Annotated in this window: 50 protein-coding genes, 7 pseudogenes and 2 other annotated features (2 of these 59 only partly in view); of the genes and pseudogenes, 42 read left to right on the top strand and 15 right to left on the bottom strand. The window is 40.0% G+C overall.

Going from position 1 to position 57,671, the window contains the following annotated elements; translation table 11 throughout:
* The 3 genes and pseudogenes from AC6HZ4_RS19900 to AC6HZ4_RS19890 form a co-directional block, all read left to right on the top strand.
* On the top strand, positions 1 to 666 hold the 3' portion of the coding sequence (locus AC6HZ4_RS19900) for a diguanylate cyclase (protein ID WP_497495785.1). Its footprint begins 633 nt before the window's first position; the window shows 666 of its 1,299 coding nt (coding positions 634-1,299); the start codon falls outside the window, past its left edge; it ends in the stop codon at positions 664 to 666.
* A gap of 160 nt (positions 667 to 826) precedes the next feature.
* Positions 827 to 1,735, top strand: coding sequence for an NAD(P)-dependent oxidoreductase (locus tag AC6HZ4_RS19895; RefSeq protein ID WP_497491433.1), 909 nt, complete (start codon positions 827 to 829; stop codon positions 1,733 to 1,735).
* Positions 1,716 to 2,044, top strand: a pseudogene (locus tag AC6HZ4_RS19890) (DUF3909 family protein). Before AC6HZ4_RS19895 ends, AC6HZ4_RS19890 begins: the two are co-directional and overlap by 20 nt.
* A 32-nt stretch (positions 2,045 to 2,076) precedes the next feature.
* Here the strand turns inward: AC6HZ4_RS19890 and AC6HZ4_RS19885 are convergent.
* Positions 2,077 to 2,328, bottom strand: coding sequence for a hypothetical protein (locus tag AC6HZ4_RS19885; protein WP_497491432.1), 252 nt, complete (start codon positions 2,326 to 2,328; stop codon positions 2,077 to 2,079).
* Positions 2,329 to 3,073: 745 nt separating this feature from the next.
* Complete coding sequence (locus tag AC6HZ4_RS19880; protein ID WP_497491431.1) at positions 3,074 to 4,228, bottom strand: hypothetical protein; 1,155 nt, start codon at positions 4,226 to 4,228, stop codon at positions 3,074 to 3,076.
* A gap of 806 nt (positions 4,229 to 5,034) precedes the next feature.
* Here AC6HZ4_RS19880 and AC6HZ4_RS19875 point away from each other — a divergent pair.
* The 12 genes and pseudogenes from AC6HZ4_RS19875 (at position 5,035) to pgoN (ending at position 15,450) form a co-directional block, all read left to right on the top strand.
* Positions 5,035 to 6,861, top strand: coding sequence for a hypothetical protein (locus AC6HZ4_RS19875; protein WP_497491430.1), 1,827 nt, complete (start codon positions 5,035 to 5,037; stop codon positions 6,859 to 6,861).
* Positions 6,862 to 7,085: 224 nt separating this feature from the next.
* Positions 7,086 to 8,072 (top strand): LacI family DNA-binding transcriptional regulator, encoded by a 987-nt coding sequence (locus AC6HZ4_RS19870; RefSeq protein ID WP_497491429.1) that lies wholly within the window; start codon positions 7,086 to 7,088, stop codon positions 8,070 to 8,072.
* 122 nt (positions 8,073 to 8,194) lie between these two features.
* A pseudogene (locus tag AC6HZ4_RS19865) lies at positions 8,195 to 8,331 on the top strand (SDR family NAD(P)-dependent oxidoreductase); the annotation flags it as partial.
* Positions 8,332 to 8,460: 129 nt separating this feature from the next.
* A complete protein-coding gene (locus AC6HZ4_RS19860; RefSeq protein ID WP_497491427.1) occupies positions 8,461 to 9,378 on the top strand; it encodes an aldo/keto reductase in 918 nt (305 codons plus the stop codon).
* Positions 9,379 to 9,401: 23 nt separating this feature from the next.
* The gene (locus AC6HZ4_RS19855) at positions 9,402 to 9,908 is read left to right on the top strand and encodes a DMT family transporter (RefSeq protein ID WP_497491426.1); all 507 of its coding nucleotides are present in this window, start codon (positions 9,402 to 9,404) and stop codon (positions 9,906 to 9,908) included.
* Between the two features lie 57 nt (positions 9,909 to 9,965).
* Positions 9,966 to 10,226 (top strand): hypothetical protein, encoded by a 261-nt coding sequence (locus AC6HZ4_RS19850; RefSeq protein WP_497491425.1) that lies wholly within the window; start codon positions 9,966 to 9,968, stop codon positions 10,224 to 10,226.
* 252 nt (positions 10,227 to 10,478) lie between these two features.
* Positions 10,479 to 11,378, top strand: coding sequence for an ABC transporter ATP-binding protein (locus AC6HZ4_RS19845; RefSeq protein ID WP_497491424.1), 900 nt, complete (start codon positions 10,479 to 10,481; stop codon positions 11,376 to 11,378).
* The gene (locus AC6HZ4_RS19840; RefSeq protein WP_497491423.1) at positions 11,371 to 12,624 is read left to right on the top strand and encodes an ABC transporter permease; all 1,254 of its coding nucleotides are present in this window, start codon (positions 11,371 to 11,373) and stop codon (positions 12,622 to 12,624) included. Before AC6HZ4_RS19845 ends, AC6HZ4_RS19840 begins: the two co-directional genes overlap by 8 nt.
* Before the next feature lie 154 nt (positions 12,625 to 12,778).
* The gene (locus tag AC6HZ4_RS19835) at positions 12,779 to 12,976 is read left to right on the top strand and encodes a hypothetical protein (protein ID WP_497491422.1); all 198 of its coding nucleotides are present in this window, start codon (positions 12,779 to 12,781) and stop codon (positions 12,974 to 12,976) included.
* A gap of 51 nt (positions 12,977 to 13,027) precedes the next feature.
* The gene (locus AC6HZ4_RS19830) at positions 13,028 to 13,420 is read left to right on the top strand and encodes a thiol-disulfide oxidoreductase DCC family protein (RefSeq protein ID WP_497491421.1); all 393 of its coding nucleotides are present in this window, start codon (positions 13,028 to 13,030) and stop codon (positions 13,418 to 13,420) included.
* A 15-nt stretch (positions 13,421 to 13,435) separates the two neighbouring features.
* Positions 13,436 to 14,323, top strand: a complete 888-nt coding sequence (locus AC6HZ4_RS19825; protein ID WP_497491420.1) for a TIGR01777 family oxidoreductase — start codon at positions 13,436 to 13,438, stop codon at positions 14,321 to 14,323.
* Positions 14,324 to 14,607: 284 nt separating this feature from the next.
* The gene (gene pgoN / locus AC6HZ4_RS19820) at positions 14,608 to 15,450 is read left to right on the top strand and encodes a glyoxal/methylglyoxal reductase (RefSeq protein WP_497491419.1); all 843 of its coding nucleotides are present in this window, start codon (positions 14,608 to 14,610) and stop codon (positions 15,448 to 15,450) included.
* Positions 15,451 to 15,589: 139 nt separating this feature from the next.
* On the opposite strand, the gene fabZ is transcribed toward pgoN, so the two are convergent.
* Positions 15,590 to 16,027 carry a 3-hydroxyacyl-ACP dehydratase FabZ gene (fabZ, locus tag AC6HZ4_RS19815; RefSeq protein WP_497491418.1) on the bottom strand — a complete coding sequence of 146 codons (438 nt, stop codon included), beginning with the start codon at positions 16,025 to 16,027 and terminating at the stop codon, positions 15,590 to 15,592.
* A gap of 138 nt (positions 16,028 to 16,165) precedes the next feature.
* Here fabZ and AC6HZ4_RS19810 point away from each other — a divergent pair, with 138 nt between their 5' ends.
* Positions 16,166 to 17,155: a ketoacyl-ACP synthase III gene (locus AC6HZ4_RS19810; RefSeq protein WP_497491417.1), complete on the top strand. Its 990-nt coding sequence runs from the start codon at positions 16,166 to 16,168 to the stop codon at positions 17,153 to 17,155.
* A gap of 376 nt (positions 17,156 to 17,531) precedes the next feature.
* Positions 17,532 to 17,823: pseudogene (locus AC6HZ4_RS19805) on the top strand (IS4 family transposase); the annotation flags it as partial.
* Positions 17,824 to 18,104: 281 nt separating this feature from the next.
* Here AC6HZ4_RS19805 and AC6HZ4_RS19800 read toward each other — a convergent pair.
* Together AC6HZ4_RS19800 and AC6HZ4_RS19795 are read right to left on the bottom strand one after the other, a co-directional pair.
* Positions 18,105 to 19,757, bottom strand: coding sequence for a 2-hydroxyglutaryl-CoA dehydratase (locus AC6HZ4_RS19800; protein WP_497491416.1), 1,653 nt, complete (start codon positions 19,755 to 19,757; stop codon positions 18,105 to 18,107).
* A gap of 23 nt (positions 19,758 to 19,780) precedes the next feature.
* Positions 19,781 to 23,272 (bottom strand): BadF/BadG/BcrA/BcrD ATPase family protein, encoded by a 3,492-nt coding sequence (locus AC6HZ4_RS19795; protein WP_497491415.1) that lies wholly within the window; start codon positions 23,270 to 23,272, stop codon positions 19,781 to 19,783.
* A 503-nt stretch (positions 23,273 to 23,775) separates the two neighbouring features.
* Here AC6HZ4_RS19795 and cls point away from each other — a divergent pair.
* The gene (gene cls, locus AC6HZ4_RS19790) at positions 23,776 to 25,224 is read left to right on the top strand and encodes a cardiolipin synthase (RefSeq protein WP_497491414.1); all 1,449 of its coding nucleotides are present in this window, start codon (positions 23,776 to 23,778) and stop codon (positions 25,222 to 25,224) included.
* A 53-nt stretch (positions 25,225 to 25,277) separates the two neighbouring features.
* A pseudogene (locus tag AC6HZ4_RS19785) lies at positions 25,278 to 25,556 on the top strand (IS4 family transposase); the annotation flags it as partial.
* 279 nt (positions 25,557 to 25,835) lie between these two features.
* On the opposite strand, the gene AC6HZ4_RS19780 reads toward AC6HZ4_RS19785, so the two are convergent.
* Genes AC6HZ4_RS19780 through AC6HZ4_RS19770 form a run of 3 tightly spaced genes read right to left on the bottom strand, consistent with a single transcriptional unit; the run spans position 25,836 to position 27,306 of the window.
* The gene (locus AC6HZ4_RS19780; protein WP_497491413.1) at positions 25,836 to 26,327 is read right to left on the bottom strand and encodes a hypothetical protein; all 492 of its coding nucleotides are present in this window, start codon (positions 26,325 to 26,327) and stop codon (positions 25,836 to 25,838) included.
* Positions 26,324 to 26,764: an anti-sigma factor family protein gene (locus tag AC6HZ4_RS19775; RefSeq protein WP_497491412.1), complete on the bottom strand. Its 441-nt coding sequence runs from the start codon at positions 26,762 to 26,764 to the stop codon at positions 26,324 to 26,326. The genes AC6HZ4_RS19780 and AC6HZ4_RS19775 overlap by 4 nt, the downstream gene beginning before the upstream one ends.
* Positions 26,761 to 27,306 carry an RNA polymerase sigma factor gene (locus tag AC6HZ4_RS19770; protein ID WP_497491411.1) on the bottom strand — a complete coding sequence of 182 codons (546 nt, stop codon included), beginning with the start codon at positions 27,304 to 27,306 and terminating at the stop codon, positions 26,761 to 26,763. The genes AC6HZ4_RS19775 and AC6HZ4_RS19770 overlap by 4 nt, the downstream gene beginning before the upstream one ends.
* Positions 27,307 to 27,693: 387 nt before the next feature.
* Between AC6HZ4_RS19770 and AC6HZ4_RS19765 the strand changes: the two are divergent.
* Positions 27,694 to 28,632 (top strand): annotated as a pseudogene (locus tag AC6HZ4_RS19765) (ABC transporter ATP-binding protein); the annotation flags it as partial.
* Between the two features lie 168 nt (positions 28,633 to 28,800).
* Positions 28,801 to 29,775 carry a zinc-dependent alcohol dehydrogenase family protein gene (locus AC6HZ4_RS19760; RefSeq protein WP_497491410.1) on the top strand — a complete coding sequence of 325 codons (975 nt, stop codon included), beginning with the start codon at positions 28,801 to 28,803 and terminating at the stop codon, positions 29,773 to 29,775.
* A 256-nt stretch (positions 29,776 to 30,031) separates the two neighbouring features.
* Here AC6HZ4_RS19760 and AC6HZ4_RS19755 read toward each other — a convergent pair whose 3' ends face one another.
* Entirely contained in the window at positions 30,032 to 30,589 is a 558-nt protein-coding gene (locus AC6HZ4_RS19755; RefSeq protein WP_497491409.1) for a hypothetical protein, read from the bottom strand.
* Positions 30,590 to 30,858: 269 nt separating this feature from the next.
* A complete protein-coding gene (bcaP, locus tag AC6HZ4_RS19750) occupies positions 30,859 to 32,277 on the bottom strand; it encodes a branched-chain amino acid transporter BcaP (RefSeq protein ID WP_497491408.1) in 1,419 nt (472 codons plus the stop codon).
* Between the two features lie 1,129 nt (positions 32,278 to 33,406).
* Positions 33,407 to 33,680: a binding site (T-box leader), on the top strand.
* A gap of 81 nt (positions 33,681 to 33,761) precedes the next feature.
* Positions 33,762 to 34,035 (top strand) — a binding site (T-box leader).
* Positions 34,036 to 34,244: 209 nt separating this feature from the next.
* On the opposite strand from bcaP, the gene ilvB reads away from it, so the two are divergent.
* From ilvB to AC6HZ4_RS19715, 7 genes are all read left to right on the top strand, one after another.
* On the top strand, positions 34,245 to 35,987 hold the full coding sequence (gene ilvB, locus AC6HZ4_RS19745) for a biosynthetic-type acetolactate synthase large subunit (RefSeq protein WP_497491407.1): 1,743 nt from the start codon (positions 34,245 to 34,247) through the stop codon (positions 35,985 to 35,987).
* Positions 35,988 to 35,993: 6 nt separating this feature from the next.
* On the top strand, positions 35,994 to 36,476 hold the full coding sequence (gene ilvN, locus AC6HZ4_RS19740; protein ID WP_497491406.1) for an acetolactate synthase small subunit: 483 nt from the start codon (positions 35,994 to 35,996) through the stop codon (positions 36,474 to 36,476).
* Positions 36,477 to 37,120: 644 nt separating this feature from the next.
* Positions 37,121 to 38,719, top strand: a complete 1,599-nt coding sequence (nikA, locus tag AC6HZ4_RS19735) for a nickel ABC transporter substrate-binding protein (RefSeq protein WP_497491405.1) — start codon at positions 37,121 to 37,123, stop codon at positions 38,717 to 38,719.
* Positions 38,720 to 39,664: a nickel ABC transporter permease gene (nikB, locus tag AC6HZ4_RS19730; RefSeq protein WP_497491404.1), complete on the top strand. Its 945-nt coding sequence runs from the start codon at positions 38,720 to 38,722 to the stop codon at positions 39,662 to 39,664.
* Positions 39,664 to 40,509 (top strand): nickel transporter permease, encoded by an 846-nt coding sequence (nikC, locus tag AC6HZ4_RS19725; RefSeq protein ID WP_497491403.1) that lies wholly within the window; start codon positions 39,664 to 39,666, stop codon positions 40,507 to 40,509. Before nikB (AC6HZ4_RS19730) ends, nikC (AC6HZ4_RS19725) begins: the two co-directional genes overlap by 1 nt.
* Complete coding sequence (locus AC6HZ4_RS19720; RefSeq protein WP_497491402.1) at positions 40,509 to 41,309, top strand: ABC transporter ATP-binding protein; 801 nt, start codon at positions 40,509 to 40,511, stop codon at positions 41,307 to 41,309. The genes nikC (AC6HZ4_RS19725) and AC6HZ4_RS19720 overlap by 1 nt, the downstream gene beginning before the upstream one ends.
* Complete coding sequence (locus AC6HZ4_RS19715; protein ID WP_497491401.1) at positions 41,306 to 42,067, top strand: ABC transporter ATP-binding protein; 762 nt, start codon at positions 41,306 to 41,308, stop codon at positions 42,065 to 42,067. Before AC6HZ4_RS19720 ends, AC6HZ4_RS19715 begins: the two co-directional genes overlap by 4 nt.
* 325 nt (positions 42,068 to 42,392) lie before the next feature.
* Here AC6HZ4_RS19715 and AC6HZ4_RS19710 read toward each other — a convergent pair whose 3' ends face one another.
* Positions 42,393 to 42,890 (bottom strand): YhcN/YlaJ family sporulation lipoprotein, encoded by a 498-nt coding sequence (locus AC6HZ4_RS19710; RefSeq protein ID WP_497495784.1) that lies wholly within the window; start codon positions 42,888 to 42,890, stop codon positions 42,393 to 42,395.
* A 312-nt stretch (positions 42,891 to 43,202) separates the two neighbouring features.
* Here AC6HZ4_RS19710 and AC6HZ4_RS19705 point away from each other — a divergent pair, with 312 nt between their 5' ends.
* Entirely contained in the window at positions 43,203 to 43,340 is a 138-nt protein-coding gene (locus AC6HZ4_RS19705; RefSeq protein ID WP_497491400.1) for a DUF3967 domain-containing protein, read from the top strand.
* 442 nt (positions 43,341 to 43,782) lie between these two features.
* Positions 43,783 to 44,421 carry a complement C1q domain-containing protein gene (locus AC6HZ4_RS19700; protein ID WP_497491399.1) on the top strand — a complete coding sequence of 213 codons (639 nt, stop codon included), beginning with the start codon at positions 43,783 to 43,785 and terminating at the stop codon, positions 44,419 to 44,421.
* Positions 44,422 to 44,894: 473 nt separating this feature from the next.
* Here the strand turns inward: AC6HZ4_RS19700 and AC6HZ4_RS19695 are convergent, their stop codons facing one another.
* Positions 44,895 to 45,887: a serine hydrolase gene (locus tag AC6HZ4_RS19695; RefSeq protein ID WP_497491398.1), complete on the bottom strand. Its 993-nt coding sequence runs from the start codon at positions 45,885 to 45,887 to the stop codon at positions 44,895 to 44,897.
* Between the two features lie 590 nt (positions 45,888 to 46,477).
* Between AC6HZ4_RS19695 and AC6HZ4_RS19690 the strand changes: the two genes are divergently transcribed.
* The 5 genes and pseudogenes from AC6HZ4_RS19690 (at position 46,478) to AC6HZ4_RS19670 (ending at position 49,789) form a co-directional block, all read left to right on the top strand.
* Positions 46,478 to 46,888, top strand: coding sequence for a DUF4183 domain-containing protein (locus AC6HZ4_RS19690; RefSeq protein WP_497491397.1), 411 nt, complete (start codon positions 46,478 to 46,480; stop codon positions 46,886 to 46,888).
* Positions 46,889 to 46,992: 104 nt separating this feature from the next.
* Positions 46,993 to 48,162, top strand: coding sequence for a hypothetical protein (locus AC6HZ4_RS19685; RefSeq protein WP_497491396.1), 1,170 nt, complete (start codon positions 46,993 to 46,995; stop codon positions 48,160 to 48,162).
* Positions 48,163 to 48,358: 196 nt separating this feature from the next.
* On the top strand, positions 48,359 to 48,643 hold the full coding sequence (locus AC6HZ4_RS19680) for a DUF4183 domain-containing protein (RefSeq protein WP_497491395.1): 285 nt from the start codon (positions 48,359 to 48,361) through the stop codon (positions 48,641 to 48,643).
* A gap of 133 nt (positions 48,644 to 48,776) precedes the next feature.
* Positions 48,777 to 49,388 (top strand): annotated as a pseudogene (locus AC6HZ4_RS19675) (transporter associated domain-containing protein); the annotation flags it as partial.
* A gap of 203 nt (positions 49,389 to 49,591) precedes the next feature.
* Positions 49,592 to 49,789 carry a sporulation protein gene (locus tag AC6HZ4_RS19670; protein WP_497491394.1) on the top strand — a complete coding sequence of 66 codons (198 nt, stop codon included), beginning with the start codon at positions 49,592 to 49,594 and terminating at the stop codon, positions 49,787 to 49,789.
* On the opposite strand, the pseudogene AC6HZ4_RS19665 reads toward AC6HZ4_RS19670, so the two are convergent.
* Positions 49,768 to 49,872 (bottom strand): annotated as a pseudogene (locus tag AC6HZ4_RS19665) (adhesin); the annotation flags it as partial. The gene AC6HZ4_RS19670 and the pseudogene AC6HZ4_RS19665 overlap by 22 nt on opposite strands.
* Between AC6HZ4_RS19665 and AC6HZ4_RS19660 the strand changes: the two are divergent.
* The 7 genes from AC6HZ4_RS19660 (at position 49,870) to AC6HZ4_RS19630 (ending at position 56,898) form a co-directional block, all read left to right on the top strand.
* On the top strand, positions 49,870 to 50,241 hold the full coding sequence (locus AC6HZ4_RS19660; RefSeq protein ID WP_497491392.1) for an MATE family efflux transporter: 372 nt from the start codon (positions 49,870 to 49,872) through the stop codon (positions 50,239 to 50,241). The pseudogene AC6HZ4_RS19665 and the gene AC6HZ4_RS19660 sit on opposite strands and share 3 nt — an antisense overlap.
* A gap of 64 nt (positions 50,242 to 50,305) precedes the next feature.
* Positions 50,306 to 51,931 carry a nickel ABC transporter substrate-binding protein gene (nikA, locus tag AC6HZ4_RS19655; protein WP_497491391.1) on the top strand — a complete coding sequence of 542 codons (1,626 nt, stop codon included), beginning with the start codon at positions 50,306 to 50,308 and terminating at the stop codon, positions 51,929 to 51,931.
* Between the two features lie 21 nt (positions 51,932 to 51,952).
* Positions 51,953 to 52,897, top strand: a complete 945-nt coding sequence (nikB, locus tag AC6HZ4_RS19650) for a nickel ABC transporter permease subunit NikB (RefSeq protein ID WP_497491390.1) — start codon at positions 51,953 to 51,955, stop codon at positions 52,895 to 52,897.
* On the top strand, positions 52,894 to 53,727 hold the full coding sequence (nikC, locus tag AC6HZ4_RS19645) for a nickel ABC transporter permease subunit NikC (RefSeq protein WP_497491389.1): 834 nt from the start codon (positions 52,894 to 52,896) through the stop codon (positions 53,725 to 53,727). Before nikB (AC6HZ4_RS19650) ends, nikC (AC6HZ4_RS19645) begins: the two co-directional genes overlap by 4 nt.
* 15 nt (positions 53,728 to 53,742) lie before the next feature.
* The gene (nikD, locus tag AC6HZ4_RS19640; RefSeq protein ID WP_497491388.1) at positions 53,743 to 54,582 is read left to right on the top strand and encodes a nickel import ATP-binding protein NikD; all 840 of its coding nucleotides are present in this window, start codon (positions 53,743 to 53,745) and stop codon (positions 54,580 to 54,582) included.
* A 119-nt stretch (positions 54,583 to 54,701) separates the two neighbouring features.
* Positions 54,702 to 55,535, top strand: a complete 834-nt coding sequence (gene nikE / locus AC6HZ4_RS19635; RefSeq protein ID WP_497491387.1) for a nickel import ATP-binding protein NikE — start codon at positions 54,702 to 54,704, stop codon at positions 55,533 to 55,535.
* 22 nt (positions 55,536 to 55,557) lie between these two features.
* Positions 55,558 to 56,898, top strand: coding sequence for an MATE family efflux transporter (locus AC6HZ4_RS19630; protein WP_497491386.1), 1,341 nt, complete (start codon positions 55,558 to 55,560; stop codon positions 56,896 to 56,898).
* A 56-nt stretch (positions 56,899 to 56,954) separates the two neighbouring features.
* Here AC6HZ4_RS19630 and AC6HZ4_RS19625 read toward each other — a convergent pair whose 3' ends face one another.
* Both AC6HZ4_RS19625 and AC6HZ4_RS19620 read right to left on the bottom strand, forming a co-directional pair.
* Entirely contained in the window at positions 56,955 to 57,467 is a 513-nt protein-coding gene (locus tag AC6HZ4_RS19625) for a 1,2-dihydroxy-3-keto-5-methylthiopentene dioxygenase (RefSeq protein WP_497491385.1), read from the bottom strand.
* Between the two features lie 20 nt (positions 57,468 to 57,487).
* On the bottom strand, positions 57,488 to 57,671 hold the 3' portion of the coding sequence (locus AC6HZ4_RS19620) for a methylthioribulose 1-phosphate dehydratase (RefSeq protein WP_497491384.1). It continues 428 nt past the right edge of the window; only the last 184 of its 612 coding nucleotides appear in the window; its start codon lies off the right edge, out of view; the stop codon is at positions 57,488 to 57,490.

The raw sequence follows: 57,671 nt of genomic DNA, 5'->3' as shown, positions 1-57,671 counted from the left end.
GATGATTGCCTCGCGGGAAGCAAGAAGGTCAAAATGATGAGCAGTACGGGAGAAGAGTCTGTGTTTCTTGTACGGTCTATCGCTATCCCTGATGATATGTCACGATTTCTTGTAATTGGAACAGATATTACAGATATTGAGAAGGAGTATAAGGAGAACGAGCGTCTAGCGACGATTGATTCTTTGACGAATATTTATAATCGCTTCAAATTTCAAGCCCTTTTGCAGGAGCAATGGGACCTGGCAAAAAGACGTAGAAGGCCCATTTCTATTATTTTATTTGACTTGGATGATTTTAAAAAGGTGAACGACACATATGGACACGACCATGGAGACTTAGTGCTGGCACAAATAGCAGATCTCGTTTCTAAACATATGAGGACGAATGATGTGTTTGCACGCTGGGGAGAAGAGGAGTTTATTATTCTCCTGCCAAATACAACAGGCAAGCAGGCGTTTGTCATTGCCGAGTCTATCCGATTTTTCATTGAAACCAAAAAATTTACGGGCATTTCGAAGCTAACGGCAAGCTTTGGAGTGGCGGAATTTTCAGCCGGCCTGAGCCGCGAGGAGTTCGTTCAGCGTGCTAATGAAGCGATGTCTGAAGCGAAGCGAAAGGGAAAAAATCAGGTATGTTTATACAGAGAGGGAAAAGACAAGGTGTAAGAGGAAAATCGCAGCTTATGAGTTGCGATTTTCCCAATTTGTGTAATGAGAATAACGGAAAAAAATGGTATACTTGTAAATGCGTATACATAAGAAAAGCGGATATAATGGCTTAATGCCTTCTAATAGAATAGGCCGCTTGTAAGAGGGGATGAATGGGATGAAGCAAATTACATCAGAAACAGTGATTGGATTTATCGGTACGGGTGTGATGGGAAAAAGCATGGTGCGTCATTTGCTAAAGGCTGGTTACCCTGTATCTATCTATAATCGAACAAAGGCGAAGACAGATGAGCTTGTGCAAGAGGGGGCAGTGTGGGAGGAATCTCCAGCTGCTGTTGCAAGGAAAGCAGATATTGTCATGACGATGGTCGGGTATCCGCATGACGTGGAAAGTACATACTTTGGGGAAGAAGGAATGCTCCAGAGTGCAAAACCAGGGACCATTTTTATTGACTTTACAACCTCTACGCCGACTCTTGCAGGGCGAATCTATCATGAAGCGAAAGCGCGCGGTATGTATGCGCTTGATGCGCCTGTTTCCGGCGGAGATGTCGGTGCAAGGGAAGCGCGTCTTGCCATTATGGTGGGCGGTGAACAGGATGTGTATGAAGCTTGCTTGCCAGTGCTGAAGCTATTAGGGACAAATATTATTTTGCAGGGCGGAGCCGGCAGCGGACAGCATACGAAAATGTGCAATCAAATCGCCATTGCGTCTAATATGATTGGCGTGTGCGAAGCAATTGCTTATGCAAAGCAAGCCGGCCTTGATCCAGAGCGAGTGCTTGAGAGTATTTCAACGGGGGCAGCTGGCAGCTGGTCATTAAGCAATCTAGCGCCGCGTATGATACAAGGCAATTTTGAACCGGGCTTTTATATTAAGCATTTTATTAAGGATATGGGCATTGCGCTAGCTGAGGCTGAAGCGATGAATATGGAGATGCCGGGTCTGGATCTTGCGAAGCGGATGTACGAGGAGCTTGCGGAGCATGGAGAAGAGAACAGCGGCACGCAGGCACTGTATAAACGATATATAAAGGGGAAAGCGTATGGGCTTAGAACGGTTTGATGAAATCATTGATGCAGTGCAAAGCGCAAATACAAAGGAATTGAATCCAAAACAGCAGGAAGCGTTTTGGCACTCATATAAATTTCGTCCAGAGTTCGAATACGGGCATGGCAGGGCGTTATATTATTCGGGCAACCCAAGATATGCTGAAGCAGCTGGAATATTATGCGGCACTGAAATTTGATCGGAATGATATTGAGTTATATATAGGGACATGTGAATGGGCAGGTATGCGTGTCTGTTAGTTATCGAAAGCAATCTCTCCATTTGCAGGAGCTATTTCAATTTTTGGAAAAGTACGAGTCATGAAAATAAGCAAGCGTCATAGCGACGCTTGCTTACTATGCTTTAGAGCCTTGCTCCCGTATAGGAAATGGAATGATTTCTGCTGGAACACCGCGTTTTGGCTTGACGAGTAAGAAGGTGAAGATGGCAGCAACAGGAATGGCTAAGTACCACCCATATATGACAGCGCTTACAATAGAAAAGAAAAGTCCAAGCATACCTGTTTCTAGCTTTTCCTGTAAAACTCCCGCAATCATTGGAATGATACCACAGGCCATACCGATTACAACTAAGCTAATCATTATCATGTTCTCATCCCCTTTTTCAGCTTCATATAAATCTTTGAACAAAGTAACACTCATTTTTCAAGTATTATAGCCCATTATAAAGAAAGCTTGTTGATTGGCAAGCCGTTAGGCGAAGACAAAGGTATAGTTACTCTTATACTTTATTCCTAAAATTCCTTGCTTCGTCAAATGAGCTTCTAGCTGGAAATTTATACTTTCTTAAATTATAAACGAAATTTTCAGATTTTATTCAAATAATTTTCTATTTTTTGTAACAATATGTTCAAAAATGGAAATAAGAATCTGGATTTCCTTAGATTCATTTGTTAGTAAAGAAAACAATATTAGTATTTCTTCAAATACATAAGATATAAAATCAAAATAAAAGAATCAAATATATAAGCACATTTTAGGAATGGAGGACAAAGCCTTATGCTTTGCGGGGTTTTATAGTATTATAAGAGGCTTTCTATTCAATAACTCACATATTCACATGCAAATAAATCAAATATCCACAGCATAGAAGCAATGATATGATGAAATCATAGGAATAGAGGCAATGATTTGATAGATGATGAAAATAGAAGCAGCTATTTGATACCATACTGTAAAAAAAAAGAGGTTCCCCCGTGTTAGATTGGAGGAACCTCTTCGATTTATAGGTTATATATACTGACTGGGATCGTGCTTTGCACAGATTGCTTTGCTGTATATAAATCTTATGTACGACAAATAGCCCTCGTCGCAGTCATTTTTTCGACAGGGCTTACATTGTAAGAAGATGAAGCTTTGGGATATGTTTTTTAGATGTATACTCCCTCATCTTGGCATTATGCACCAATGGATAAGGAATCTGCTGAACGGCATGCGGCAGCTCCCGGCGGAAAATCGTACGGAAATAGGCGCCAATGGAGGTTCGGAACGTAAATGTACCCTTTTGCTCCTTGATATGCTGTTCAAACCTGGATAGGCAGGAGTAGAAGAACGTCTCTAACCAGCTATCTCGATATGAATACGCCTGATTCTCTTCTTCATTTATTATGTATTTCACCACATTCACGACCTCTTGTTTAAACGAAATCATCACATCAAATAGGTCGCGTGCTTTGTAACGGAGCTTTAGGCCATCTAATATATATAATAAATTTTCCTGAAAAGCAGCTAAAAGAGGCTGTACTTCAAATTCGTCTGTATTTTCCTTCACGCATTCAGCCTTTAGGCGGAACTTTACTTGACGTACCCATAGCTGCTTGCCGCGCACTTGCACTCCGACAAGCTCGATTTCAAAAATTGCTTCAAGCAGCGTGAGCATTTCTCGAACAGCCTTTGCCCGTTTGCCAAGCTTCTCCTTCAATGTGCTCATATTACGAGTTTGCTCAACAAACGATAGCTCTCCTGTGCTGCGCAGCTTTGCAATGCCGTGACGGAATTGGTTGAGCAAGGAGAACAAGAGCTCAAATGCTTCCGGATTCGCCGTACGAACAAGCTCTGCGATGATATTTGTTTGAAAAAGGGTATGAGGAACCATAAAATAGTTAAGCTCATGTCCCTGTGCCAGCTCAGGCGTTGTATATTCCTTGTAGTTCCGCAGTACAAATGCCGGCATACCGCTTGGTAAGATTTCTTCATATAAAAAGCCGTGACGAATTAAGAATTCTCGGCCGGCATGCATTGTAGAATATGCCATGTGCAGCGTTCTTGCCCAGTGTGCCAAATTATATTCAAGCACTTTTCCTTGGCTATTGCGTTCTACATGAATTTGCTGCAGCACAGTTAGTAATACTGCGTAGGAACTTGCCGGCACTTGAATATGCTGCTGCTCCTGAAATTGGCGCAGATCTTCTAACAGCTGATGCGGAAAGCGGAAGCCGTCAATTTTAATGGCTTGCTGCTTTTTTTGCTTTACACGTTTACGGCTCATCTCATACCCTCCTTTCCTAAATTTCGAGCATTTACAACAAAAAGCATTATACTATACGGATATTTTTAAAATGACCTTCTCTAAGGGAAAGTGGCAAATGGCAGGAGCGAAGTCAAAACGTTGCGGCTGTAAGGCTGAAAAAATTTCAGGGAATTCTTTGGTGCACGGGTAAGTTCGGGAAAACGGCAAAGTGGCAAATGAATGATTGTTGCTTCTGTGTATTGAATGAGCTTATAAATGCAGTATTATCAAGGGTTTCTATGAAGGGACATGAGATTCATCCTGCACAGTAGGTTTCAATAAAAAGCAAAGTGGCAGATTGCACATTGCACAGTAAGTTCGCTGGGCGGCCAAATGGCAAACAACTGCGTTTTGCATATAGCGATTCAAAAAGTGTGCCGCCTTACTCCCATAAGGGATTGAACGTGTCGCGCATGAGACATAAAGTGCACAGTAAGTTTGATGAACAGTAAAATGGCATATTGTTTTAGGGTACATAATGCTTTGCCGTTTCCTTGAGAGTGTGCATGATTCAGTAACAGCTCTAGCATATAAATAAGGGGAAAATGAAAAAATCGGTCTAAATGGCAAACTTTCTGTACGGTAAGTTTTGAAATGGCAATCTTCCTATGAAATGATAGTGGCAAAAATAGCACGACGTAAGGTATGATGATAAAGCAGATAAAATGGCAAATGAGCTGAACGGTAAGTCCCAAAATGGAGAATTTTTCTTCGCGCAAAAACGCCAGTAAATCCTGGGGAAATGAATTCAGATGGGGCATAACCGGCAAAACGAGGTGAAATAGATGCAGCAAACGATACACATTCCTGACCATGTTCCTTTAAATCAGGAGCTTTGTCATTTAGTAATTTTACAAGAGGCGGTTCTGTTATTTCGTAACCAGCCTGATGTCATAAAAGCGTGGGAGCGATATGTACATGATATTGTGGGCGGGGCAAAGCATCCGAATGTATCACGCAGCTTTCAAATTTTATATGATCTCATCACGGGATCCCTGCGAGAGCAGAATCAAAAGCTAACAAAGCATAATATTTATCAGATTTTTTATTCGTATAATGAGCAGCTTGCGACAATTCTCCATGAATACATTGTTGAGGAATTTAATCGCAATAGTGCTGAGCGAAGCATGAATGATATGATGATTCATCAGGCAAAGGAACAGAGGGGCATTATTACAAGCATGGATTATAAGTATCATCTTATGCGGAATATCCTGACGAATCCGCAAAGGTTTTCTCCTCATGAAGGGGAGGAGGGCGTCTATGAAGCACGTGTAGAGGATGCCGGCGGCGCGTTGCAGCTGCTAGCCAGAATTAAGGAGCAGGATGATCTTACAAACATGGGATGGACAGAGGAGGAGCAATTGCAGTGGAATCAGCTTCGTTCCGCATTCTCGTCCATGGATGAGATGACAGCTGATGTATTTGATATTCTCTGTTTTCTCTTTTTATTTGCACCGCGTGATACGGACGGCTTCCTCTTTTTACATTCACAGGATGTATTGAAGCTTAGAACGAACATTGTGGACCAAAATACGGATAAGCTCAAAATCAAAGAGCGGGATCGTTTTCAAATTATGTCCCGTGTGAAGGCAATCGCAAATATTTGGATTTCGCTCAATGAAGGGGAGATTATCGAAATTGAGGATGAGGAAGGAGAAGGCATGCAAACGTTGAAATTGCGTGACTTGGAGAAGCTGGTGGAAATCGGGAAGATCCGGGCCGCATATGATACGAAGGACCGTTTTGTCGGCATTCAGGCATGCCAAATTAAGCCGACTCCGCTGCTCACATCCTTTTTAGAGCAAAATAAGCGCTTAGGTTTTATTGATTTAAGCGCATTGGAATTTCATCCGATCCGCGAGAAGTTTGAAAAGCGGTTAACACGCTACTTAGCAATCCAATGGTTTATTCGACTATCAAAGCGAAATATGAGACAGCCCTTTTTAGTCGGCACCCTAGTGCGTGAAATGGAGATGGAAAACAGCCGCCACAGGGGAACAGAGCTCGTCGATCGCTTTACGAAGGTGCTGTACAATCTGCAGGAGCATAGCATTATTAAAGAGTGGAATTTTGTGGAAGAGATTGATTACGATAAAATCGGGACGAAGGGCTGGAAGCAGTACTTCTTTTCCCAAAAAATCATTGTCATTCCGACAGAGGAAATCGTGCGGAAAAATAAGGCGAAGCTATCTATTTTAAAGGAGCAGCATCAATTTGACAGCAGCAGCTTCGAGAGGACATTAGATAGTGTCCTAAGCAAGCAGGAGCATGTATTAGCTGCGTACAGCGCCCCGCAGGCAGACAGAGAGCCCTATTACACAAATATGCTGGCAAATCCAGCTGTGCAGCTTGGGGAATCAGCCGGCTCTTCAGAGAAGCCGATGCGAAAGCAGCCTGCCATTACGGAGGAGACGCTAGAGCCTAATATGGTAGTACAGGAAATGGAACGCCGCAAAATTAGCTTGTTAAAGGCGTCCGAGGAAATTGATATTGGCTATAATACGCTCAAGCGGTTTGTGAACAACGCTACGAAGCGGAGAAATAAAAATAACGATGCGAAGATTGTGAGATGGCTGAGAGAGTCGTGGAAGAAGGCGGCTGAGGAATAAAGTTCTAAAAAAGTGAATAAAGGTCGAACAAGCTGGCATTCTTTTGTTATAAGGATGCTAGCTTGTTTTTGTCCGCTCGTTTTTTCTTAATGCAAATTACAGTATTTCTGTTCTATTGGAGAGGTTTCGTTATAAATATAAACTTGTATTTTATGGAATGTTGGAGTAAACTAAAGATACTTTGTGGGATCGATCTCGCAAGGAGAAAAAATTAGGGTGATTGAATGCCAACTATTTTAGATGTAGCAGAAAAAGCAGGGGTATCAAGATCTACAGTCTCACGAGTTCTTACCAATAGTGGCCGAGTGGACCCAGAAACAAAACAAAAAGTTTTAGCAGCGATGAAAGAATTGAACTACCAGCCGAGCCAGGTTGCACGTAATTTGCGGAGAAAAGAAACTAACTTAATTGCCGTTTTAATTCCCTGTATTTCTAATCCGTTTTTTGGAAGTCTAGTTCAGGGGATGGAAGAGGTGGCTGTTAGAAAAGGATATCATGTTATCCTTTGTAATACGGGTGAAGATCCCATTCGACAGATGGAGTATCTCCAAATGCTGGAGAGAAAACAAGTAGATGGTGTGATTCTAACTGCCTTGCGCAACCCTCTAGAAGAGGCGAAAGCTTATCTTCAGTACGGTCCAATTGTACTAGCTAGTGAATATGTAGAGGATGATTCTCTTCCTGCTGTTGTGATTGACAATATCAGAGCAGCGGAGCGTGTAACTGAACATTTAATTATGAAAGGCCACAAGAGAATAGGCTTTATCAATGGGCCGGAACATATTATTCTTTGTCGTGATCGGCAAAAAGGGTATATGCAAACGCTGGAAAAGTATGGAATATCTATTCCTCATGATTTAATCATGTATAGTGATTTTACCATTGAAGGTGGATTTGCATGTGCTAAGCAGCTTCTTGCATTAGAGGAGAAGCCAAGTGCCATTTTTGCTGCGAATGATGATATGGCCGTTGGTGTCATTCAAGCTGTGCAAGAACAAGGATTACGGGTTCCGCAAGACGTAGCAGTAGTTGGATTTGACAATGTGCAAGTGTCTAGGGTAGTTCAACCAGGCTTAACAACGATTGATCAACCAATTTTTCAAATTGGGGTAAAATCCATGGAACTCTTAATGTCATGTTTAGAGGGGGCTGTATTGGAAGACAAGAGAATCGTTTTAGAAGCAAATCTGTGTATTCGAGAATCAACATGAGTCAATCAGATTATTTTTTTTAAGAATTGCGGGATCGATCCCGCAATTCTAAGGTTCCAATACAGTAAACCATTAACCGAGTGGAAGAATAAATATGAGAGCGATAATAGGGGGATGGTTATATGAGTCTTAAAGGTAAAAAAGCAATCATTACGGAGCAGGAAAGGGAATAGGTAGAGCACTTGCCGTTGCTTTAGCGAGAGAAGGGGTACATGTAGGAGTAATTGCGAGAACTGCCGCAGACTTGGAGTCACTGTCCCATGATCTTAAGCACTAGCTACTTTAAAATTGCCGTCGCGTGTATTTGTAAAAAGTGCTGGGATTTGGACAGCCAATCCACAATAGTGGAGCGTAACTTTTAAACATATTTTGGGAGGGAACAGACCGTATGAAATATCGTCGGCTTGGGAAAACGGAACTTGAAGTTTCAGTAATTGGGGTAGGAACTTGGCAATTCGGCGGAGAATGGGGAAAAGACTTTTCTCAGCAAGAAGTAAACCAAATGTTAGATAGAGCAAAAGGATTAGGAATGAATCTAATTGATACGGCAGAATGTTACGGTGATCATCTATCTGAAGCTTTAATCGGCAAGTATCTCCAACAGGATCATCGAGAAGATTGGATTGTGGCAACAAAATTTGGCCATCACTTCCATGGTCACCTAAACCGTACTGATCATTGGTCAGCTGAAGAAGTTTTAAAGCAGCTGGATGATTCGTTAAAAGCACTTCGTACTGATTATATTGATCTCTATCAATTTCATTCTGGAAGCGATGAAGTTTTTGATAATGATGATTTGTGGACAGTCCTGGACAAGCAGGTACAGGCCGGAAAGATACGTCATCTTGGTATTTCTATTGGCAGCAATGATAATGTACACCAAACGGATGCCGCTGCAAAGATACATGCGGAGGTGATTCAGGTTGTATACAACCGATTGGATCGCAAGCCTGAAGACCAGGTTTTTCCTTCTTGCCAGAGACAGGATTTGGGTGTATTGGCCCGTGAACCTTTAGCTAACGGATTTTTGAGCGGCAAATATAATCCAGGTACCGTATTTGGAAAAAACGATTGGCGCAGTGTTAAAAATCAGGAACAGTTGAAGCTGGTTGAGGAAATTCAACGTAAGGAGCTGCCTGAAGGAGTGAATATGGCGCAGTGGGCGCTAGCCTGGTGCCTTCAAAATCCTGCTGTTACATGCGTAATTCCAGGTTACCGAAACATAGAACAACTAGAGTCGAGTGCCAAGGCAGCAGATTTGGAACTTGTGGATCATTCTCACCCTGGAGCATGGAATCTAAAATAAATTGTTGAGAGAGGAAAAACTACATGTATATGATTTCTCTTATAGCCGCACTGGCTTCAGGCCTATTGATTTCTATTCAAGGGGTTAGTAACAGTGTCGGAAGTAAACTAATCGGGACGCCCGCAATGATTACTTGGTTATCAGTCGTGCAGGCGATTCCCCCGCTCATTCTATTGTTCTGGCAAAAGCCATCTATGGGGATTGGTACTTCCATTCTTCAAGGCTTTAAATGGTATACGATTTCGGGGATGATCGGAATGATTGTTATCACTGCACTTAGTTTTGCGATTCCTAATCTTGGCGCTCTATCGGTGTTTGTAATCGTGGTTTTGGGACAGATTATAGGAGCTGCGGTTATTGATCAAATCGGTTTGTTCGGGAGCCCTGTGATCCCAATTAATCCGTTGCGAATTGTTAGTATTTGCATCATAGCTGTTGGAGTTGCATTGCTATTGAAATCAGGCGATACACATCCCGAATCTAAAGCCAAAACTGTGGAAGCAACGTCTATACATTCAAACGTATTATAAGGAGATTATATCTGTTGGAAAATAAAGTAATAATCATCACCGGCGGGAGTGAAGGACTTGGTAAAGGAGCAGCCAAAGTCTTTGCTGAAAATGACCGGATTTACACAGGCGTTAAATGGAGAAGGAAAGCCATACAATGTTCGTTGCTCTGTTGTGTACCCAGGCGGGATGGATACGAACTGGCATGAAGAAAGCCATCATGAGTTCTTAAATCCAGAAGATGTGGGACGATTTTTCTTTCATATGGTGACACAAGATCCTCGCTTTGTAGTAAACGAGGCAGTTATTACACCAGTTATCGAGAGAGGATACCCTTAAATATTGTGAGAAAAGAGGATTGTAAAACATTTATACCAGAGGCGTAAATTTTAGGGTAATCATAATTTGGTTACCCTTTTTATTTATGTTGTGGAGAATAAATATCTTTTCATGAAACGGAAATTTCAACTTTAAAATGTCCCAACATAGATTTATCAATTATACTTAATAGTGAAGAATTAAAATATTTTTTGGAAATTTCACCCTTTTTTCGGTATTATAATATAGGAGTCAAGAGAAGGGGGATTACAAATGGTCTTAAAGCTAGAAAACGTTACGAAAAGATTTGGATCTTTCACTGCAGTTGATGATTTGTCTATTTCCATTCCAGAAAAAGAGATGTTCGGGTTTCTAGGGGCAAATGGTGCAGGCAAAACGACAACATTTAGAATGATTTTAGGATTATTAGACCCAAGCAGTGGAACGGTTACTTGGGATCATAAACGAATTAACTATACTACCAGTCATCTAATTGGCTATCTTCCAGAGGAAAGAGGCTTATACCCAAAATTAAAAGTAAAAGAGCAAATTGTTTATTTAGCTAGGTTAAGAGGTATGAAGAAGCAAGATGCATTGAAAGAATTAGATTTCTGGTTAACCCGGTTTAAGGTGCCGGAGTACGGAGATAAAAAGGTAGAAGAGCTCTCAAAAGGGAACCAGCAAAAGATACAATTTATTGCTGCTGTTATACATAAGCCGAAGCTCTTGATTTTAGATGAACCTTTCAGCGGTCTTGATCCAGTAAATGTTGAACTGCTAAAAGAAGCTGTCTTGGATTTAAAAGAAAACGGAACGACTATCGTTTTTTCAAGCCATCGAATGGAGCATGTAGAAGAGATGTGTGAACATTTATGTATTATGCATCATGGGAAACCGGTGGTTCATGGCTCCCTAAAGGAAATTAAACGGTCATTTGGGAAAAAGAATTTGATCATCCATGCGGATTTTAATATGGATTTCCTTAAGGAGTATTCAGGGGTAAGCAAAACAAAGCAAACGCCGGAAGGAATTCATTTACAGATTGAAGGAGAATATGTCGCTGAAAACATCTTAAAGGATATTGTTGGAAAAGGCTTTGTTCGAAAATTTGTCCTTGAAGAGCCTTCTTTGAATGATATTTTTATTGAGAAAGTGGGTGCTTCCTATGAATAATTTCTGGATTATCTTATTTCATACATACACGAGTAAGCTAAAAACAAAACAATTTTTAATTTCTACCGCTATCACTTTGGCAATTATGATCGGTTTAACCAATATGACGAACATTATTGGCTTTTTTACTAAGGATGAAGCGCAGGATCAAATTGCTGTGATTGATGAAACGAATGCTCTGTTTGAACCGCTTAAGCAGAATGTAAAAGCAGTAAATCAGGACATTAAGCTGGTCAATTATAAGGACGGAGAGGAAAAAGCGCAATCTGAGGTAGAAAAAGGTTCCTATAAAGGTTTATTGATTCTTTCATTTGATAAAGAAAGCCTTCCTTTAGCTACGTATAAATCTATGACAATAGCAGATTCGGCGCTGCCTACAGAATTACAAAATAGTCTGCAGCAAATTAAAACGCAGCTTGCGGCCTCACGAATCAATTTATCTTCTGAGCAGCTGGCAAAGCTTTACGAGCCTGTTTCATTTGAGCGGGTGGCCCTTGAGAAAAATGCAAAAACAGAAGAAGAATTGAATCAAGCTAGAGGTTTAGTGTATGTTTTATTATTCATTATTTACTTTGCAGTCATCATGTATGCGAATATGATTGCGATGGAGGTTGCCACAGAGAAATCCTCTCGTGTCATGGAAATTTTAATTTCAAGCGTTTCTCCGATTAAGCAAATGTTTGCAAAAATATTAGGGATAGGCTTACTAAGCTTGACTCAGCTCATCGTTTTATTAGGAGTGGGCTATTATTCTATTAAACAAAATCTTTCCTCAATGAAGGGCGGTTTTTTCGAATTTTTTGGATTCAATAATATTCCCATGACCACCATCCTATATGCAGTCGTCTTTTTTATACTAGGGTACTTCCTATACGCGACTTTAGCGGCATTTTTAGGTTCTTTAGTAAGCAGGATTGAAGATGTTCAGCAAATGATTACCCCGATGACCTTATTGGTAGTTGCTGGATTTATGATTGCGATGTTTGGCCTGGGGCAGCCGGATAATACGTTTATTACGGTAACCTCCTACATTCCTTTCTTTACGCCAATGTTGATGTTCATGCGTGTTGGAATGCTGACCATTCCTGTCTGGGAGCCATTAGCAGGAATAGGTATTCTTTTAGTGACGATCGCGATTCTCGCTATATTTGGAGCAAGGGTATATAAAGGCGGAGTTCTTATGTATGGGAAGTCCAGCTCCTTTAAGGACATCAAAAAGGCAATTCAATTAACAAAAAATGGGTGAAATATGAGGAGTACGCCGTCCCTTTAGTGGAAGCATTGAAGGGGATGGCGTTTTTTTAACGTAATTTCGAAAGAATGTACAACAAATCGCTTCTTCCAGATGATAAAATAAGGAAAAAGAGGAAAAGAACATCTTTTGGACATGAGGGGAGAAGATGATGAAACGTTTCTTACCGATTTTTTGCTTGGAAATGTTCATTGTTTTGGTCATTTCGTTTAGAGCATACACTCATTGGGATTTTCCGCTTGCAATCTGTATTGGATTTGTCATCCTTGCAATTGTGCTTCTTTTCGTATTCCATAATCAATTTGAGAAGCGTAAAATGTCTGGAGTCACAGAGAATAAAGAATGATGTGAAGTCCCTGTCCAGAACGGGGAGGGGCTTGCTGTGGAGGATGGGATTGTGAATAACATCATTTTATTTGACGGGGTATGTAACTTTTGTGATCATAGCGTCCAATTTATCATTAAAAGAGATAAAAATGCCTTATATAAATTCGCATCTATTCAAAGCGATGTTGGGCAAGGAATATTAAGAAAGTATAATATCCCTGACAGCCTAGACAGTTTTATTCTTGTTGAGGGTAACAAATGTTACGATAAATCATCAGCGGCTTTACGGGTTTGTAAGAATTTAAAATGGGGATGGAAGGTATTCTATTGCTTCTTACTTGTACCAAAACCAATACGAGATTTATTTTACGATATTGTCGCTAAGAATAGGTACAAATGGTTTGGGAAGAAAGACAGCTGCTTGTTGCCATCGCCTGAAATACGGAAGCGATTTTTAGAATAGGCTGGGGGCTATTATATGAAAAAGGTAATTTTAGCAGGAGGAACTGGATTCATAGGTAAGTATTTTGAGAATAAATTTAATGATCTAGGATATGAGGTGAACATTATCTCAAGGAACAAACAACATATTTCTTGGGAGGATCAATCGGAAATTATAAAAGCATTAGAGGATTCTGAGCTTCTTATCAATCTTGCAGGGAAATCTGTGAATTGTCGATACAATGAAGCAAATAAGAAGGAAATCATGCATTCAAGGATAAAGACAACTAAAATACTTGGAGAAGCTATATTAGCATGTAACAACCCACCTAAGATTTGGGTGAATTCCAGCACAGCAACTATTTATCGGCACGCGGAAGATCGTCCAATGACAGAAGAAAATGGAGAAATTGGTTCAGGATTCTCTGTTGATGTTGCAACAAACTGGGAGAAAGCCTTCTTTGCTTTTGACCTGCCAAAAACAAGGCAGATTGCCTTACGCATAGCTATTGTATTAGGCAAGGACGGTGGAGTAATGGTACCTTATCGAAATTTAGTTAGGTTTGGGCTTGGAGGAGTTCAGGGAACAGGAAAGCAAAAGTTTAGTTGGATCCATGTCGAGGATTTGTTTCAAATCATTCTCTTTTTGAAGGATAGAGAAGATCTAAGCGGCATTTTTAATTGCTCTTCACCTCAACCTGTTAGTAATCGTGAATTAATGAAAGAACTAAGAAAAAAGATGAATGTCCCATTCGGTTTGCCTTCGCCCAAATGGATGTTAGAGTTTGGTGCAATGTTCATCAAGACGGAAACAGAGTTGGTGCTGAAAAGCCGTTGGGTTCTTCCTGAACGATTAGAACGTGAAGGTTACACGTTTACCTTTCCAACGCTTGATAAGACTTTTCAAGACATACTCTACAAATAATATGAAACGGAACAATATTCGTAAACGCTTATTTAATTTTTAAATAATGTGTGCAAGTTCATGTAATTTTCTATAGAGAACCTTTTTGTTCCTATGTTACTTTTAAGTGCCCACGGCACTTAAAAGTATCTATGGCACTTTTAAGTGCGTTCTTCTCATAAGCAGCATTATCAATCATAATAACTTTTGTCAAACAGTATGGTTGATGTATGATATACAGCTTATTAGGCCCTATATTACTTTTTAGTGTCTAATAGCAATACGTTTTAGGGAGGAACATAGGAATGATACAAAACTTACAAAGCACAACTACATTGTATAATGGCGTAAAAATGCCTTGGTTTGGATTAGGTGTATTCAAAGTAGAAGAAGGACCAGAATTGGTTCATGCAGTAAAGACGGCTATTAAGCATGGATATCGCAGTATTGATACGGCAGCTATTTATGAGAATGAAGAGGGAGTTGGGCAGGGAATCCGAGAGGGAATCGCAGATACTGGCTTATCCCGGGAGGATTTGTTTGTGACTTCCAAGGTATGGAATGCAGATCAGGGCTATGAGTCAACGTTAGCTGCTTTTGAGACAAGCTTAGAAAAGCTGGGCCTGGATTACTTGGACCTATACCTGATTCACTGGCCGGTTGAAGGGAAGTATAAAGATACTTGGAGAGCATTGGAAACTCTTTATAAAGAGGGACGTATTCGTGCGATTGGGGTAAGCAATTTCCAAATCCATCATTTACAAGACTTAATGAAAGAAGCAGAAATCAAACCAATGGTAAACCAGGTGGAGTATCATCCAAGGCTGACACAAGTAGAACTACAAAGATTCTGCAAGGAACACGGGATTCAATTTGAAGCTTGGTCTCCTCTTATGCAAGGTCAATTACTAGATCATCCAGAGCTGCAAAAAATCGCAAACAAGCACGGAAAGTCCATTGCGCAAGTTATTTTGCGTTGGGATTTGCAGCATGGTGTGGTAACGATCCCTAAATCCACAAAAGAACATCGTATTATGGAAAATGCTGATATTTTTGATTTTGAATTAACTGAAGAGGATATGAGCCGAATTGATGCTTTAAATCAAAATCATCGTGTCGGACCAGATCCTGATAATTTTGATTTCTAATACAGATGATTCCCATAAATTAGCATGCTCCTCCATATAAAAATGAGCAGCATAGTTAGTTAACTTCCGCTTTTTGAGAACTATATCAACTGAAAATATATATATCATGTGATAAAAAGTCTAAAAACTTAACAAGTTTTTAGACTTTTTTATTAGCGAAAAGAGCAAATGTTACGTCTGCTTCACAAACGAGTTCATCATCTACTGTCGCAATAGCATGGGCTTTTGCAATTGAGCCCCGAACACGCGTCATCTCCACTTCTAAACGCAGCTGATCACCGGGACGAACTTGTTTTTTGAACCGGCAATTATCAATACCGGCAAAAAGACCAATCTTTCCACGGTTTTCTTCTTTCATGAGCATGATAACTGCACTTACTTGCGCTAAAGCTTCTACAATCAAGACACCTGGCATAACTGGATAATCAGGAAAGTGACCGTTAAAAAATTCTTCATTAGCCGTAACATTTTTGATTCCGACTGCACGTTTTCCCTCCTCTATTTCGATAATACGATCAATCAATAAAAGGGGGAAACGATGTGGAATAATTTCTTTAATTTGTTGAGTATTTAACATGAAGATCTCTCCTTTATTCTCTCACAAGCAGTTATTAAATTACCATTATTTTCATAATAAGTGATTGACAAAAATTAATACCTGGTACTAATATTAAATTATAAAATCAGGTATAAAAATAGTAAAGGGGATAAACGAATGCGATCAAAAGCGAGAATTACAGCTATTGGTATCTATATACCTGAAAAAAAGCTTACCAATGATGCTTTAGAAAAAATGGTAGATACAAATGATGCATGGATTGTACAAAGAACCGGCATGAAGGAAAGAAGAATTGCTGATGATAACGAATATGCCTCTACATTAGCTTTTAAAGCCATTGAAAATTTAGCACAGCAGTATCATAAAAATCTTGCTGACGTGGATTGTATTCTAGTTGCAACGACTACGCCTGACTATGCTTTTCCAAGTGTGGCCTGCCAAATTCAAGAGCATTTTCATATTCAACATACGGGTGCTATGGATCTCAATGCAACTTGTGCTGGTTTTACATATGGATTACATCTGGCAAATGGTTTGATTACATCTGGTCTTCATCGCAAGATTTTAGTTGTAACGACAGAAACCTTATCTAAAGTTACAGATTACACAGATCGAACTACATGTATCCTATTTGGAGATGGAGCCGCAGCTGTCTTAGTAGAAAAAGATGAAGAATTTCCAAGTTTTATAGCTACCCATATGGGGACAAATGGGGAAGGAGGCATGCATGTATACCGTACAAATTTAGCTGCTGCCATGTTTGGAACTCCTTTGAAAACACATGGGAAGATAGTTCAAAACGGAAGAGAAGTATATAAGTGGGCATCACGTACACTGCCAATAGGTATTAAAGAGTTGTTACACCAGGCAGAGCTATCGATGGACGAAATAAACTGGTTTGTTCCGCATAGTGCTAATTTGCGAATGATTGAATCCATATGTGAAAAATCAGGTTTTCCGTTAGATAAAACATTAACTAGTGTAGAATACATGGGGAATACCTCTGCTGTTTCTATTCCATTAGCCTTGCAGATAGGGATGAACGAAGGAAAATTAAAAGATGGAGATACTCTTCTGCTTTATGGGTTTGGAGGAGGACTTACACATGCCGGACATATCATTAAGTGGAATTTAGCAAAGGAATAAGATGATGAATCCGAAAATAACATTAGGTGCATCTTCATGTTTATTTAAAAACATCCCTCCTGCTAAATAATCATTAGCAGGATCACCAGATGGAGCCAAACTTTTGAATTGGAATGTCCCGGTTCTATAATTCTTTATCGAATAAGGAGTATCAAAAAGAACGTTAGCCGGATGTGCTTTATAAAATAGTTCTCTTTCCATCGTTTTAGGTGTCTGGATAGGAAGAGATGCATATGGAGATTCTTTGCTTCGGTTTCTATGAAAAGTGTTTATGGGGTTTAAGGCTATAGCCATCAAGTTAACCGAACAAAACTCTCCCTAAAACAAAAAAACGCTATTCTTTCAGTAAAATACTTGAAAAGGATGGCGTTTTTTCATGGATTTCTCGCTTTCAGATGAACTGTATCTACTCTCTCAAGAATTACAACGATACTGTCTCCAGAGGCTCTTCAGGAGCATGCCAAAGAAGTAAAATTCGTGCAACGAAATAGTAAATTTGGAGCGAAACATATAGTTGCCTTATGTGTATGGCTCAGCCAAACAGTTGCGAATACACCTTTGGCGCAGTTATGTAGCCGTTTAGAATCTTCTACGGGAGTATCAATGAGTCCAGAAGCACTTAATCAGCGCTTGAATGCCGCGCTGTAGAACTTCTCCAACAACTATTAGGGCGTATGAGATATGTTCTTTCCTCCTATGGTTGGGTTTGTGTGGTAACTTATCTATATCACAGGAAGGGGAACAAGACTCTTTTTATTTCACATGGAAGAAAAATGGGAGCGATTTTGCTCGTTGATAGCTATGTAAATAGAAAGGACAATCTCACACGGGATTGTCTCTTTCATGTTTCTGATATAGGACGATTGACACGAGATGTACGACAACAATGTAATGGATGACGTTGTGGTATATGTTGTACAAAAGTATCCGTTAAATGCAAATAATGACCCTAAACGCTTTCCATTTCTTCTTTATTTCTCCGAAACGAAAACTGCTTGAAAAAACCTTGTGTGCTATATACCGTATTGGCTGCTGTACAAGCAACAACATGACGAACAGTTTGCAATGGGTGGGTAGATTGTGAAAAGCTCAGCATTTGGAGTTTCTCAACTGTAAAGCCTTTTTTTATTAAAGCTTCGTCAAACTCCTTCTGTGCAGCCTGTTTTGCCTTAAACAGCATCATCTGGATTCTGCTGTATACGTTAATCGCCCCGTCTCCCGTCGTTTCAATGGGAAGAAAAATCGCTTCCGGATGAAGCTCGGTAATCAATGACTGCACGCCATCCGAAACGCCTGATGAAGGCATACATCCAAAAGGTTTAACCGAAATGGTCATATTTACTTTACGTTTCACAACATTTAGAATCAGCTTGCCGACCTCCATATGTCCCTCTCCGCCTCTTAGATGGTTGTTATAGTGATCGTGTGCGACCTTCGCAATCTCATCCATATCAGGCAAGTGATAGCCGCGAAGACCAATGGCTTTTGCATACGTTTGGAACATCACTCGTACAGCACGGTCGGCCAACTGCAGCATCCGCAGACGCAGCTGAGGGTTCTTTCCTTCCAGCCCTTTACGACCGGTGTCTGCTCGGCGTAAATTCATCCGTTTGAGGGTATCATAGCGTCCCTCCCAGATCAAAAATAAAATCCATGCCGTCACAGATTGTACTTCTACTTCGGCCCCTTCTTCCTCCAAAAATTGCTGCAGGCGATAGTTGCCGTCTCCTTCTGTTGTCATCGCCCAAAATTCTCCAATAATGCTTACTTTTGGCTTGACGATTGTCCGGTCTACTTTCACCGCTTGCAGTTCCTTGCGGCATCGGTATAAGACTTTTATGAGCGATTTCCGTTCACCGAAGGCTTTATGCAAATGTTGTTTACAGCGATCCAAGGCAGCATCGGTTGATCCCGCAACCACTTCATAAGGGCGGATACGATAACCGAGTGCATTCAAAATATCGCCGATTAAAACAGCCTTTAAAAAGGTAATGAAAAAGGAGCTGTCTAATTTAAGGGCAGATTCTTCCCCAGTAGCCTGCTTTAAGCCGCTCTGTTGTTGGAACAGAAGAACCCGGAAACCATCAAATCCCGCATCCCGTAACGCCTTTCGGTACTCCGTCACATACGTGCCGAAGCGGCAGGGACCGCAGGAGCCGCTTGTAATGAAAAGATATTTGCGAACAATTTCTTCTTTCGATTTTCCTTCCACGTCCCTTAGGTGAGTAAGATATTTAATCAAATTCCCTACGGTGAAATAAGTCGGATTGCATTGTCCCCGATTCCCGAATTCCTTTCCATAGCGCAATGACTCTGTATCCGGACATTCCATATGCTGGACATTGTAACCCAATCCTTTCAGAGCTCCCTCGACCAAATAATCATGTGCCATCGTTAGCCCTCCGAAAAGGATGGTCGTGGAATCTTTGTCCTTGGCAAAAAATTGCCGTGGAACAGGGTCGAACCACTGATTCCTTGTTTCGTTCAAGCCTAACGCAGCTTCTTGTTCCGCTTTAAATCGATTCAATTCTTCTTCAAACACTCGCGTAATATCAGTTTGATCAATATCCTTAACGCTGGAATGTTCTTTTGCTAATTTCACGTTTATGTCGACTCCTTTTGTCATTATTCAGATATTGCTTTTTTCTCAGTACCTTCACTTATCCATTCATAGTTTGGACCACGCATTAATTCTAGACGTTTTTTCTCAATGAGAAGCTGTAATTCTTGCTTTTTGCGTGCTAAATCTTGCAGGCGTTCTTCGTGAAGCCCCAAGCTATGGGCATAAGTTTTAACACGAATTTTAATTGAACCGCTTGGCTTATTCGCATCAATATCATGAAGTGCGGAATAAGGCGCTCCAGCTGTTGATACAATTGAATCAATCAGCCCGTATGTCGGGGCATCATGTCCGCATTTAAAGCTGGATAAATCCAATACGGCCACATTTGGATGGCGGGCGGCAAATTTAGCGGCCCACACTTTCTGTACACTATTGGAACTAAAGTTTTCCGGCCATACATCCGTTACTTCCAACGCATATTTCACTCTTTCGCCTTCTAAATCATGTTTAAAGAAGCGATGCAGCCAGGCTTCGTCTTTTGGAATAGAGCGCATGGAAAGAATCGGATAGCCCAGCACTTGAAACTCGTCTAATACCCCATGGTTAAGGCCCGGATCTGAATGATAAGGACGACCAATCATCAAAATAGCCAGCTTATTTTCCGCTTCCACCTGCTCCAAAATCATTCTGCCCTTCTCCTGCATTTCCACATCAAAGAGTTCCATCGCCTTCCAAGCCTCGGCTACCGCATAATCACTCTCGTCTTCCGTGATTTGCAAGAAATCCTTAAACGCCTCATACAACTGTGTTTTCAGCATATTCGGTTCTGTAAACGTCACCGCTGGATCAAAATAGGTGATCCCCCTTGTCTTGAAAAAATCCGTTTCTTTTGTAAAGGCTGCTTTGATTACATTCGGGGCCCCGGCTACAATCGGACAGCTCGATGAGTCCATCACATTGTTTAGATGGGTCGGAATATGGGTAATGCATGGGAAAAAGATCGCATGAAGCGGCTTATTTTCTCGATGGTGCTTAAATAGCAAATTATGTACATGTGCCTGCGCTACTTTTGATGGATAGCATGGATCGATGGATCCGTACTTTCCTCCCTCTTGCCACATTTCCTCACTCGTATAGTCACTAAATATGATGCCACGCTCACTGACACCCAGCGTCTCAAAGTAAGTCCGCCAAAAAGGGGCAGTAGACCAAATATTGAGCACTTTTGGGATTCCGATGCGAAGTTGCTTCCGCCATTCCAATGCCTCGGCTGAAGAACGTTGAAACGGACGCGAATATTTCGTTCTTCTTGTGCCAAACAAACCTGATTTTACCCTTACATCCTCAATCATCTGTCCCGCTTCTGGTAAAGGAGCAGAATCATAGAAATGCTGAAACATACGACGCGCTTCATATTCAACGAGATTCGGGTATTGTTTTTTCAGCTGATTACGTTCCTTGGTCAGCTGTACCATTGCTTCTTTATCTTCTACCGTTCCCTTTTCACAGCTAAAACCAGAAATATAACGCGCTGTTTGGCCATCAGGAGTAGAAGTGTCAATAAATGTGCGGCTGCAATTGTTCGGACAAAAGTTGCAGCGTGTAGATTCATCATTGCGGGACATATATTGCATACCGATCGCAGCGTCCATCCCAAGAAACGTAGAATAACCCCTGCGTTTCACGATACGAAGGGTTTCCATCGCCGCTCCGATCGCACCTGCTTCTCCCGTATGCGGGTGGACATACACCTCGGCATCCGGAACCCGGTCTTTAATATAATCGACTTGCGCTTTGACAGCAGCTAGGTTATGTTGTGTTCCGCCCTGCAGGACAAACTTTCGGCCCAGTTCAGCCATACGTGGAATTTGGACCACATACTGCCATACATTTTTGGGCAATACCAGAGCTAGTCCTGCTAATAATTCTTCTTTCGCGTAGCCTTCCTTTTGGAAGTTTACTCGGTCTGAATCAAGAAATACGGCACAGCCATAGGAAAATTTCGGGCTCAGATCGGCTCTGAATGCTGTTTCAGCATACTCTTGTATCGGAATCCCAAATTGGTCGGCCATTGCCTGCAAAAGCATTCCGTTCCCGGCTGAACATTGGTTGGACAAACGGAAATTGCGGATATCCCCATTTTTGAGAAAAAGAACTTTAATGTCTTGTCCTCCAATATCACAAATCACATCAATGTCACCGAAAAAATGGACGGCACTCATCATATGAGCTACCGTTTCTACGATATTCACATCCGCTTTTAATGTCTTTTCCAGGACATCAGCCGCATATCCTGTGGCTCCGAAACCGATGATTTCCAGCTTGGCACCGGCTGCTTGAACCTTATCGTAAATACGTCCGAGAAGCTCTTTCGTATCTTGAATGGGATTTCCTTTAGACAACTGATATTCTTTTAACAGAATCGTGCCATTCGTATCGACTAGTACAGCCTTAGATGAGGTAGAACCTCCATCCAGACCAACGACAGCTCTAATCATCTGACCCGGTTCAAACGCAGCTGGTATAAATTTCGGAATACTGTATTGACGGCGAAATTGCTCCAATTCTTCTATACTTTTCACAAGAGGAGCGCCTGCTTTTTCCCCCAGCTTTGCTTTGCGTCCATGGGTAATAAATGTTTTTAAGTCTTCCAGCCCCTTGTAAACACCTACTCCCTGGGGTTCATGCAAACCATACATAACGGCACCATAAGCCGCATAATACTGGGCATTTTCCGGGATAAAGATCAACTCTTCCAGCGGAATATCTTTCGGATAATCATAGCCTCGCTGTTCCCAGGACTCCGGAATCCGCTTTCGCCAACATTGTTGCAGAAAAGGCAGGTATGTATTAGGTCCACCTAAAAGTAAAACCTTATGCCGCAATGTATTCCCTCGGGTCAATACCGAAAGGTTCTGCATGACAATGGCGTCTGCCAATGAACACATAATTTCAGGTGATGGAATACTGCTTTTCACCAAATTCACAATGTCTGTTTCAGCAAATACGCCGCATTTGGCCGCAACGTGATGAAGCTTTGAATCATCAAATGCCAGCTTGGCCACTTCCTCTTCCGGCAGTCCGACTTTAATCATACATTTGTCAATCGTGGCACCGGTACCAGAGGCACATTTGTCATTCATCGACGTAATCGCTTGCTTGTTTCCGGTTTCTTCGTTTTCTTTAAAAATAATGATCTTGGCATCTTGTCCTCCTAGTTCGATGACGCTGCCGACATCCGGATGAAGCTGTTCCACTGACATTGTAACCGCATTCACTTCTTGAACGAATTTGGCTCCGATATGTTCGGCAATGGGGCCACCGCCAGACCCGGTAATAAACACACGGATATCTTCCTTCTTCACATCGGAAAACTCATTCCCGATTCGAATTAAAAATTCCTGGACCTTTTCAGCCTGTTTCGTATGGTGCCGTTGATAATCCGACCAAAGAATTTCTTTATTTTTTGGGTTTACCACTGTAGCCTTGACGGTTGTTGAACCGACGTCAATTCCTATAAATAAGGAACTAAGACTTTGGATTCTATCCTCCACAAAATCACTTCCTCACCATTAAATTACAATTTTTATTATGTGTAATTAAATAAACAACATATACATAGTGAAAACTTCGATTCTTTCTTGAAGAATATTCTGACTATTAGTGCATTAGGTCCTTTTTTATTCAGTAAATAAAGTACAGCACTTTGCACTTTTTATTTGCAAAGGTCTGTACTTTTATTGAGTTCTGATGCAAAAAGAATTCAGATTGCAAATGTGTCCGTTTTATTCGCAATTAAATCCTTTATGGTGAACTTTTATGAAAAAAACCTACTAGCACTTTACACTATGTTTTATACCTATTTTTTACAATATTCGAGGTTTACACCAGAACCTCTAATGTAATCTTAATACTATTTCCATTCACCATTTGTGAGTATATGCTGTTGAGATTGTTAGAAAAATAACAATGTACATGGCTATGGCTATTAGCCAAAATAAAAACTTATTTTAGTTATACTATTAGTACCCATAACTTTTTTAGTGAGGATTTCATTATGCACATTACTTCCTTATTGCTCGGGCTAGTTATTGTATTGAATATTTTTTTTGCGATTATTGTTACTTTTCGGGAAAGACGAGATGTTGTTTCCTCATGGGCTTGGTTATTGGTTCTATTTTTTATGCCTTTACTCGGGTTTGTCTTGTATATTCTTTTCGGACAAAACCTCAGCCGATATCACCTCTTTCAATGGGAGGACTCTAAAAAGATTGGAATCCAAAAAATGTTAGGAACTCAATTGAGCCAGCTTAGTACCCACCAATTTCAATTTTGCAATCAAGCTACAAGAAACAGTAGAAATTTAATATATATGCATTTAATTAACAATGATGCTGTCTTAACTGAAGATAATTCGGTTGAATTGTTTACGGATGGTCAAGAGAAGTTTGACAGATTATTTAAAGATATCATAGGGGCAAAGGACCATATTCATCTACAGTACTATATTATTAAAAAAGACCAGCTCGGCAAAAAACTCATAGAAGTTCTAACGAAGAAAGCAAAAGAAGGGGTTAAAGTACGGGTTTTATATGATGGACTGGGCTCGAGGGGATTAACCAAACGATTTTTCAAAGATTTTCGTAAAGCTGGTGGTGAAGTGGAAGTCTTTTTTCCTTCCAAATTCCTCTTCATCAATCTACGGTTGAATTATCGGAATCATCGTAAGTTAGTCATTATTGATGGAAAAATCGGTTATGTAGGCGGCTTTAACATCGGCAATGAATATCTTGGGATAGATCAAAAATATGGGTATTGGCGCGACACACATTTAAGGATACAGGGTACAGCTGTTCATGCGATTCAGGCCCGTTTTATTCTCGATTGGAATCAGGCATCCCATCACCAAGATATTACCTATATTCCAAATCACTTTCCAGAAGAAATTTCTCAAGGAAATGTCGGAATGCAAATCGTTACAAGTGGACCTGATTCTAAATTGGAACACATTAAAAATGGATTCATGAAAATGATCTTATCAGCAAAAAAATCCGTTCTCATCCAAACGCCTTATTTTATTCCAGATACGAGTTTATTAGATGCCCTTCGAATTGCATGTTCATCTGGCGTTGAGGTTAAAATTATGATTCCTAATAAACCAGATCACATGTTTGTATATTGGGCAACCCTGTCTTATATTGGTGAATTACTTAAGGCTGGAGCAACAGTCTATATATATGACAATGGTTTTATTCATGCCAAAACCGTTATTGTAGATGAAGAAATATCATCTGTTGGAACAGCGAATATTGATGTAAGGAGCTTCAAATTAGATTTTGAGGTGAATGCCTTTCTATATGATGAGGGAATTGCTCAAAGACTGACAACAACATTTAATGAGGATGTAAAAGTATCAAGGGAACTCACTCTTGAACAGTATCAACATCGTCCACTATGGGTACATTTTAAAGAGTCTATATCTAGGTTATTATCCCCTCTTTTATAAAAGTAAACGGAGGCTGTCCTGAAAGTGAAAAAACACATTTTCAGGACAGCCTCCTAATCATCAGCCCACAAGGACTGAATGAGCGATTCAACTCCGCCGCTGTCCAACTCCTGCATGACATTCTCACTGAACTGCTTCAAAAAAAGATTACGGCACAACCCGCCATTTCCGGTGTTCATATAGAGCATTTTCGTCGCATTCGTATACTAGATTCTACCGTATTTCAGTTACCTGATACATTTGCAGATAAATATGGAGGTACTGGTGGAAGTGCTCATACTGCTGGTGTGAAAATTCAGTTTGAGTGTGACCTATTAAGCGGAGACGTACTTCAATCCGCATATTGTCCTTCACTAGCTTGATGGGCATGGGGTTTAAGGCGTAATGATCTATAATCTTTGAAACAATCAAATTCATGTTCCTCCAGCTAATAAATTGTTCGATCTTGATTTTGTATTATATTCACCCCAAAATGCAAGAAGGGTTTGCCGACAAACTTAAATAATGAGGTTTCCATATTCGACACATGTAGAAGCAGCGACTGTGCTGAAGAAGAAGTAAAACTATAAGGCCGAAAAGTGACCAAGTATATAACCTGATCACTTTTCGGTCTATTTTTCAATCGTATCCCAAACATCTTCGTCATGCTTGCTGCGTAGAATCTGCAAACCGATGAGGACGAGGACGATGCTCATGATGAGGTTTTGCAGTAAGTCATACGGAATGTATGCAGGCATGAATTGAGGGAGGTATTGTTCCAGCATCTGCTTGACCTGCTTCATAATTGTTAAACAGCCGAGACCGATGAGCACCCAGCCAAAGATGTACTTATTGCGGCGCAGCCAGCTGGTGCTCACGAGCGGTTCGTCATACAATTCTGCCATATCGCGGTGCAGACGGTACATCTGCAGAGCATCGAAATAGCTGTAGAAGACGATGACTGGCAGGACTAGTGCGAGACTTTCAAACGAATTGGCAATGATAAAAATTGTTCCGAAAAACAAAAGCATAAACTGCAAGCCGCGCGTCATGAGGCCGAGATAAAAATGTCCGAGCCCTGGCAGCAGCGCTAGCAAGTAAAGAAGCGGTTTTCGTGGATTCATTGTGTTCCCTCCATAAATTTTATAAGATTCTGCCATAACGGCAGCTTGCTTGTGATCGAGGATGTTTGCTCAATGGTATGTGTGACGTAATCATCCGTGTGCAAGACGTGCTGAATCAGGTCGGATTGCAAGAAAAGGAAGGCCGCTGCGCCAGCAAGCAAAATGTGCTGCGCTCGTACTTTTCGGGATTGCTTTGGCAGTTTCATTGGTTCTGGAAGCGGCAGCTGTTCAATTTCTACCATTAAGGCATCAAGTGTGTCTGCGGACAAGCCGTCATGTGCGGGATTCTTCCAAGCTGCATCAAGCTCCTGCAGCATTGCCCATTCTGTTTGACAGCTTGGACAATGTTGCAAATGCTGTGCGCATAGGTGCTGCTTTGCTGGCGGCAGTACGTTCTCATGATAGGCGACAAGCTGTTTGGTAGTAAGATGCTTCATGCGGTTCCTCCTTTTTTATTAAGATGCTGCAGCAGCCCGCGTGCTCTGTATAAGCGGGACTCGACAGTTTTGACTGCGATGCCGAGCGATTCAGCAATTTGACTGTATGATTGCTCTTGAAAGTAGTAGAGATAGACGATTTCCCGGTACGCTGGCGGCAGCCGGCTAATATGCTCATGAACCATCTCCCGCTCTGATTTTTGAAGCAGCGCTTCCTCTGGCGTAGCTGCCTGCGTGTCGGGTATGAAAGTGAGGATGTCATCCCCATCGGATTGGTGCGACTGCTTTCTTTGATAATCAAGCGCCTTGTTCATCGTAATGCGATAAATCCAGGTCGAGAGCTTCGCCTGTCCTTGAAATTGAGAAAGAGAGCGATACACCTGAAGAAACACCTCCTGTGAAATATCCTCAGCATCGCGCGGATGATCGGCGACCTTGAGTGCGACGCTGCGCACCTGCGGACCGTAGTGTGCTACAAGCTCCCGAAACCGTTGCCGATTCCCGCGCAAAATATCCTGTACAAGCTGTTGTTCGTTCTCCAATGCATCACCTCTTTTCTCTCTACCTTCTTAGACGTTGCATCTACCGATAAACCCTGCAAGTTTTTGAAAAAAATTTTAAAGAAAGATAGGAATCTAAGGTTTTACTGTAACACAATCAACATAGAATCTACACGTAAAGTTCCAATAACAAACTTTTGAATTTAGGGGCTTCTCCTGCTTCTTTCTTTGTGATATCAACTGCTAGATAAAAGAATATATCGCACACTTATTTGGCATGTGGTAAGGTATTATCATCTGACCGGGAATGATATTTATATAGAAATGAGGTGCTATATTCTTAATGATTAAGCGTTTCTTTAGCTATTATCGCCCTCACAAAAGACTATTCTATATAGACTTTTTTTGCGCCGTGCTAGTAGGAGTATTGGAGCTTGGCTTAGCTTCTCTGGCGACTTATCCTATGGAGAATTAGTCGCTTTCATTCTTTATCTAAATATTCTATTTAAACCTATTGATAAGATCAGTGCCTTGCTTGAGCTTTATCCAAAAGGAATGGCAGGCTTTAAGCGTTTTATTGAACTAATAGATGCTGAGCCGGATATTCAAAATGCTCCTGATGCGATTGATGTACCGTCTTTAAAAGGAGATATTAGTTTTCATCATGTTACCTTCGGATACGAAAGCAAGCGCACTATTTTGAAGGATTTGACGTTTTCTATTGAGGCGGGAAAAACCATAGCATTTGTAGGGCCTTCTGGTGCAGGAAAAACGACAATTTGTTCATTGATCCCTCGTTTTTATGATGTTGCAGAAGGAGCGATTACCATAGATGGAGTGGATATCCGCAACATGACAAAAGAATCCTTGCGTTCAAACATTGGGATTGTCCAACAAGATGTCTTTCTATTTACAGGTACCTTGAGAGATAACATTGCATATGGTAAATTGAATGCTACACAGGAAGAAATAGAAGAAGCAGCCGGAAAAGCTCACTTGACAGACCTCATAGCTTCCCTGCCAGATGGATTTGACACGCAAATTGGTGAAAGAGGGTTAAAGCTTTCTGGAGGCCAGAAACAACGGTTGACTATTGCCAGAATGTTTTTGAAAAATCCGCCAATCTTAATCTTGGATGAGGCCACTTCAGCACTAGATACTGAAACAGAAGCAATTATACAGGAAGCGTTGAATGATCTTTCAAAAGATCGAACAACTCTGATTATTGCGCATCGATTGGGCACGATAAAAAAGGCTGATCGTATTCTCGTGATAACAGAAGAAGGTATTGCTGAAGATGGAACCCATATGGAGCTTCTTTCACAAGAAAATGGGATTTTTGCGAAGCTTCATGCGCATCAGCATTGACTATACATGCTGTTAATGCTTTTTAGCGGAATATGCTTTATGGATCAATATTATGCTTTAATAATATAAAATATAAGATGAACACGAAGCCCCCAGTCAGCGCTCTGGAGGGCTTTTCTATGCACTTCTTAATAATTAAACTGTTGTATAAAAAGGGGGCTATCTATCTTGAAAGCAACGAGCATTAAGTTTTATGAATTCGGAGAACCTCAACAAGTTCTACAAGTAGAAAATATAGAAGTGAAAGATCCAGGTGTTGGTGAAGTGCTGGTACGAATGAAAACCCGGCCTATCAATCCATCTGATTTAATTCCCATTCGAGGAGCATATTCAAATCGAATTTCTTTACCCGCTGTTCCAGGATATGAAGGAGTCGGCATTATAGAAGAGGTAGGTCCTTCTGTTTCTAAATGGTTTCTTGGCAAACGAGTATTGCCATTACGAGGGGAAGGTACATGGCAGGAATTTGTAAAAGCTTCAGCTGAACTAGCTGTTATCGTTCCAGATTATCTGGAGGATTACACAGCAGCACAGCTTTATATTAATCCTATTACAGCATGGGTTATCTGTACGGAAGTATTGGCATTAAAGCAAGGAGATGATCTAATTGTAAATGCTTGCGGATCTTCTATTGGCCGTATTTTTGCTCAATTATCCCGTGTGTTAGGATTTCGTTTAATTGCAGTAACACGAAATAACATCTACACAGAGGAATTAATTCAACTGGGTGCTTCTTATGTAATTAATACAGAGACTGCCCCGCTCTACGATACAGTTATGGAATTGACGAATGGTTGTGGAGCTAAAGCGGCAATTGACTCCATTGGCGGATCATCTGGTACGAGCTTAGCCTACTGCGTCAGCCCCAATGGAATGTTTTTAACGATAGGCCTTTTGTCAGGAGTACCTGTCAATTGGACAGAGATTATGAATAATACGAAAGTACATACAAACATATTTCATTTACGCCATTGGAATCAACAAGTTTCTACGCGAAAATGGCATGAAACATTTCACCAGATTATACAGCTTATTCATACTAAACAGTTAACATTAACAAGACCCCAAATTCAGTATCGTCTCTCAGATGTCAAACAAGCTCTTGATACTAAAAATAAGGGGAAAATATTTTTAACTAATTAAAAAAATATAGATGAATGAACTTCTGCTTTTGCCATTCTGTGCAAACTGGATTATTCTTGTCATATCACAAACACTCAACGTTAGCAGGAAGTTCAGATTTTAAACAAAAGCGCGCTTTTTTGGTGTAGAATGGGGAACTGCTCCTTACATCGAGTTCCCCTAAATGTAACACAGTCTAAAATGTCCCAATTCGGGCGTTTTTTCGCTTATACGGCTTGCTGAACCCTCTCACTTCATTTATATTATTCCTCATGAATTATGCTGAATGAGTTCCTGCTTTTTCCTTTTTAGGCCAGATAAAATAGCTTGCAGTTATATACAAATCAATCGCTATAACAATCGCCCATACTTTAATAATTCCATAAAGTGCCTCAGTTTTTGAGGGATCGTCGATCAAATAAATCATGGTCGCTAAGATAGCAGAGCCTATTAAAAATGCAATGATGTGTCTAATAAATCCTTTTGCATAATGCTTGGCGAATGTAATCCCATACCTTTTGATAGGCTTAGCAGCTGTTGTCTTTGCTATATGGTATTGAAATCGTTCATCCATCCATTTGATCATGCTTTTTCCAAATGAAAGTGACACTCCGATGTAAACGGCAGCAAGTCCATGGGCAATGGTGGCTGTTGCTCCGCGGTATAAATCCATACTTGTTATTACAATTAATACCAAATCAATAAGAGGGGTTAGAGCAAGTAAAATAAGGCCCAACTTATTCAAATTGAACAGGTATCTTACGATTAAACCCAACAAAATGACAACCCAAAAGGCTATCTCACAAGCAACGATCATCCATCCAATAAAGTTCATAATAACCTCTCTTTATAATAAAGTAAGTGATATCAAACCTAATACATTTTAACATTAAATGGTAGTTAATGAACGGATTTTTTTATGATTTGGGCGTATCGTAAAATTATAACTAGCTCATCAGAGGCGGAAAGATGCATTAAAAAACGCCATTCTTTTCGTAGTGATTCTACGAAAAGAATGACGTTTTTTTGTTTTAGGAATATGATTTCTCCCCAGCTGTTTCATGGCGACGGGGCGGGGCCCCGCCTACAGTTATTGATAAGAATTTAGCTTATATTTTCATCTTGGGACATGTCTAATTTCTTATTTAAATAACTATGTTTTCTTGAATAGGATAGATACACGATTGTTCCTGCTGTAATCCAAATTGCGAAACAAATCCATGTAATACCAGGCAAGCTCAATGATAAATAGATACATAAAAGTGCGCTAACAGCCGGAAAGACAGGAACAAAAGGCACTCGGAATGCTGCTTTTAAATCTGGTTGTTTCTTTCGCAACACAATAACAGCGATAGAAATAAGGGTGAAAGCAGCTAATGTTCCCATGTTTACAAGATGGGCAAGTGTTGTTAAGTCAACGAAGCCGGCAATTCCCGCAGCAATAAATCCTGTAAGCCATGTGTTTTTAAATGGCGTTTGAAATTTAGGGTGTACCTTCGCGAAAACCTTTGGCAACAAACCGTCCCGGCTCATTGCGTAGGTTAAGCGGATTTGGGAATACAATAATGCAAGCAAGACAGTCGTAATCCCTACGATAGCACCAACGGAAATAATACCGGCTATGCTATTTTGGCCGACAAAATTAAGGGCAAATGAAACAGGGTCTGCGACATTCAGTTTTGTGTATGGAACCATACCTGTGAGCACAAGTGAAACCACAACATACAACAGTGTACAAATAGCTAAAGAAGCAACAATTCCAATTGGCATATTTCGTTGCGGGCGTTTTACTTCTTCTGATGCATTAGCAATTACGTCAAAGCCGATGTAAGCAAAGAAAACAGTAGCCGCACTTGTAACGACTCCCTCGAAACCAAACGGCATAAATGGTGTCCAGTTTTCCGGCTTTACATATTTAATCCCTGCAAAAACAAATAATAAAACGATTCCGATTTTAAGGAAAACAACCACATTGTTAAAGCGTGTACTTTCCTTTACACCTTTACTCACAAGAGCTGTGATTAATAAAATAATGATCATAGCAGGCAAGTTGACTGCTCCGCCTTGACCGCTTCCCGGTGCAGAGGCGAGGAAAGCAGGAATATGAATATTGAATCCGGCAATTAATGATTGAAAATAAGCTGACCAGCCTGTTGCAACAGCAGCAAGCGCAATGACATATTCAAGCATTAAATCCCAACCGATTAAAAAGGCTATAAGTTCACCCATTGTAGCATACGTATACGTATATACACTCCCTGATACCGGTATAGAAGATGAAAATTCAGCATAACAAAAAGCAGCCAACGCACAAGCAATACCTGCCAGAATAAATGAAAGAATAATAGCTGGACCTGCACTTTTGGCAGCAATTACGCCTGTGATAACGAAAATACCAGTTCCAATTATGCAGCCAATTCCAAGAAGTATTAAATCCAACAGGCTTAGCGCGCGTTTAAGCTCTTTATTGTGACTTTGAGCTATTAAATCTGTAATAGACTTTTTTCTAAAGATTTTGTCCATCTGGTTAACCTCCTGTTTCAAAAGATGAATTCTTAATTTTTTCATTTATATAAATCGATTTCATAATAGTTGAACATATCAATAAGACGAATGTCAAATAATTCTGAAATGATAAAGTTCATTATTAGATGACTTCCTTCTGCATTGAGCAGGTTTGACTTTGACTTCACTTACTTTTATTTCTGAGCAAACAACTTATGAAATTGACTGATATAAAATTAGATCATTTCTGCTGCTCCTATACAGTACGTACCCTAGCATATTTGTCCAAGGGATGTACCTTCTCAAGTAAAGGTTCAAATAGGAATACAGAATACTAAAGAAAAAATTAAGTTCAACTCATATGAAGAAATTTTCTGACTTTTTAAAAGTCACTTTTATTCCGAACTCATTATAGCATGGATGACTAAACTAAAAAAGAAAAAAGTTCGCGAAATGAATACAAAAAACTGGTTATTGTGGTAATTCACTTTGTAAACGGTTAAATAAGTACGCGTTATGCGTAAGAGATGTCAATTAAAATGAGGTTTCTGTTGTCTTATATTGGAGTGATCCTTTTTTCTATCACTTTATTATTGGCAGCTGTTTTTTTAAATTATTTTTGCCATAACAGGTGATGTAAAATCTATAGAGCATCTTTACAAAAAAACGTATGTACAAAAACCTTTGACAACAGTAGAAGAAAGTGTGTTTCTCGATTTAAAGTTTTTGGCTAAAAATAATCCTAAACAGCTCTTAAATGAAGAGGAGCTCAAGAGGATTGAGCAGGAGGATATCGAGATTGTTGTTAGAAGGGGCACAAATAATGGATACTAAATTTTAATCAGTGCGAATTAGCATCAACTGCCTTTGATCTTCCGCAATCGGGCGCTTTCCTGTAACAAGGAACAGTGCTCAATTGTTTTGTGATAATAAAGTTTCAAAAAGCATGTCATGATGTGAAAGCACTATGGGCACGCTAATTTTTTTGAAGGTGCTTTAGAAAACAATGGGGAATAACCCCATGCCCATCAAGGTAAGACAAAATCATATCTCCAAAACGAAAAAAACGTTATTCTTTCTGCAGATCATATTTCTATAAATGGTTGACATTTCGTCTTAATTATAATAAAATTCAGAATATTAATACTTCTATGCTGTGAAGAGGATGAAGAAATAGGGCTCTTATGTACAGAGAGTGAAGGATTTGCTGGGACCTTTGCCATAATCTCTACTTTCGAAGTCGCCTCTGAGCTGTTTTCCTGAACGAAGGATGGAACAACCTTGCTAGTAGGGAAGACCGGAAGGACACACGTTATTGTGTCAAAGGTTTCAAATATTTAGAGACCTGCTGAGGTTATACGCTGTGAGGCGTATAACAAATTAGGGTGGTACCGCGGAAGACAACCTCTTTCGTCCCTGTTACGCAATGAGTGCGTGCGTTGGGATGAAAGAGGTTTTTTATATGCATAATTTTGTTGGATGATGGATTGGTGAAAATCAAAAAGTTAGCTATGAAGAGGATGAAGAAATAGGGCTCTTATGTACAGAGAGCAAAGGATTTGCTGGGACCTTTGCCATAATCCCTGCTTTCGAAGTCACCTCTGAGCTGTTTTCCTGAACGAAGGATGGAACAACCTTGCTAGTAGGGAAGACCGGAAGGACACACGTTATTGTGTCAAAGGTTTCAAATATTTGGAGACCTGCTGAGGTTATACGCTGTGAGGCGTGTAACAAATTAGGGTGGTACCGCGGAAGACAACCTCTTTCGTCCCTGTTACGCGATGAGTGCGTGCATGGGATGAAAGAGGTTTTTTCATTTTACACTGTAGGAAAGTATAAATTTCCAGCTGGAAGTCAATTCGATGTAGTCAGAAATTTTAGGAATACAGTGTAAGTGCAACTACGCCTCTGTCTTCATCTAACGGCTTGCCAATCAGCGAGTTTTCTTTAATGAACACAACATATTTTTTGAAGGAGGATTACGAATGAGTGCTCAAAGTTCAGCTCTTTTATTAAAGGAAGGTCTTCGAGAAAAGTTATTAAAGCCTGATTACCTATCAGGTTCAGAAATTTTACTTCGATGCTTGTTATTAGAAGGGGTAGATTGTGTCTTCGGTTATCCAGGGGGAGCTGTATTGTATATGTATGATGCTATGTATGGAAACGAGGATTTTCATCACCTTTTGACACGCCATGAGCAAGGGGCGATTCATGCAGCAGACGGATATGCGAGGTCGACAGGCAAGGTAGGTGTGTGTATTGCTACATCGGGTCCGGGGGCTACGAATCTTGTTACAGGGATTGCCACGGCTCATATGGATTCCATTCCGCTTGTTGTCATCACAGGTAATGTAGCCACATCCCTGATTGGTACGGATGCCTTTCAGGAAGCAGACATTATGGGGATAACCATGCCAATTACCAAACATAGTTATCAAGTCCGCAAGGTTGAGGAGTTAGCTGGAGTTATTCGTGAGGCATTTCATATTGCTTCTACGGGCAGAAAAGGACCTGTGTTGATTGATATCCCTAAGGACGTATCAGCCGATAAAACAACCTTTGTTTATCCAGAGGAAATCCAAATACGCGGTTATAAACCAATCGAACACCCTAACAGACAGCAGATAGAAAAATTGTTGAAAGCCATTGAGGAAGCCGAACGTCCTGTTATTTTGGCTGGTGCTGGTGTCGTTCATTCTGGGGCACACCACGAGCTTTTGGAGTTTGTTAACAAAACACAAATACCCGTAACTACCACACTGCTTGGGCTGGGCGGATTTCCAAGTGCCCATCCTTTATGGATGGGGATGCCGGGGATGCACGGTACGTATACCGCAAATACGGCTATACAAAATTGTGATTTGCTCATTAGTATAGGTGCAAGGTTTGATGATCGAGTGACAATGAATTTGGCTGGTTTTGCTCCAAATGCAAGAACCATTGCGCATATTGATATTGATCCTGCTGAAATTGGAAAAAATGTCGAAACCCATATCCCATGCGTTGGTGATATAAAGTCAGTGTTGACACTAGCTAATGAAACCGCAAAGCCTGCTCAAACTGCATCTTGGATCTCTGAAATCAAGAAAAACAAACAGCAGTTCCCATTGAGATTTAAAGATGACAGTGCGGTACTAAAGCCGCAGTATGTAATAGAAATGATTCACGAAACAACCAAGGGGGAAGCCATTATAACGACAGATGTAGGACAGCATCAAATGTGGGCGGCTCAATTCTATAAGTTTAGTCATCCTCGATCTTTAATCACTTCCGGCGGGCTAGGTACGATGGGTTTTGGATTCCCGGCAGCCATAGGAGCGCAAATGGGAAATCCAGACCGTCTAGTGATTTCCATCAATGGTGACGGCGGTATGCAAATGTGTTCGCAGGAATTAGCTATTTGTGCGATTCATAACCTCCCCGTTAAAGTGGTAATCATCAATAATCAAGTGTTGGGCATGGTTCGCCAGTGGCAGGAATTTATTTATGAAGAGCGTTACAGCCAAATCGACTTATCAGGAAGTCCAGACTTTGTTCAATTGGCTAAAGCATATGGAGTAAAAGGGCTAAGGGCAAGAACAAAAGAAGAAGCTCACCGTGTGTGGCAAGAAGCCTTGGAGACACCAGGTCCTGTCGTAATCGACTTTATGGTGCCGAGAAGTGAGGTTGTTCTTCCAATGGTTTTACAAGGAAAAACGCTTAGTGAAATGATTATGGAGGAGGAATAACAAGTCATGGGGAAACAAAAAACCATCTCGCTATTAGTTAAAGATCATCCGGGGGTTATGCAGAGAGTAACAAGCCTCTTTACCCGGCGTGGATTTAATATGGAAAGCATTACAGTTGGTGCCTCAGAAGAGGCCGGCGTATCACGAATTATTATTGTTACCAATGGCGATGATAACTTAGTTAAGCAGATCATCAACCAACTATTGAAATTAATTGACGTCTACGAAGCAACACTCCTTAGACCAGAAGAAACGGTTACACGCGAATTAGCCCTTATGAAGATGAATGTAGACCCAAGTAAAAATGAAGAGCTTGCAGGTATAGTGGAAAGCTTTCAAGCGACCGTAGTAGATATCGGTACAAAGACGATGATTATCCAAGCTGTGGGAGATACAGAAAAAATTAACGCGATCGTGGAACAGTTGATGCCATATGGAATGTACCAATTGTCGCGTACGGGAGTGATGGCAATGGAGAAAGGGAGTTGACCTATATTATTAAGCGGATACAAATTCAGTGGAATCGGACGTGAATTTGGAAGTGTTGGTCTGAGCCAATATACAGAATATAAATCCATGTCCATTTAAGTTTCGAAACCAGTAATCGAGGTTATAAATGGTACAAAATAGATATATGTAAAAACCCGATTTTGCGTACAATCATTCGCAAAATCGGGTTTGCCTTGTTTACATTATTTTGAGATCGGGAAAAAATCTTATTTATCATTTGATGAAAATATTCATCCATTTGAGCTGCCGATACGTTACCGCTATTTTGAATCTACCATGTGCTAAGCGAAGAAAGGACTCTGGATAAAACTCCGCAATGATTTCGAAATAATAAAATGAGCCTTATAACAAAAGGTACAAAATCTTCGTTTTGGAGGCGTCATAAAATCTTACTAAGCTTTTCATTTGAGTAGTTCTTCTAGATTTTTTAAGTCTATTAATAATAACCCCTTTTTTTAAGAAAAACTCTCAGCTTTGTATAGAACAAGAATTATATAATCATAGAGGAAGAGGCACAAATAATCTAATTGATGAAATAACCTCTAAAAATATTTCCCCTTGTCAAATAGGAATCATTACGATACTATATGAATCGTAATGATTACGAAAAAAGGGGATTTACTATGAAAACAATTAAAAATAATAATTGGCACGGCTATGTCTGTTTTAAAAGTTTCCATGAGTACATAAGAAATCACTTTCTTAAAATTAGTATCTTATTGGTATGTATCAGCTTGTTAAGTGCTTGTACGCAGTCCTCGCGAAGTACTGATGAGGAAAAAGCAGAGGACAAGCACATCAATTTTCTCTATAATTTCTCTACTAATTCTCTAGATCCTCATGTTGATTCAAGTTATGTTCCGTTAAGAGCAGGGATAACTGAAACGCTAGTCCGACTAGATGAAGAAAATTTAACTATTGCACCATGGCTGGCAGAAAGCTGGGAAGGTGAGGATGGTCAACATTGGACGATTAAACTTCGTGAAGATGTTACATTCCAAAATGGTAATAAAATGGATGCCGAAGCGGTGAAAGCCTCTCTTGAACGAGCGCTGAAAGAGAGTGTTGCTATTCAAAACGCACTCAAAATCGATAAGATTGAAGCAGATGGCTATACATTACATATTTCAACGAAGGAACCTTTTCCAGAGTTTGTTTCTGAGCTTGTTAATCCAAATGTTTCGATCATTGACGTAACAGAAGAGGATATTGTCAACAAACCGGTCGGTACAGGACCTTTTGTCTTGAAGTCATTTACACCTGGAAGCAAGCTTGAACTTGAGCGCTATGCTGATTATTGGGATGGTGCTTCGAATCTTGATTCAGTGACATTCGCTTTTAATGAGGATGCAAATGCTCGTTCACTTGCACTGAAGTCTGGGCAAGTTGATATTGTTTATCGTCCAGAGGTAGAAAGCTTGGAATCGTTGCGAGCACAAGATGGGATTGAAGTTGAATCGACTGCGACATTCCGTGTACATCAAATGACGATGAATATGGAACGCAAAAGTTTGCAGGATGTCAATGTGCGTCGTGCTGTTGATGCGCTGATTGACCGCCAAAAGATTGTTGATACGATTCTTTTAGGGTATGCTGAACCTGCTGTTGGGCCATTTTTACCATCACTGCCGTTTGCCCCATCTTATGAACAGGGCGAAAGGGGAACGGACATAGCTGTTAAGTACTTGAAGGAAGCGGGCTATTCACTTGAAAACGGGAAAATGCAAAAAGACGGAGAGCCGCTTAAATTTACCCTTTTAACCTATAGTGCAAGAGCAGACTTGCCATTAATTGCTCAAGTTTTTCAATCGGACGCTAAACGAATCGGAATTGATGTTGCAATTCGCCAAATCGATATCCCTGAGGAATACATGGCGTCAAACCGCGATTGGGATTTGGCTACGTATAGTAATTTAACAGCCCCGCGTGGAGATGCTGGCTATTATTTAAATGCAACCTATCATCCAACTGGCGCTCTCAACTTTAGCGGTGCTCATGAGCCTGAACTGACTGCAATCATTGACAAGCTTAATCAAACCGTCAGTCAAGAAGAACGAGCTGTGCTTGCAGAGCAGGCGGCTGATTATGTCCATGACAATGTGATCAATTCATTTGTCTTGCATCCTTCCACCATTGTTGCGTATAACGAAAACAAAGTTAAAAATTGGCTGACAACGCGAAGTGAATATTACATGATTACAAACCAGTTGGATGTGAAGTAAATGGTTCAAATTCTTGCTCGGAAATTCTTTGAAGTTCTATTTTTTATGTTATTTATTACATTTGTCAGTTTTTTGTTTGTTCGGCTTGCACCTGGCGATCCCGTTTTGACCATTTTGAATGTTGATGAGCTATCAGTTAGTCAGGAGCAAGTAGAGGCATTAAGAGAGGAGATGGGATTCAACAAGCCATTGCTCGTCCAGTACGGACTTTGGCTGCTTAAATTTATCCAGCTTGATTTCGGGGAGTCTTATGTCACAGGTCAACCTGTAATGGATATGATTTTAATGGGGCTGCCTGCCACAATCGAATTAGCCGTTGGTGCGCTGATTGTCATGCTGGTTGTATCGATTCCACTAGGATCGCTATCTGCCCTTTATCGGAATAGCTGGATTGATCAGGTGAGTAGAATCCTATCAATTCTTGGTGCGGCCATCCCAAGTTTTTGGCTTGGCCTTATTTTTATCGATTTATTCGGTGTACGTTTTAACTGGCTTCCGACCATGGGGAGAGACGGATTCGTCTCATTGGTCTTACCATCATTGACGCTTGGGCTGGCCATTTCAAGTGTATATGTTCGTTTGCTTCGTTCCAGCTTGCTTGATTCGCTTAGTCAGGAATTTATCCGTGCAGCGAGAGCGCGCGGGTTGTCAGAATGGCGAATTTTTCTAGTGCATGCATTTCGACACAGCCTCCCTCCTGTTATTACCGTATTTGGAGTCAGTTTAGGAAGCCTGTTTGGCGGTGTTGTGGTGATTGAAGTTTTATTTGCGTATCCAGGGATAGGAAAGCTTGTTGTTGATGCGATACGTCAACGTGATTATCCCCTTATACAAGGGTATATTTTAATCATGGCGATCATTGTTTTCATGGTAAATACATGTGTGGATTTATCTTACCGGTATTTAAATCCCGAAATGAAACTAAAAGAAAGGGAGGCCAACTGATGAGAGGATTGTCTATACATTTGCCAAAGGTAAAAAAGCACATTTGGCAAGGGATGATAGCGCTGATATGCGTAGTCCTTGTTTTGGCAGTTGCCATATATGCTTTTTTTTATTTACGGTATGATCCAACATCTACAAATCTTGATGGACGTCTCCAGGGGATGAGCCTTCAGCATCCACTTGGAACAGATCAACTCGGCCGGGACGTACTGACTAGGCTTTTGCTAGGCGGTCAGCAGACAATCGGTTATAGCTTGCTGGCGCTGATTGTTGCTCTCATCATTGGAATCCCCTTTGGTCTTATTTCCGGATATAAACGAGGGTTAGTTGATCGGGTATTTATGCGAATTGCCGATGGATTTTCAGCCTTCCCAGATACGATTGTCGCAATTGTTCTAAGTGGTTTACTCGGATCGGGCATCGGCAACCTAGTGCTTGCTATTGTGATGGTCAAATGGGTTAGTTATGCTCGTCTTGTTCGTAGCACGGTTTTATCAGAATCCCAAAAAGATTATGTGCTGATTGCCCGCATCAATGGACTATCTTCAAGTAAAATCATGCGTAAGCATTTATTTCCTCATATTGTGGGGCATGTTCTTGTACTCGCAAGTCTTGATCTCGGCAAAATTATTTTGCTCATTTCTGCCTTTTCATACATTGGACTTGGAGCACAGCCCCCAATTCCTGAATGGGGAGCAATGCTAAATGACTCACGTCCGTATTTTCAGTCAAGACCTGAATTAATGATATATCCTGGTTTAGCTATTGTGGTTGTTGTGCTGCTAACGAATATGCTGGGTGATTATTTACGTGACCATTTTGATGTGAAGAAAGAGGTGCGATAATGATTCTATCGATTGAGCGAGTATCAATTAGCAGCAGAGAAAAGAAAATTGTTGATAACGTGTCACTCTCCATTCGTGAAGGAGAGTGGTATGCACTGGTTGGACAAAGTGGGAGCGGAAAAAGCTTACTCTCACAGGCAATTGGGCGAATGCTTTCACCTAATTTGCAGGTTGAGGGAAAGATTCTTTTTAAAGAAGAAGATTTGCTATCGTTATCACCAAAACAGATGAGGACAATTCGCGGTCAAAAGCTGTCCTATATTTTTCAAGATTATCAGGGCTCTTTTACACCGTTTAGAACAATTGGCCAGCATCTTGAGGAATACCAGAAAGCCCACGGCATTCTCGATGCCAAAAACCGGAAAATAAAGTCAATGGATGCACTTGACTCAGTTGGGTTAGATGAAGCTTTGTACAATCGATACCCGTTTCAGTTAAGTGGCGGACAACTTCAGCGAGTTTCGATTGCTATGGCACTTTTGCTGTCGCCTGATTTATTAATTGCAGATGAAATTACCACGGCACTTGACAGTGTCTCCGGGCACAGGATTTTAGAATTGCTTGCAAAGCGGCAAAAAGAAACAGGCTGTGCGATTTTATTCATCACCCATGATTGGCGCCATGTCAGACGCTATGCGACACGCCTAGCTGTCATGAAGGAAGGAGAAATCGTTGAATCAGGCGGGAAGCATCGTATACTTGACCATCCGCAGCATGAATATACAAAGCAGTTAATCCAAGCCGCACCTACACTAGAACGCGGCCTTCCATCGGGGTTACAGGAGGTAGAAAGCGTATGAGTCTGCTTACTGTTAAACAACTAACAAAATCATATTCAGCAGGAAAAACAGCGGTGAACAACCTCTCATTTGAACTGAACAAGGGTGAATGTCTTGGCCTTGTCGGTGAAAGTGGCTGTGGTAAAAGCACACTGGCTCGTTGCTTGCTGCGGATTGAATCGATTGACAGCGGCTCGATCTATTTTAAGAATGAAGCAATTGAACAGCTTAATGAGCGTCAGTTGCACCCTTACCGAAAAAAGATTCAAATCGTGTTTCAAAATCCATCAGCTGCTTTAAATCCAAAGCTTAAAATAAAGGATTCACTGATTGATCCTTACGCCCAGTATAGGAAAGAACTTAACCTTAGCCATTTTTCCTATACTTCTAAGGATGCCTTTGTAAAGCAGCTTCTTGAAGCCGTTGAGCTGCCGTCGGGTTTAGCCAATCAATATCCTCATGAATTAAGTGGCGGACAGCGGCAACGTGTAACGATTGCCCGTGCTATCAGCATTGAACCAGAGCTCATTGTTCTAGATGAGCCGACCGCAAGCCTTGATGTCATCTCGCAAGGGGCAGTGCTTACTTTATTAACAGAGCTTCGCGAAACTTTAAATCTCTCTTACTTATTTATTTCACATGATCTTGCTGCTGTCAGGCAAATGAGCCAGCGAATCATGGTTATGAAAGAAGGGAAGCTTGTCGATCAATTCAACTGCGATCATTTATTCGCTGAGGAACGCCATCCTTATACAAAAGAGCTCATTTCAATTTTTTAGATAGAACGATAGTGAATAACAACACCAATATCAATCTTGTCATTTCTTTGTTTCCATCGAAAGTTACGAAATCTCTTGAAAAATGTAGTTCCAACACAAGAAGCTTATGAGCTTGAAGTACCCAAAAATACATTTATTAGTTGGAGAAATAAATACTATTTTGGACCACTCTAAATCTAAATATCAGCAGATCGAGCAGAACAAGTTCGTAAAAAACAATTGTTTTTTATAAGGTTAAAAACAGGCAGGAAATGCCTGTTTTTTTGTGGAGTTTATTTATAATAAACATATATACGATTTGCTTTTTGCATGTAATCACACTTTTTTAACGAGCATTAGGAAATACTCTTCGAACCGTTTCATTGAATTCTTCAAATAAACCTTCTACCGGATCACCTTCATTAATTCTTTCTCCGTAATCTGTCATTCGTTTAATAAAATCGGGGTTTGATGATACATATACGTTTCGAATATCCGGATCTGTAGCCCTTACTTTATCTGCAATCTTATTTTCGAGACGATCTGTTACTTCGCCTTTTGTACCGTCGCGTAAAACAACTGCAGCATAGGCATTTCGGTTTGTAACAATAACGTTTGCTGTCTTTACTTCGTCTAGTTCTGCTATCCGATCAGCAGCTTTATCAGCTATTTCCATTCGAGTTTCGTTATCGTTATTACGGTCAAAATCATTATTTTCGTTTATATCGACATCATTCTGCCTGTATTGAACATTCCGGACTTCATTGTTGTCGCGATTGTCCATCGCTTTGTTTTCTTGGTTTGCTGCACAACCAAACAGTAAGGGAATTGGTAAAAAAGCCATTGCTAAATACTTAACCTTTTTCACTATTACCACTCCTAATGTGATTTATAACTTTTAAAATGACCAGATTTGTTATGCAATATACATAAATTAATTATGTATGCGTATAACTTATATTTTATCTTTTTCCTAAAAATAGCAGGGGGTCATGACAGTATGACGGCGAATGCGTTTATAAAAGGGAAAAGGGGGCATGACGTCATGACCCTTACAACTGCACTCCTAAAAGAATAAGAACAGCGATTTACAAATCAAATACAGCAACTTCTTCAGCAACAAGAAAAACAAGCTCAGCAGTTGGAGCAAAAATTTTTGGAGCGATTAGATCAACGGGATCAGCTACTTATGCAATATATGCGAGAGATGCAAGAAACAAAGAAAATGATTGCTGCAGCGCAAGAAAAAAATGGTGGCACTTTTGGAAAAAACAATGAAATTCGTAGCAAATAAAAACACCCCTCTAGGCTGTTGAAAACGAGGGATGCTCCTAAAACATTCCGTAGAAAGGCGAAATGGACTAACATGGAGGTCAGGGTGGTTCCCTTGTCCATTTCCCTGCTATTTATATTTTTGTCATGAACAAAGTATGTCTAAAAAATATGCAGGATTTTATACAAAAAATAGGGAGCTTTAGCGAGACATTGGGACGACAAACTCGCGCCATTTGGGCATTGCATAAAATCCTGCATATTTAATAAATTCGGAGATTGCGAGAGACCCAGTATTGGTGCGGATTTCCTTGGGCATGGCACTTACGATAATTAGATATTATGTAAACCTGACATGTATAAGGTATACATTTTGAGTTTTTTAGGAAATGAGGGACAAGCATACAAGCAAAATTATTAAATCTCGATATAATTTTATTATAATTAAGGAAAGGCGATCAAATATGGGATCCTACTATGATAAATTAAGAGCCCTAAGAGATGACTACGATCATCTTTATAATAATAGCTATGAAAATTATTTATGGGGCAAGAAACAAAAGGATAAATACGACAATCATTCATGGGATAAAAAACATGATAGTTCTATTGTTAATGTGGATGTAAATTGTTGTGATCATAAGAAAGACGATAAAAATACAACAAAATCTGCATTTAGAGCTGTCCATAGCACGCCTCCATCCCAAATCATTCCAGCAAACACCCTTGTAAAAGTTCTATATCCAAACGAGCAATTTGACTTAGCCAGTGAATATGATCCATCTGCATCTATATTCCGTCCAACACATAGCGGTGTGTATCTCATCATTGCAAGTGTTCAATATGTTCCTAATAATAGTACTGTAAATTATAGAGTACGAGTAAGTATCCGGGTTAATGGCACTGTGGTAGCTGAAGATAATGACTTCTTTGGTCCGATACCATTTGATAATGACGTATCTGTTTCAACTATTATTCAGTTACAAGCTGGAGATATAGTGGATGTAACTGTAATTAGTGATCAAGATGGCACAATTGCTTTGTTTGATGGTCCAGGTTTTGCAGCTACACACTTTGAAGCTGTTGGATTTCTATCACCGTAATTTAAAAAAGAATTGATTTAAGATTATTAATAATGATACGGAAAGGATATGGATATTTCATAGCTCTATTAATGGATCCTTCCACTACTTCACACCCTTGCTTCTGTTATAAAATCAGTATAATGTGTTATCTAGACTGTAAATTATTTACTCTAAAAAATTGATCTCAAGCTAGCGAAGAATTGTACTTAAAGGAAAGAAAGAATGCTTAGTTGAACAAGAAGCCCAAAAAAGTGCTCTTTTTTCCTGTTAATAGATTATCAATGTAGTTGTCTAACATCATAAAAAAATAAAAATTTTTAACTCCCGCATTCGGATGTTATGTGAACAAAAAGCCCCCCAGATCACAACCTAACAGGAGGGCCTTTTTATAAACACTTAGATACATTATCCAATGCTTTATAAAAGTTCAACAAGGCAATGCAATTTCTTCGGCGATTGCCTGTTCAAATCTATTTTGTTTAATTAAGCAACTACATAATATCATTACAACATCCACTAGCTATTAAACGGTTTCTAAAATCTTTGCTTCGAATAAGTTCAACGTTGAATTGAATTAAAGTATTCATAAGGTTCGTAATAGCTTCTTTGGTTAAGTGATTAAACATGACTACAATCTCCATTTTGTTCCCATTTACATCCGTAGTGTATAAAGTATTAGTTAACAAATACGAGGTTGATCCGCCTTTTCGTCCACCATACCTTAAAAAACCCGGTAAAGAGGGATATAATTCAAAAACTTGATTGGATTCAAAAATATTTTGTACAATATGATCTAGTTCTTCTTGCATTGGACATGGAAAAGATTGGTCATTGAACTTACGAAGTAAAGAAAGGTAATCATTGGCAGAAGCTGCCGGAAGTCGGTTAGACCAAATCCTGTCAATTTGTTCATTATCTATTAATACTGGGGGGGTTCGCTTAACAAAATCTTTATCCCTCGTCATTATATTCAAAAACTTAAATGCTATATAAGAATATTGGGATCTTGGCAGTTCTTTCATTTTCACAATCGTTTCTTCAACCGTCAGACCATATCGCTGTTGTAAATAGTCAGGTATATAAAGACTGCCAACCAAAGGGAATAATGTTTGATGGTCTATTAAACCCAACCTTTCTAAATTCCTATTAATGTTTTCTAACCCTAGTCTTGCGATAAGATAATCTGTATTAGCATTTCCGCTTTGCGATATCATTCCTTTGGCTACCAAACGTAAAGTGGTCTTACCGTTAAATATAAGGTTATTTTCCTTTAAAAAGTTAATCCATTCTGTAAAAGCACCTCCATCAGAGCCGGGAACATAATACCTCATCAGGTAATCCAAAGAGACTAATTCATTTGGATCAATACATCCTTTAGCTACTTGTCTGGCATATTCTACTGCTATTATTAGTTTTACTGTACTTCCAAGAGGAAGGGGAACATCTGGATTAATGGTACATAATTTTTTTCGATTTCTACTCACGGCAAGTGAAACAGTAAAATCCTCTTTATGCTTACATAAATAATCTATGACATAATCTGGACTAAAATCATTAGATAGATGGTTAATTTTTATTCACTCCATTCTGTTAATCCATGTATTATTGACTAATAAAATGAATCGTTTTATGAATTTCCTAGACTATCTATTTTGGAAAATCGATTATATTTAGAATGACATTGGTTGAGATTCTAAACTCAATAACAAATGTAGGAATAAAATCTACTAGCTGTCGAACTGTTATAAACGAATCATTCTTGTCAATGACACAAACAACATAATTTACCACACACCCGTGGGTAAAAATGATTTTTCTATATTGAATGTTGAACAGACCTTTTTGCTTGTATGATTGTCTTTCCTTTTAAAAAAATGTCTTATTGCTTCGTAAATCAACATCGGAGATTATTTTAGTATCCTAGATACATTGAATTCCGATAATGAGGGATTATGTAAACCTGACATGTATAGGATATACATCATTTATGTTTATTAGACAAGCGTACAAGAAAAAAGGGCTCGTTTTACATTTAATATATTAAATCTTGCTAAAGAAAGGAGCTTGATTATTCTTGTACTCAAAAAATAGAAAACACTTCAACCTTTGCAATCCTTGTGCAGTTCCACCTTGGTTTCCTCCAATTCCAGGACCGCCGGGACCTCCAGGACCTCCAGGACCACAGGGGGAACAAGGACCACCAGGACCTCCAATTCCAAGTCCAATCCCTACAACTAATTTATTGTACTTTACTTTTTCTGATGGTCAAAAACTTATATATACAAATGCTGATGGCTTAGCGCAATACGGAACAACTCAGATATTATCACCAGACAAAGTTTCCTATATTAATTTGTTTGTTAACGGTATAATTCAACCTCAAACTGCTTACCTCGTGCAAGAAGGAATACTAACATTGTTAACACCAACAGCACCTGAAGCTGGTGTACCGATAACGCTTCAGTTTATCCTGATTAATCATTAAAAAACATAAGTTTTCCTCAGAATCAAGTATGTTACTATTTAGGATTGTTATCACAGTATTAGTTTTTATTCAAAAAATTTTATAAAAGGAGGAAATAAATAACATTGAGTATAGAACAACTACTGATATCTAGACCCAATATAGCCTTGGTAACCAAATTGGGGGATGATTCTACTGCCTCTATTGGCGGAAATCCTTTTAAAACAATTAATGGAGCTATATCAGCCATTAATGCAGCAAGCGCTACTGGAATAACAATCTTTGTATATCCTGGAATTTACGATGAAACGGTAGTGATGCCTGCAGGAAATTCATTAAGAGGTATTAGTTTATTAACTGTAACTATTCGTCAACAGAATATAGTATCAAATACAACTTTATTAACAATGGGTGAGAATACAAGGGTAGAAGATGTTTCTCTTCTGTTAACTTCATCAAATCATGTAAACTTAACTGGAGTTGCTTTCCCTGGAACAACCTCACAAACAGCTAAATTGAGAACAACATCTGTAACAGTGGATAATTCTACTGCTTCGACAACAGGCAGCTCCAATGTTTATGGAATTCATTCATTTGGTACAGGTAATCCTTCTGACAATATTGATGCTATTAGAGCTTCAATTATAACAGTAAACTCAGCTGGCCTTGGTATAAAAAGGGCATTATTGGTTAATACGAATCCCCATAGATTTAATGGTCGTGACAATAACTTTTTAGTAACGAATGCAGGCGGAGGCGGTTCTTATATAGGGGCTGAAGTAAATCAACCAGGGGCACAATTGGTTATACGTGCATCAACTATACAAGGGGTTACAGCTGATATTTCTCAAACAGCAGGAACTTTAAGTATCGGCACTACGAATGCATTCAATTCAAATGCCAATGGTTTAGGATTTTCTACGGTTCAACAGCCTTCTACTATTATTTGGGGTGATCCAGGTAGTTTGCCAAAAGGAACCGTTCGTTTTTATCGGCCAGGATCAGCTTCTGTTTCAACTACAGAAATTTTTATTCGATTAAGCCAAAAATGTCTTTTGAAAGCGTTAAATGTACGAGCTGTAACTGGACCAGGAATTTCTAATACAGATATTTGGACGATTCGAAAAAATGGTGTTGATACATCTCTTACAGTTTCGTTAACGGGTACACAAACTTCCAATATTAATAATAGTACTTCTGTTTCTTTCCAGGCGGGAGATAGTTTATCTTTAAAAGTAACAACAAGTGCGGGGACTGCCGTGGCAGATACAGTTATTCAAGTTGATGTTTTTTAAAATTCGAGTATTATTATAGCGTTCAATGTATATATTTATATATTAGGTGTTTTTTTATAAATTCTCTTAAATTACAAATTAAAATAGTTATCTACCGTTTCCAATACGAATTTAAAGAATATCATTAAAATAAACAAGTGTGTACTTTTATAAAAAATGCATTTGTTTATTTTGAAAAAGGTGGTGAATTTAATTAATGCCTTTAGTCAAACCATTCATGGCAGGAAGAAGATTTACAACTACAGCATCAACAGGTACAGTTGCAGGTGCTGATTTGACATTTGCTAATACAGATTTCCTCGATGATGCAGGTGCTGTTTCAACATTTCCCTCTTCACCTGCGGTTGTAAATCTATATATTAATGCTTTACTTCAAACAAGTGATACTATAACAGGTCTTTCTACTACTGCAGTAACTATTGTAGGAGGTACTATTCTTGATCCTGCTACTCCGATTGTAATTGAATTTATTGTAAATTAGTTTTGTGAAAAATCTGTCTTAAAATAAATTGTTCAAAGTTGCAAAGCTTGACGAATAATAAAAGACAGCTACTTTCCTTCCGATAACACATAATTATGTGTTATCGGAAGCCTTCTAGGTCGCTTGATATGTACCCAGAACTTTCGCCATTCAAAAAGCGGAACAAATCACCTTGCTGTTTGCAAAACCTTTGATTTGGTTCTATAAGATTGCGTACCCATTTATTTGGGCATTAAATGGATCGGCACGTGTAGTAGTAGGGATTTTCGGTTTGAAACCAGCGTCCGAGCATGAAGTGGCACACTCGGAAGATGAGCTTTGGTTAATCTTATCAGAAAGCTATGAAAGCGGAGAAATTAACCAAGCAGAGTATAAGTATGTGGAGAATATCTTTGAATTTGATAATCGGATTGCAAAAGAAATCATGGTACCGAGAACAGAAATTGTTGGAGAGATTCATGATGAGGATGAGCAACCGCCAATTCAACATATCAGTGAGTATCATAAAATTGTGGACGGAAAGGTGTTAATCACAGAGATTAACGACTTGTTTGGTCTTCATATAGATACTGAAGATGTAGATACAATTGGTGGATGGATGATGGTGCAAGAGCATGATATTCAAGAAGGGCAAACCACCGAAGCAGATGGCTGTGAGTTTAAGGTACTGTCAAAAGATGTACACCAAATCAAACGAATTGAGATTCGCAAAACACAGTTGGAACAACAAACAGCAACCTCTTAAGTTGCTGTTTGTCTCCATAGATTCCATTCATACATACATGTATAACAACACAGAAAAATAAAATATGAGAGAGAGACAAACATGTTTAAGAAATTTTTAGCTCGTTTTGGGAAAGGTGCCGCTATGGTTGATTTGCGTTTTGAAAATCGTCCCTATTCTGCTGAGAAACAGTACATGGCGAAGTTCATATTCAAGGTGGGGAAGTGGAACAAAAAATCAATCACGCCTCTGCTCGTTTAATGATGAGTGTAGCGACGAAACGAGGAACTGCCACGCGCGAAGTAGCTGTGATTCCATTAAGCGGAGCGTATTCCATTCTGGCAAAAGAACAAAAAGTCATTCCTTTTACGTATCAGATCCCAACAAACTTGCCTGTTTCTGTTAAAGATTCCAGGTTGTGAAGTGTTAACGTATCAGCTCCCACTTCTTTTTTTACAACCTCAGCCACTTTATTGCTAAGATTAGGTTCGAATAAAATGTAGTGTTAGCCAAAGGTGTTGCTAAACAATCGACAGTTATATCTGCCGCCCTTGGATTGCTCTTTGGTGTGATTTCATTTTTCTTCGCAGAGCCTCTCCTTCGTATGATGGGAGCAGAACCTAAGGTTGTAGCAGATGGATCATTGTATTTCCGTATTGTTGCTGTTCCGTCTGTATTTATTTCCCTCATGTTTATTTTCGGTAGTATCCTCCGTGCAGCCGGTGATACAAAAACACCGATGAAAGTAAGTTGGTGGATTAATATCATTATTCAATACGTATGTCAAAAAGGATATGGCCCTTGGAAATCAATTCTAATTGTGAAATTATTCATAATTTTCATTGACAAGAAGTATCTTAGTAACTATTATTAGTGGGTGATAATCATTTTCAATTGAATTATTTGTTTTATTAATTTTAGGAGGGAAGTATTTACTAATGTTTAAAGGGAAAAGGAAAATCGGTATATTACTATCAGCAATGATTTTGCTCTTGTCCATTGTCTTTGTGGGTTGTACAACACAAAACAATGAGCAGACAGCTAAGAAAGAAACGAGTGATAAGGAAAAAACTCTCACTTTGTCCTGGCCGAGGGATATAGGAGAGATGAATCCGCATGTTTATAACCCTTCGCAATTGATTGCACAGGCAATGATTTACGAACCATTGGTTAGCTATGGAGAAGGCGGTAAGCTGGAACCAGTCCTAGCTGAATCATGGAAAATATCTGAGGACGGCAGGGAGTATACTTTTAACCTTCGGCAAAATGTAAAATTTTCTGACGGGACAGCGTTTAATGCAAATGTTGTGAAAAAGAATTTTGATGTGATTATGAAAAATGCGGAAAGGCATAGCTGGTTAGGATTAATCAATATGATTGAGAAGACTGAGGTCGTAAATGATTCTACCTTCAAAATCACATTGAAGCAGGCCTATTATCCAACATTGCAGGAACTGGCAGTTGTTCGTCCAGTACGTTTTTTAGGTGAAGCAGGCTTCCCGGATGATGGTGACACTTCAAAAGGAGTGAAGAAATCTGTTGGAACGGGACCATGGGTGCTAGAGGAACATAAGAAGGATGAATATGCGGTATTTACCCGCAACCCGAATTATTGGGGCGAAAGTCCGAAAGTTGATAAAATCGTAATTAAAACCATTCCTGATGCAGAGACGAGAGTGCTTGCTTTCGAAAAAGGTGAACTCGATTTAATTTATGGAGAGGGCGCTATTAGTCTAGATGCTTTTAAACAGTTAGAGGAATCAGGAAAATATAAAACAAGTATTTCTGAACCTGTTGCAACAAGACAATTAGTCATGAATACGACAAGAGAGCAGCTTTCCGACATAAAGGTACGTTTAGCGCTTCAATATGGCTTTAACAAGCAAGCATTGGTAGAAGGAGTGACTTCTGGACTGGAAGAGAAGGCAGACAATATTCTGGCTCCAAACCTCCTATATACGAATATTAAAACGAAACCTATTAAGTATGATGTAGAAAAAGCGAAGAGTTATTTAGAAGAAGCGGGCTGGAAGCTGCCATCTGGAAAAAATGTTCGTGAGAAAGATGGTAAAGCGTTGGAGCTAGAATTGATGTATGACAAGTCGAACCAAATCCAAAAGGCAATGGCGGAAGCTATTCAAGCTGAGTGGGCAATGATAGGAGTTAAGCTGAATATTACTGGTGTTGAGCTTCCTGTTCAAGTAAAACGCTTTGGTGAAAATGATTTTGACTTGAATTTGTACAGTAACTATGGAGCTCCATATGATCCACATACCTTCCTTAACGTTGTCTCAGTGAAAGGATTTGGATTCTCAGATGCTTTGTCAAACTTACCAGTGAAGCAACAGCTTGATCAACAAATCAAAGAAGTATTTGCTTCTACGGATGAGAAAAAACGAAAAGAACTATACAGCTCTATCCTACAGACATTACAGGACCAAGCAGCAATTGTGCCAATTTCTTATATTAAGAAAACAGCTGTGTACCAGAAGGATGTAACTAGCTTTGAATTCCCGGCAAATCGTGATGACCATCCGTTCACTGGAATTAACATGAATAACTAGGAAATGGCAGGAGGAGAAATAATGGGTAGCTATATTATGAAACGACTTTTTGCCATCTTTCCTATTTTTCTCTTTGCCACACTTCTTACTTTTATATTGATTCATCTGTCGCCAGTCGACCCTGCTGAAGCGTATTTGGCAGCTGCCCATATTCAGCCGACAGCGGAGATGTTAGAACAGAAAAGGCAGGAGTTTGGCCTGAATCAGCCATTGTTCGTGCAATATATTCAATCTCTTATTAAGATATGCCAACTTGATTTTGGCATATCTTATCTTTCTAACAAGCCAGTTTGGGAGGAAGTTGTGTACCGGATGCCGGCAACGATCCAACTCGCTTTTAGCAGCATTTTTCTGGCTGTACTTGTTAGTGTGCCTATCGGATTTTTAGCTGCAGTGAAGAAAAATGGTGTGATAGATCAGTTCAGTCGAGTTCTGGCTTTTTTCGGTGCTTCCATTCCGCAGTTCTGGCTTGGCTATCTATTAATTTATTTGTTTTCTGTGAAGCTTGATCTGTTTCCTGTAGAGGGAATAGGAACATGGCTGCACTTGATTCTTCCATCCATAACATTGGCTTTACCGCTAATTGCTATTTATACTCGTTTGCTGCGTGTTAGTGTGCTAGAGAATTTGCAAGATTCTTATGTCCTGTATGCGAGAACAAGAGGTATTCATGAGCGTGTTATTATGGTAAAGCATGTATTGAAAATTGCAATTTTACCAATGATTACAGGCATTGGAATGAATTTTGGGAAGCTGCTGACTGGAACGATTATTGTTGAGTCTGTTTTTTCGTGGCCCGGGTTTGGCCGTTATTTTATTGAGGCGATTTTTAACCGGGATATACCAGTCATCCAGTGCTATGTGTTTCTTGCGGCCTGTCTATTTATTGTATGTAATCTGATTGTGGATATTGTGCAAATGTATATGGATCCGCGCATCTCTTGGAAAGGAGGAACGGACCAATGATTGCGAGTATAAGAGGCGTTTTCAAGCATCAAATCACCATCGCAGTTTGCTCATTCATTTTAATCGTTCTTTTTATGCTTACGATTTTGGCTCCTTGGATTTCTCCGCATGATCCAATTCAAGTGAATTTAGCATTAAAACTAAAGCCGCCTTCGGTAGAATATCCATTAGGTACTGATTATTTGGGGCGATGTAATCTGTCCCGTCTTTTACATGGTGCTCGCATTTCCTTAGGGGTTGCATCTTTAATTTTTATTTCTTCCTTAGGGATTGGTTTGCTTATCGGAACCTTTGCCGGTTATAAGGGAGGCTGGATTGATCTTGTATTAATGAGATTTTGTGAGGGAGTAATGGCATTCCCGAATCTTGTGCTTATTCTTGGACTCGTAGGAATATTCGGTCCCGGGATGAAACAGGTGATTTTGGCAATGATGCTTGTGCAGTGGGTGTATTATGCTAGGATGTTCCGAGGCTTAGTGCTTAGTTTGAAGGAGCAGAATTTTATTGCGGCCGCGAGAATAAACGGATCCTCGCAATGGAAAATTATTAGGCGGCATATTATTCCCAATGTACTTCCACCGATTGTTGTGATGGGAACACTTGAAATGGGGTGGGCTATTATGGATATTTCCGCCCTGTCGTTTTTAGGGCTTGGGATTCAGCCGCCCACACCAGAGTGGGGTGCTATGATTCATGAAGGAAAATCATATATACGAAGTAATCCAGAGTTAATGATATATCCAGGTGTAATGATTATGCTTGTTGTTGTCACTTTCAATGTATTAGGAGAAGCTTTATCAGATCGCTTTGGAGTGAAACGACGTTTTTAAAAAGGAATGAGACGATTGATAGAAAAACAGCGTAATGTTTTGGAGGTAAGTGACCTACATGTAAAGGTGAAAACCTCCACTGGAACAATTCCCTTAGTGCAGGACATCCATTTTGAACTAAAGCCTGGGCGTGTGCTCGGGCTTGTTGGAGAAAGCGGCAGCGGCAAAACCGTTACTTCCTTGTCGCTTCTGCAGCTGCTAGACCATAAAACAACGAGTATAGAAGGTAGTATACAATTGCATGGCAGGGAACTAAATGGACTGAGCGCGAAGGAGATGCGGCGTATTCGCGGAAAAGAGATTGCCTTTATTATGCAAAATCCAATGAACGCTTTTACCCCTGTATATACGATTGGCAGCCAATTCATTGAAACGATTCGCACTCATACTGCTCTAACAAAGAAAGAAGCATTTGAACTGGCTGTCGCCTCTTTGCATGACGTGAATTTGCCAAATCCTTCAGACATCATGCGAAGATACCCATTTCAGCTAAGCGGAGGAATGCTGCAGCGGGTAATGATTGCTATTTCTTTGTCCTTGCGTCCATCTGTAATTATTGCCGATGAGCCAACAACCGCGCTAGATGTGACAAACCAATTGCAGGTGCTGCGGCAGTTGGATTATATTCGTTCGGAATATGGTACGTCCATTCTATTAATTTCTCATGATTTAGGAGTTATTTCAGAACTGGCTGACGATGTTATTGTGATGCAGAACGGGAGAATTGTAGAAAAAGCGGACGTTTATCAGCTATTTGATCATCCGCAGCATGAGTATACGAAAAAGCTGCTTCATGCCCGACCGACGCTGCAATTTAACAAAAGAGCGCAGGATTTTCTAACATTATTGGAGTAGCATTATGATCCTAAAGAAAACTCGCCGATTGGCAAGCCGTTAGGCGAGGACAGAGGCGTAGTTGCACTTATACTGTATTCCTAAAATTTCCTACAGTGTAAAAAACAGGGGGTGAGTCCATGAGTTTACTGCAGCTTAAGAATGTAACGCATACGTATGGTTCCTATAATTTGTTTGGCAGAACAGACCAACGAAAAAGGGTGCTGTCCAACGTTTCTATTTCCATAGGGCAAGGAATGTGCCTAGGTCTTCTCGGAACGAGCGGAGCTGGGAAAAGCACGCTTGGAAAAGTAATCCTTGGATTAGAGAAACCGCAAAAGGGGGAGGTCCTGTTTCAAGGGCATGATTTTTATAACGCAGACCGTACCACCCGTAAACGGCTTCGCCGAGATCTTCAGGTAGTGTTTCAAGATTGCTATTCTTCAGTAAATCCACGAATGACTGCAGAACAAATTATCAGTGAACCGTTACAAAACTATGAAAGAATGTCTCCGGATGAACAGAAACGGGCCGTTGGAGAGCTGCTAGAAAGAGTGGGTCTGAATCATGAGGATATGAGAAAGTACCCCCATCAGTTTAGCGGAGGTCAGCTGCAAAGAATTAATATTGCGAGAGCGATTTCTTTAAAGCCAAAGCTAATTGTATTAGACGAGGCGGTAAGTAGTTTAGATATGGTTAACCAAACAAACATTTTAAACTTGTTGGGTGAGTTGAAGTCAGCTTTTGGTCTCTCATATCTTTTTATTACACATGATATAAAAGCTGCTTATTCTATCTCCGATGCTTTGGCTGTGATGGAGAAAGGTGAAATAGTTGAGCAATGCGAAAATAAAGACCAGCTTTTCACCTCGCAGCACCCCGCTGTGCAAACTTTGCTCTCGTCCATTCTTTCCGAGCATCCCCGTTACCGTTCTCTTTCTGGAGGGAGACATTATGCCCATCCTCTGGCATGAGAGATGAAGGAGGTTAAAACTATTGAATCATCGATCCTATCTTACGTTAGCCATTCCCCTGATCATTTCAACCATGACCACCCCTTTATTAGGGGCTGTAGATACAGCAGCTGTCGGGCAGCTGCCTGACCCTGCTTATATTGGGGCGGTGGCTGTAGGAACCATTATTTTTAATACGATGTACTGGTTGTTTGGTTTTTTGCGAGTGAGTACATCGGGCTTTGCTGCCCAAGCGCATGGAGCAAACGATGATATGCAAGGGGTTTTAGCCTTAACAAGACCATTTGTAGTTGCAGTTGTAGTAGGGATTATTTTTATTCTTCTGCAGCGGCCTATCGAATATTTATTTTTAACCTTAATTAACCCGGAGTCTGACGTTCGTACGTTGGCATCGGATTATTTTAGTATTCGTATATGGGGTGTCCCGTTTGCTTTAATGAATTACGTTATCCTCGGATGGTTAATGGGGATGTCTAAGATTAAAATCTCTTTAATGATACAAGTGTCTATGAATCTCATGAACATCGTTCTAGACCTATTATTTGTCAACGTATTCTCTTGGGCAGTATCTGGTGTAGCTGCAGCAACCTTAATATCAGAAATAACGGCCTTTATTATAGGGCTTATTATTATATGGAAGGCTGTTCCTTTTACATTTAAGCTGCTTCCTTTAAACGAGATTTTTGATCCCGCTTCGTTCAGAAAAATGATGAGCGTTAACCGGGATTTGTTCATTAGAACACTTTGTTTGTTAACCATGTTTAATGTATTCACAGCGAAAGGGGCCTCCTTTGGAACAGAGGTTTTGGCAGCCAATGCTGTTCTCATCCAAATTCATTATATTATGGCCTACTTCTTTGACGGATTTGCGAATGCTTCTAGTATTTTTGTAGGGAAAGCAATTGGAGCAAAAGATAAACAATTGTACAAGAAGACACTTTCGCTATCATGTCAGTGGGCCATCTTTTCATCCTTTTTTATAGCAGGTATTTACGCTTTGTTTGGTCATAATATGATTATGCTATTTACGGGTATACCAAGTGTTATTGAGTTGGCAAACACCTATGGAATATGGATTACGCTATTTCCTCTTTCGGCCAGCTTCGGTATTATTATTTACGGTGTTTTTACAGGGGCAACAGAAGCAGCGCCTATTCGAAACTCGATGATTTTGGCATTAATTGCTTATCTCGTTGTTCTATTTATTGCAGTGCCTAGTTTTCAAAATCACGGTTTGTGGTTCGCCTTTATTGTATTTAGTATAGGGCGTTCTGTATTTTTAATAATGTATATTCCAAAATTAAACAGAAAACTATTTTCGGTTCAAGTGCAGAATTCTGCCAACAAAATGCAGCCCTCATAAGAAAAGCCAACTTTCCGATAAGGAAGTTGGCTTTTCTTATGAGCTTGGCCAAGTTCTTAGTAAATCGGCACCCAGCCTTCAGTTGTGATAAAGATACGAATTGCTACGACTTTGCGGTCTTCCATTAATGTGAAGTAGTGGCGTGTGTTTTCCGGTACGGAAATTAAGTCGCCTGGCTCTAGTTCTACATCGAAGAAGCGGCCGTCTTTTCCTTGGATGACAAAGATGCCGTGTCCGCTCACGATAAAGCGCACTTCATCGTCTGTATGATGGTGTTCCTGCTGGAATTTCACAAGAAGCTCTTCTAGGTTAGGCGTTGTTTCAGAAAGGGAGATGACGTCAGCTGTTTTATAGCCGCGGCGCTCGGAAATGTCTTTAATTTCATCCGCAAATACATCTAAAATCTCCGCTTTGTTTTCGTCTGTTAACGCGTAGTTTTCTTGCAAATGGGCAGGAAGCTTTGTGATGTCCCACTTTTCATAAATAACCTCTTGCTGTGCTAAAAACGCCGCTACGTCAGCATCATTTTCAATGCGTGTTTCTACTTCATGAATGCGAATTTGTGCCATGATCGAAATCCCCCTTTAGATTATTGTTGTTTGAATGATAACAGCTTTAAATGGAAGCGGAATAAAAACTCATACGCTTCTAATCGCCGCTTTGCATCAAAGCTGTCTGTTCCCCATACAGTAATGCCGTGGTTGCGGATGAGCACCGCGCCGGTATCACCTTGTACATATGGAAGGAATTCCTCTGCAAGTGTTGGGATATAT

The organism is Ectobacillus sp. OTK (assembly GCF_059698935.1).
Note: the sequence above shows the minus strand (reverse complement) of the source record. Positions and strands in the feature narration are given on the sequence as shown.

Coding starts and splice junctions, on each gene's coding strand:
- AC6HZ4_RS19895 (WP_497491433.1), top strand. CDS start 827: ATGAAGCAAATTACATCAGAAACAGTGATTGGATTTATCGGTACGGGT.
- AC6HZ4_RS19885 (WP_497491432.1), bottom strand. CDS start 2,328: ATGATAATGATTAGCTTAGTTGTAATCGGTATGGCCTGTGGTATCATT.
- AC6HZ4_RS19880 (WP_497491431.1), bottom strand. CDS start 4,228: ATGAGCCGTAAACGTGTAAAGCAAAAAAAGCAGCAAGCCATTAAAATT.
- AC6HZ4_RS19875 (WP_497491430.1), top strand. CDS start 5,035: ATGCAGCAAACGATACACATTCCTGACCATGTTCCTTTAAATCAGGAG.
- AC6HZ4_RS19870 (WP_497491429.1), top strand. CDS start 7,086: ATGCCAACTATTTTAGATGTAGCAGAAAAAGCAGGGGTATCAAGATCT.
- AC6HZ4_RS19860 (WP_497491427.1), top strand. CDS start 8,461: ATGAAATATCGTCGGCTTGGGAAAACGGAACTTGAAGTTTCAGTAATT.
- AC6HZ4_RS19855 (WP_497491426.1), top strand. CDS start 9,402: ATGTATATGATTTCTCTTATAGCCGCACTGGCTTCAGGCCTATTGATT.
- AC6HZ4_RS19845 (WP_497491424.1), top strand. CDS start 10,479: ATGGTCTTAAAGCTAGAAAACGTTACGAAAAGATTTGGATCTTTCACT.
- AC6HZ4_RS19840 (WP_497491423.1), top strand. CDS start 11,371: ATGAATAATTTCTGGATTATCTTATTTCATACATACACGAGTAAGCTA.
- AC6HZ4_RS19835 (WP_497491422.1), top strand. CDS start 12,779: ATGATGAAACGTTTCTTACCGATTTTTTGCTTGGAAATGTTCATTGTT.
- AC6HZ4_RS19825 (WP_497491420.1), top strand. CDS start 13,436: ATGAAAAAGGTAATTTTAGCAGGAGGAACTGGATTCATAGGTAAGTAT.
- pgoN (WP_497491419.1), top strand. CDS start 14,608: ATGATACAAAACTTACAAAGCACAACTACATTGTATAATGGCGTAAAA.
- fabZ (WP_497491418.1), bottom strand. CDS start 16,027: ATGTTAAATACTCAACAAATTAAAGAAATTATTCCACATCGTTTCCCC.
- AC6HZ4_RS19810 (WP_497491417.1), top strand. CDS start 16,166: ATGCGATCAAAAGCGAGAATTACAGCTATTGGTATCTATATACCTGAA.
- cls (WP_497491414.1), top strand. CDS start 23,776: ATGCACATTACTTCCTTATTGCTCGGGCTAGTTATTGTATTGAATATT.
- AC6HZ4_RS19780 (WP_497491413.1), bottom strand. CDS start 26,327: ATGAATCCACGAAAACCGCTTCTTTACTTGCTAGCGCTGCTGCCAGGG.
- AC6HZ4_RS19775 (WP_497491412.1), bottom strand. CDS start 26,764: ATGAAGCATCTTACTACCAAACAGCTTGTCGCCTATCATGAGAACGTA.
- AC6HZ4_RS19755 (WP_497491409.1), bottom strand. CDS start 30,589: ATGAACTTTATTGGATGGATGATCGTTGCTTGTGAGATAGCCTTTTGG.
- bcaP (WP_497491408.1), bottom strand. CDS start 32,277: ATGGACAAAATCTTTAGAAAAAAGTCTATTACAGATTTAATAGCTCAA.
- ilvB (WP_497491407.1), top strand. CDS start 34,245: ATGAGTGCTCAAAGTTCAGCTCTTTTATTAAAGGAAGGTCTTCGAGAA.
- ilvN (WP_497491406.1), top strand. CDS start 35,994: ATGGGGAAACAAAAAACCATCTCGCTATTAGTTAAAGATCATCCGGGG.
- nikA (WP_497491405.1), top strand. CDS start 37,121: ATGAAAACAATTAAAAATAATAATTGGCACGGCTATGTCTGTTTTAAA.
- nikB (WP_497491404.1), top strand. CDS start 38,720: ATGGTTCAAATTCTTGCTCGGAAATTCTTTGAAGTTCTATTTTTTATG.
- nikC (WP_497491403.1), top strand. CDS start 39,664: ATGAGAGGATTGTCTATACATTTGCCAAAGGTAAAAAAGCACATTTGG.
- AC6HZ4_RS19720 (WP_497491402.1), top strand. CDS start 40,509: ATGATTCTATCGATTGAGCGAGTATCAATTAGCAGCAGAGAAAAGAAA.
- AC6HZ4_RS19715 (WP_497491401.1), top strand. CDS start 41,306: ATGAGTCTGCTTACTGTTAAACAACTAACAAAATCATATTCAGCAGGA.
- AC6HZ4_RS19710 (WP_497495784.1), bottom strand. CDS start 42,890: ATGGCTTTTTTACCAATTCCCTTACTGTTTGGTTGTGCAGCAAACCAA.
- AC6HZ4_RS19700 (WP_497491399.1), top strand. CDS start 43,783: ATGGGATCCTACTATGATAAATTAAGAGCCCTAAGAGATGACTACGAT.
- AC6HZ4_RS19680 (WP_497491395.1), top strand. CDS start 48,359: ATGCCTTTAGTCAAACCATTCATGGCAGGAAGAAGATTTACAACTACA.
- nikA (WP_497491391.1), top strand. CDS start 50,306: ATGTTTAAAGGGAAAAGGAAAATCGGTATATTACTATCAGCAATGATT.
- nikB (WP_497491390.1), top strand. CDS start 51,953: ATGGGTAGCTATATTATGAAACGACTTTTTGCCATCTTTCCTATTTTT.
- nikC (WP_497491389.1), top strand. CDS start 52,894: ATGATTGCGAGTATAAGAGGCGTTTTCAAGCATCAAATCACCATCGCA.
- nikE (WP_497491387.1), top strand. CDS start 54,702: ATGAGTTTACTGCAGCTTAAGAATGTAACGCATACGTATGGTTCCTAT.
- AC6HZ4_RS19625 (WP_497491385.1), bottom strand. CDS start 57,467: ATGGCACAAATTCGCATTCATGAAGTAGAAACACGCATTGAAAATGAT.